The organism is Streptomyces sp. NPDC012474, assembly GCF_042955185.1.
GTDB classification, from domain to species: domain Bacteria; phylum Actinomycetota; class Actinomycetes; order Streptomycetales; family Streptomycetaceae; genus Streptomyces; species Streptomyces cahuitamycinicus.
Genome location: NZ_JBIBEP010000011.1, coordinates 1 through 52,487, shown reverse-complemented (window position 1 = coordinate 52,487; position 52,487 = coordinate 1). Strand labels below are relative to the sequence as shown.

At 71.9% G+C, this 52,487-nt stretch carries 45 protein-coding genes; 13 read left to right on the top strand and 32 right to left on the bottom strand.

The window, feature by feature from the left end; all coding sequences use genetic code 11:
- Window positions 1–46: 46 nt before the first annotated feature.
- On the bottom strand, window positions 47–1,135 hold the full coding sequence (locus ACFY9S_RS23645) for a branched-chain amino acid aminotransferase (protein WP_391131707.1): 1,089 nt from the start codon (window positions 1,133–1,135) through the stop codon (window positions 47–49).
- 242 nt (window positions 1,136–1,377) lie between these two features.
- Window positions 1,378–2,421 (bottom strand): 3-isopropylmalate dehydrogenase, encoded by a 1,044-nt coding sequence (locus ACFY9S_RS23640; RefSeq protein ID WP_391131705.1) that lies wholly within the window; start codon window positions 2,419–2,421, stop codon window positions 1,378–1,380.
- 161 nt (window positions 2,422–2,582) lie between these two features.
- Here ACFY9S_RS23640 and ACFY9S_RS23635 point away from each other — a divergent pair, with 161 nt between their 5' ends.
- A complete protein-coding gene (locus ACFY9S_RS23635; RefSeq protein WP_391131703.1) occupies window positions 2,583–4,187 on the top strand; it encodes a fibronectin type III domain-containing protein in 1,605 nt (534 codons plus the stop codon).
- 52 nt (window positions 4,188–4,239) lie between these two features.
- Here ACFY9S_RS23635 and ACFY9S_RS23630 read toward each other — a convergent pair whose 3' ends face one another.
- From ACFY9S_RS23630 to ACFY9S_RS23615, 4 genes are all read right to left on the bottom strand, one after another.
- Window positions 4,240–4,371, bottom strand: coding sequence for a hypothetical protein (locus ACFY9S_RS23630; RefSeq protein WP_102911248.1), 132 nt, complete (start codon window positions 4,369–4,371; stop codon window positions 4,240–4,242).
- A 249-nt stretch (window positions 4,372–4,620) separates the two neighbouring features.
- Window positions 4,621–5,163: a GNAT family N-acetyltransferase gene (locus ACFY9S_RS23625; RefSeq protein ID WP_391131701.1), complete on the bottom strand. Its 543-nt coding sequence runs from the start codon at window positions 5,161–5,163 to the stop codon at window positions 4,621–4,623.
- Window positions 5,164–5,236: 73 nt separating this feature from the next.
- On the bottom strand, window positions 5,237–6,868 hold the full coding sequence (gene pruA, locus ACFY9S_RS23620) for an L-glutamate gamma-semialdehyde dehydrogenase (RefSeq protein WP_391131699.1): 1,632 nt from the start codon (window positions 6,866–6,868) through the stop codon (window positions 5,237–5,239).
- A gap of 72 nt (window positions 6,869–6,940) precedes the next feature.
- Window positions 6,941–7,921 (bottom strand): proline dehydrogenase family protein, encoded by a 981-nt coding sequence (locus ACFY9S_RS23615; RefSeq protein WP_391131697.1) that lies wholly within the window; start codon window positions 7,919–7,921, stop codon window positions 6,941–6,943.
- Between the two features lie 152 nt (window positions 7,922–8,073).
- Between ACFY9S_RS23615 and ACFY9S_RS23610 the strand changes: the two genes are divergently transcribed.
- From ACFY9S_RS23610 to ACFY9S_RS23590, 5 genes are all read left to right on the top strand, one after another.
- On the top strand, window positions 8,074–9,627 hold the full coding sequence (locus tag ACFY9S_RS23610) for a helix-turn-helix domain-containing protein (protein ID WP_391131695.1): 1,554 nt from the start codon (window positions 8,074–8,076) through the stop codon (window positions 9,625–9,627).
- 223 nt (window positions 9,628–9,850) lie between these two features.
- On the top strand, window positions 9,851–11,344 hold the full coding sequence (locus ACFY9S_RS23605; RefSeq protein WP_391131693.1) for an ABC transporter substrate-binding protein: 1,494 nt from the start codon (window positions 9,851–9,853) through the stop codon (window positions 11,342–11,344).
- Window positions 11,341–13,110, top strand: coding sequence for an ABC transporter permease subunit (locus ACFY9S_RS23600; protein ID WP_391131692.1), 1,770 nt, complete (start codon window positions 11,341–11,343; stop codon window positions 13,108–13,110). Before ACFY9S_RS23605 ends, ACFY9S_RS23600 begins: the two co-directional genes overlap by 4 nt.
- Window positions 13,100–14,068, top strand: a complete 969-nt coding sequence (locus ACFY9S_RS23595; protein WP_391131690.1) for an oligopeptide/dipeptide ABC transporter ATP-binding protein — start codon at window positions 13,100–13,102, stop codon at window positions 14,066–14,068. Before ACFY9S_RS23600 ends, ACFY9S_RS23595 begins: the two co-directional genes overlap by 11 nt.
- The gene (locus ACFY9S_RS23590) at window positions 14,065–14,748 is read left to right on the top strand and encodes an ATP-binding cassette domain-containing protein (protein WP_391131688.1); all 684 of its coding nucleotides are present in this window, start codon (window positions 14,065–14,067) and stop codon (window positions 14,746–14,748) included. Before ACFY9S_RS23595 ends, ACFY9S_RS23590 begins: the two co-directional genes overlap by 4 nt.
- Here ACFY9S_RS23590 and ACFY9S_RS23585 read toward each other — a convergent pair.
- Window positions 14,735–15,313, bottom strand: a complete 579-nt coding sequence (locus ACFY9S_RS23585) for a TetR family transcriptional regulator (RefSeq protein WP_391131686.1) — start codon at window positions 15,311–15,313, stop codon at window positions 14,735–14,737. The two genes, ACFY9S_RS23590 and ACFY9S_RS23585, sit on opposite strands and share 14 nt — an antisense overlap.
- Window positions 15,314–15,397: 84 nt before the next feature.
- On the opposite strand from ACFY9S_RS23585, the gene ACFY9S_RS23580 reads away from it, so the two are divergent.
- The gene (locus ACFY9S_RS23580) at window positions 15,398–16,939 is read left to right on the top strand and encodes an MFS transporter (protein WP_391131684.1); all 1,542 of its coding nucleotides are present in this window, start codon (window positions 15,398–15,400) and stop codon (window positions 16,937–16,939) included.
- Between the two features lie 133 nt (window positions 16,940–17,072).
- Here the strand turns inward: ACFY9S_RS23580 and serA are convergent, their stop codons facing one another.
- From serA to ACFY9S_RS23550, 6 genes are all read right to left on the bottom strand, one after another.
- Entirely contained in the window at window positions 17,073–18,662 is a 1,590-nt protein-coding gene (gene serA, locus ACFY9S_RS23575; RefSeq protein ID WP_391131682.1) for a phosphoglycerate dehydrogenase, read from the bottom strand.
- A 268-nt stretch (window positions 18,663–18,930) separates the two neighbouring features.
- Complete coding sequence (gene ilvC / locus ACFY9S_RS23570; protein WP_391131680.1) at window positions 18,931–19,929, bottom strand: ketol-acid reductoisomerase; 999 nt, start codon at window positions 19,927–19,929, stop codon at window positions 18,931–18,933.
- A 121-nt stretch (window positions 19,930–20,050) separates the two neighbouring features.
- Entirely contained in the window at window positions 20,051–20,575 is a 525-nt protein-coding gene (ilvN, locus tag ACFY9S_RS23565; RefSeq protein WP_102907992.1) for an acetolactate synthase small subunit, read from the bottom strand.
- 21 nt (window positions 20,576–20,596) lie between these two features.
- Entirely contained in the window at window positions 20,597–22,444 is a 1,848-nt protein-coding gene (locus tag ACFY9S_RS23560) for an acetolactate synthase large subunit (protein WP_391131675.1), read from the bottom strand.
- A gap of 230 nt (window positions 22,445–22,674) precedes the next feature.
- The gene (locus tag ACFY9S_RS23555; protein WP_391131673.1) at window positions 22,675–25,689 is read right to left on the bottom strand and encodes an EAL domain-containing protein; all 3,015 of its coding nucleotides are present in this window, start codon (window positions 25,687–25,689) and stop codon (window positions 22,675–22,677) included.
- Window positions 25,690–26,127: 438 nt separating this feature from the next.
- Entirely contained in the window at window positions 26,128–27,078 is a 951-nt protein-coding gene (locus ACFY9S_RS23550; RefSeq protein ID WP_391131671.1) for an NAD(P)-dependent oxidoreductase, read from the bottom strand.
- 77 nt (window positions 27,079–27,155) lie between these two features.
- Here ACFY9S_RS23550 and ACFY9S_RS23545 point away from each other — a divergent pair, with 77 nt between their 5' ends.
- The gene (locus ACFY9S_RS23545; RefSeq protein ID WP_391131669.1) at window positions 27,156–28,154 is read left to right on the top strand and encodes an aldo/keto reductase; all 999 of its coding nucleotides are present in this window, start codon (window positions 27,156–27,158) and stop codon (window positions 28,152–28,154) included.
- A gap of 184 nt (window positions 28,155–28,338) precedes the next feature.
- Window positions 28,339–29,511, top strand: a complete 1,173-nt coding sequence (locus ACFY9S_RS23540; RefSeq protein ID WP_391131667.1) for a PQQ-dependent sugar dehydrogenase — start codon at window positions 28,339–28,341, stop codon at window positions 29,509–29,511.
- A 15-nt stretch (window positions 29,512–29,526) separates the two neighbouring features.
- On the opposite strand, the gene ACFY9S_RS23535 is transcribed toward ACFY9S_RS23540, so the two are convergent.
- The 7 genes from ACFY9S_RS23535 to ACFY9S_RS23505 all read right to left on the bottom strand — a co-directional run bounded on the left by ACFY9S_RS23535 (window position 29,527) and on the right by ACFY9S_RS23505 (window position 37,308).
- On the bottom strand, window positions 29,527–29,712 hold the full coding sequence (locus ACFY9S_RS23535; RefSeq protein ID WP_391131665.1) for a DUF6191 domain-containing protein: 186 nt from the start codon (window positions 29,710–29,712) through the stop codon (window positions 29,527–29,529).
- 47 nt (window positions 29,713–29,759) lie between these two features.
- Window positions 29,760–32,843: an AAA family ATPase gene (locus ACFY9S_RS23530; protein WP_391131663.1), complete on the bottom strand. Its 3,084-nt coding sequence runs from the start codon at window positions 32,841–32,843 to the stop codon at window positions 29,760–29,762.
- A 122-nt stretch (window positions 32,844–32,965) separates the two neighbouring features.
- Window positions 32,966–33,148, bottom strand: a complete 183-nt coding sequence (locus ACFY9S_RS23525) for a hypothetical protein (protein ID WP_391131661.1) — start codon at window positions 33,146–33,148, stop codon at window positions 32,966–32,968.
- Window positions 33,149–33,345: 197 nt separating this feature from the next.
- The gene (locus ACFY9S_RS23520) at window positions 33,346–33,882 is read right to left on the bottom strand and encodes a hypothetical protein (protein WP_391131660.1); all 537 of its coding nucleotides are present in this window, start codon (window positions 33,880–33,882) and stop codon (window positions 33,346–33,348) included.
- 75 nt (window positions 33,883–33,957) lie between these two features.
- Window positions 33,958–34,530 carry a GNAT family N-acetyltransferase gene (locus ACFY9S_RS23515; protein WP_391131658.1) on the bottom strand — a complete coding sequence of 191 codons (573 nt, stop codon included), beginning with the start codon at window positions 34,528–34,530 and terminating at the stop codon, window positions 33,958–33,960.
- Window positions 34,508–36,754, bottom strand: coding sequence for an MMPL family transporter (locus ACFY9S_RS23510; RefSeq protein WP_391131656.1), 2,247 nt, complete (start codon window positions 36,752–36,754; stop codon window positions 34,508–34,510). Before ACFY9S_RS23510 ends, ACFY9S_RS23515 begins: the two co-directional genes overlap by 23 nt.
- 158 nt (window positions 36,755–36,912) lie before the next feature.
- Window positions 36,913–37,308, bottom strand: a complete 396-nt coding sequence (locus tag ACFY9S_RS23505; RefSeq protein ID WP_391131654.1) for a hypothetical protein — start codon at window positions 37,306–37,308, stop codon at window positions 36,913–36,915.
- Between the two features lie 190 nt (window positions 37,309–37,498).
- Here ACFY9S_RS23505 and ACFY9S_RS23500 point away from each other — a divergent pair, with 190 nt between their 5' ends.
- Window positions 37,499–38,302 carry a methyltransferase domain-containing protein gene (locus ACFY9S_RS23500; RefSeq protein ID WP_391131652.1) on the top strand — a complete coding sequence of 268 codons (804 nt, stop codon included), beginning with the start codon at window positions 37,499–37,501 and terminating at the stop codon, window positions 38,300–38,302.
- Between the two features lie 70 nt (window positions 38,303–38,372).
- Here the strand turns inward: ACFY9S_RS23500 and gatB are convergent, their stop codons facing one another.
- From gatB to ACFY9S_RS23475, 5 genes are all read right to left on the bottom strand, one after another.
- Complete coding sequence (gene gatB, locus ACFY9S_RS23495) at window positions 38,373–39,887, bottom strand: Asp-tRNA(Asn)/Glu-tRNA(Gln) amidotransferase subunit GatB (protein ID WP_391131650.1); 1,515 nt, start codon at window positions 39,885–39,887, stop codon at window positions 38,373–38,375.
- 14 nt (window positions 39,888–39,901) lie between these two features.
- Window positions 39,902–40,141 carry a hypothetical protein gene (locus ACFY9S_RS23490; RefSeq protein WP_030851407.1) on the bottom strand — a complete coding sequence of 80 codons (240 nt, stop codon included), beginning with the start codon at window positions 40,139–40,141 and terminating at the stop codon, window positions 39,902–39,904.
- A complete protein-coding gene (gene gatA / locus ACFY9S_RS23485; RefSeq protein ID WP_391131648.1) occupies window positions 40,138–41,646 on the bottom strand; it encodes an Asp-tRNA(Asn)/Glu-tRNA(Gln) amidotransferase subunit GatA in 1,509 nt (502 codons plus the stop codon). Before gatA ends, ACFY9S_RS23490 begins: the two co-directional genes overlap by 4 nt.
- Before the next feature lie 5 nt (window positions 41,647–41,651).
- Complete coding sequence (gatC, locus tag ACFY9S_RS23480; protein WP_095936815.1) at window positions 41,652–41,948, bottom strand: Asp-tRNA(Asn)/Glu-tRNA(Gln) amidotransferase subunit GatC; 297 nt, start codon at window positions 41,946–41,948, stop codon at window positions 41,652–41,654.
- Between the two features lie 105 nt (window positions 41,949–42,053).
- On the bottom strand, window positions 42,054–42,425 hold the full coding sequence (locus tag ACFY9S_RS23475; protein ID WP_391131646.1) for a DUF4267 domain-containing protein: 372 nt from the start codon (window positions 42,423–42,425) through the stop codon (window positions 42,054–42,056).
- An 86-nt stretch (window positions 42,426–42,511) separates the two neighbouring features.
- Here ACFY9S_RS23475 and ACFY9S_RS23470 point away from each other — a divergent pair, with 86 nt between their 5' ends.
- On the top strand, window positions 42,512–43,099 hold the full coding sequence (locus ACFY9S_RS23470) for a WHG domain-containing protein (protein WP_391131645.1): 588 nt from the start codon (window positions 42,512–42,514) through the stop codon (window positions 43,097–43,099).
- Between the two features lie 87 nt (window positions 43,100–43,186).
- Here ACFY9S_RS23470 and ACFY9S_RS23465 read toward each other — a convergent pair whose 3' ends face one another.
- The 6 genes from ACFY9S_RS23465 to ACFY9S_RS23440 all read right to left on the bottom strand — a co-directional run bounded on the left by ACFY9S_RS23465 (window position 43,187) and on the right by ACFY9S_RS23440 (window position 51,028).
- A complete protein-coding gene (locus tag ACFY9S_RS23465; protein WP_391131643.1) occupies window positions 43,187–45,460 on the bottom strand; it encodes an EAL domain-containing protein in 2,274 nt (757 codons plus the stop codon).
- A 258-nt stretch (window positions 45,461–45,718) separates the two neighbouring features.
- A complete protein-coding gene (ligA, locus tag ACFY9S_RS23460) occupies window positions 45,719–47,914 on the bottom strand; it encodes an NAD-dependent DNA ligase LigA (protein WP_391131641.1) in 2,196 nt (731 codons plus the stop codon).
- Between the two features lie 15 nt (window positions 47,915–47,929).
- Window positions 47,930–48,937 (bottom strand): methionine synthase, encoded by a 1,008-nt coding sequence (locus ACFY9S_RS23455; protein WP_391131639.1) that lies wholly within the window; start codon window positions 48,935–48,937, stop codon window positions 47,930–47,932.
- Between the two features lie 31 nt (window positions 48,938–48,968).
- On the bottom strand, window positions 48,969–49,667 hold the full coding sequence (locus ACFY9S_RS23450; protein ID WP_391131637.1) for an SDR family oxidoreductase: 699 nt from the start codon (window positions 49,665–49,667) through the stop codon (window positions 48,969–48,971).
- Between the two features lie 18 nt (window positions 49,668–49,685).
- Complete coding sequence (locus ACFY9S_RS23445) at window positions 49,686–50,225, bottom strand: TIGR00730 family Rossman fold protein (RefSeq protein WP_142159241.1); 540 nt, start codon at window positions 50,223–50,225, stop codon at window positions 49,686–49,688.
- On the bottom strand, window positions 50,222–51,028 hold the full coding sequence (locus tag ACFY9S_RS23440; protein WP_391131635.1) for a methyltransferase: 807 nt from the start codon (window positions 51,026–51,028) through the stop codon (window positions 50,222–50,224). Before ACFY9S_RS23440 ends, ACFY9S_RS23445 begins: the two co-directional genes overlap by 4 nt.
- 81 nt (window positions 51,029–51,109) lie before the next feature.
- Between ACFY9S_RS23440 and ACFY9S_RS23435 the strand changes: the two genes are divergently transcribed.
- Both ACFY9S_RS23435 and ACFY9S_RS23430 read left to right on the top strand, forming a co-directional pair.
- The gene (locus ACFY9S_RS23435) at window positions 51,110–51,433 is read left to right on the top strand and encodes a DUF427 domain-containing protein (RefSeq protein ID WP_391131633.1); all 324 of its coding nucleotides are present in this window, start codon (window positions 51,110–51,112) and stop codon (window positions 51,431–51,433) included.
- 61 nt (window positions 51,434–51,494) lie between these two features.
- Window positions 51,495–52,277, top strand: coding sequence for an alpha/beta fold hydrolase (locus tag ACFY9S_RS23430; RefSeq protein WP_391131977.1), 783 nt, complete (start codon window positions 51,495–51,497; stop codon window positions 52,275–52,277).
- A 102-nt stretch (window positions 52,278–52,379) separates the two neighbouring features.
- Here ACFY9S_RS23430 and ACFY9S_RS23425 read toward each other — a convergent pair.
- Window positions 52,380–52,487: aminomethyltransferase beta-barrel domain-containing protein (locus ACFY9S_RS23425; RefSeq protein ID WP_391131975.1), on the bottom strand; the 108-nt coding region annotated here is incomplete at its 5' end.

Genomic DNA, 52,487 nt, shown 5'->3' with positions numbered 1-52,487 from the left:
GGGCCGGGGGCGGGGCCCCGGCCTGCCCCCGGCGCCGAGTGGTGCCCTATCCCAGCTGGTGCATCCAACCGTGCTTGTCCTCGGCCGTACCCCGCTGAATGTCGAGCAGCGCCTGACGCAGCCGCAGTGTGACCTCGCCCGGCTCTCCCCCGCTCTGCTTCCACTCCACCCCGGCCCGCTTCACCGTACCGACCGGGGTGATCACCGCGGCCGTACCGCACGCGAAGACCTCGGTCAGCGACCCGTTCTCCGAGTCCCGCTGCCACTGGTCGACCGAGACCCGGCCCTCCTCCGCCTCGTACCCGAGGTCACGGGCGACGGCGAGCAGGGAGTCGCGCGTGACGCCCTCCAGGATGGACCCGGTGAGCGACGGCGTCACGATCTTGTCGCCGTACACGAAGTACAGGTTCATGCCGCCCAGCTCCTCGACCCACGTGTGCTCCACGGCGTCGAGGTAGCAGACCTGGTCGCAGCCCTTCGTGGCGGCCTCGGCCTGCGCGAGCAGGGACGCCGCGTAGTTGCCGCCCGTCTTCGCGTCGCCCATGCCGCCGGGGACGGCACGGACCCGGTCCTCGGAGACCCAGATGGACACCGGCTTCACACCACCGGGGAAGTACGCCCCGGCCGGGGACGCGATCACCAGGAACAGGTACTCGTTGGCCGGCTTCACACCCAGCCCGACCTCGGTGGCGATCATGAACGGACGCAGGTAGAGGGACTCCTCACCGCCGTGCGCCGGCACCCATGCCTTGTCCTGCTTCACCAGGGCGTCGCACGCCTCGATGAACGTCTCGACCGGCAGCTCGGGCATCGCGAGCCGGCGGGCGGAGCGCTGGAACCGCTCGGCGTTCTTCTCGGGGCGGAAGGTGGCGACGGAGCCGTCGGGCCGGCGGTAGGCCTTCAGCCCTTCGAAGATCTCCTGGGCGTAGTGCAGGACCGTGGTGGCGGGGTCGAGGGAGATCGGCGCGTACGGCACGAGCTGGCCGTCGTGCCAGCCGCGGCCCTCCGTCCACTTGATCGTCACCATGTGGTCGGTGAAGTGGCGGCCGAACCCGGGGTTGGCCAGGATGCCCTCGCGCTCCGCGGCGGAGAGCGGGTTGGCGGAGGGCTTGAGCTCGATCGTGGGCGTCGTCATGGGTTGATGTCCTTCACCGGTTGTAGTGACGGGCCGCGCTCGGTACTGCTCTGATGGTGACCAGTGCTAGGACGTCCGAGCATTCCCTCGTTCCGCGGCCTCGCGTTCGATTATCGCCCGGGGGCGACGGCGGAAGGAACGGGGTGAATGCGGCCCGGTGGTCGATGGTGACACCCGGCGGGAACATGCGAAAGCCGCCGGGCGCGGTGACGACCCGGCGGCTTGCGGTGTGCAGCGGCGGGTCAGCCGGCTACGCGTACGGCGAGCGCGTCGCCGATCTCGGAGGTGGAGCGGGCGGGCTTGCCGGCGCGCTCCGAGAGGTCGGCGGCGACCGCGTCGTCGATGCGGGCGGCCTCGGCCTCGTAGCCGAGGTGGCGCAGGAGCAGGGCGACGGACAGCACGGTGGCGGTCGGGTCGGCCTTGCCCTGGCCGGCGATGTCCGGGGCCGAGCCGTGCACGGGCTCGAACATCGAGGGGAAGTCGCCGGAGGGGTTGATGTTCCCGCTGGCGGCGACGCCGATGCCGCCGGAGACGGCCGCGGCGAGGTCGGTGACGATGTCGCCGAAGAGGTTGTCCGTGACGATCACGTCGAAGCGCTCGGGCTGCGTGACGAGGTAGATCGTCGCCGCGTCCACGTGCATGTACTCGGTGGTGACCTCGGGGAACTCCTCGGCCACCTTGTTGAAGATGTTCGTCCACAGGTGACCGGCGAAGGTGAGCACGTTGTTCTTGTGGATCAGCGCCAGCTTCTTGCGGGGACGGGCCTGGGCGCGCGCGAAGGCGTCCCGCACCACGCGCTCGACACCGAAGGCCGTGTTCACCGAGACCTCGGTGGCGACCTCGTGCTCGGTGCCCTTGCGGATCGTGCCGCCGTTGCCGGTGTACGGGCCCTCGGTGCCCTCGCGGACCACGACGAAGTCGATCTCCGGCTCGCCCGCGAGCGGGGTGGCGACTCCCGGGAGGAGCTTGGAGGGCCGCAGGTTGACGTGGTGGTCGAAGGCGAAGCGGAGCTTGAGCAGGAAGCCGCGCTCCAGGACGCCGGAGGGCACGGACGGGTCGCCGATCGCGCCGAGCAGGATGGCGTCGTGCCGCTTCAGGGCGTCGAGGTCGGCGTCGGTGAGGGTCTCACCGGTGGCGTGGTAGCGCCGGGCGCCGAAGTCGTACTCCTCGGTCTCCAGCTTCACATCCTGCGGAAGGACGGCGGAGAGGACTTTCAGACCTTCGGCCACGACCTCCTGGCCGATGCCGTCACCGGGGATCACTGCGAGATTGATGCTGCGAGACATGCGGGCACCCTACTCCTCGTCCCATGTGATGACACGGGCTGTCCGTGATGCGGACAGCAGGAGGGCGGGGCCTCGTCCGCCCGGGGACGGCACGCGTCCGTCGGTTCGCGTTCACCCGTACGTCGTGGGGACGTTGGCCCGCGCTGGGAAGTTCACTGGACATGGAGATCCCCCACTTCGGCATCCCGCCCGAGCTCGCCCGCCGGATGAGCATGGCGGAGCAGCACGAGTACCTGCGGACGCGACTGTCGCGGCGGCGCACCCTGGTGACCGCGGGCGCTGTGGCGAGCGGGCTGCTGACCGGCTGCACCGGCTCCGGCACCGGCTCCGGCTCCCGGTCCGGCTCCCGGTCCGGGCAGGGCGGCGCCACGGCGGCCGGGAGCCCGTCGCCGGGCACCTCGAAGGCGCCCGGCTCCCTCATCACACCCTTCGGCCGCCATCTCGCGTTCGGCGCCGACCCCAGGACGCAGATGCGGATCTCCTGGCAGGTGCCGCTCGCGGTGAGGAAGCCCTACGTGCGGGTGGGCCTGCGCCCCGACGACCTCGGCCGCAAGATCGAGGCGGAGCTGCGCGACCTGCACACCCCGGAACTGAAGGGCGTACGGGCGGCGGTCGACCAGTACTACCTGCACGCCGCGCTGGACGGCCTGCGCCCGGGATCGACGTACTACTACGGCGTCGGCCACGAGGACTTCGACCCGGCTTCCCCGCGGCACCGGCGGACCGTCACGTCCTTCCGCACGGCGCCGGCGAGCCCGCCCGAGCGGTTCGTGTTCACGGCGTTCGGCGACCAGGGCGTGGGCGACGAGGCGGCACTCAACGACCGCACGCTCCTGCGCCGGGAGCCCGCCTTCCATCTGCACGCGGGCGACATCTGCTACGCCGATCCGACCGGCAAGGGCAAGGAGTCGGACGTCTTCGACGCGGGCCAGTGGGACCGTTTCCTGAAGCAGACCGAGCCGGTGGCCAGGTCGGTGCCGTGGATGGTGACGACCGGCAACCACGACATGGAGGCCTGGTACTCACCGGACGGCTACGGCGGCCAGCTCGCCCGGTTCTCCCTGCCGGACAGCGGCTTCGACGCCCGTACGGCACCGGGGGTGTACGCCTTCACGTACGGCAACGTGGGCGTGGTCGCGCTGGACGCGAACGACGTGTCGTACGAGATCCCCGCCAACTTCGGTCACACGGAGGGGCGGCAGACGAAGTGGCTGGACGCCAAGCTCGGCGAGCTGAGGTCCGCGAAGGACGTGGACTTCATCGTCGTCTTCTTCCACCACTGCGCGTACTCGACGTCCACGCACGCCTCCGACGGTGGGGTGCGGGCCGAGTGGCTGCCGTTGTTCGCCCGGCACGAGGTGGACCTGGTGATCAACGGGCACAACCACGTCTACGAGCGGACCGACGCCATCCGGGGCGGTGAGGTGGGCAGGCCGGTGCCGGTCGGCGGGACGACGGATCCGCGGCGGGACGGCATCGTGTACGTCACCGCGGGCGGCGGCGGCAAGGAGCTGTACGGCTTCCCCGACGGCGTGAAGGAGAGCTACGAGGGGAACACCGCCGACCACGAGCCGGTCACCACGTTCCGGTGGACCAAGTCCCGGGACACCAAGGCGGAGTCGGCGCAGTGGTCGCGGGTGCGCTACCGCGGCTTCTCGTTCCTCTCGGTGGAGGCGGTCAGCGGCGCCAGGCCGAGACTGAAGGTGTCGGCGCTGGCGTCGAGCGGTGCGCGGATCGACCACTTCGAGGTGCGGCGCGGGGCGTGAGGCCCCGCGCCGCTCCTCGTCGGGCGGCTCCCGGTCCTGTTGCGGTTGCGGCTCAGTGGCCGCTGGATCCGCCGTTGTCCCTGCGGTCGAGGGCGCGCTGGAGCGCGGCGGCGGCGTTCTTGCGGTCGGACTCGGTCGTAGGGGAAACGTGACGGACTCGGCGGCGGACGGTCGTCTCGGCCATGGGAAATCGACTCCTTCGACAGCACGGAGTGCACAGGGAGGGTTACGAGACGCCGGATGGGGCGACGGAGCGGTGCCGCAGGGGTTGCCTGCACGGGGCGCGGCTCACGACCGCCATTCGCTTGGTCGAGCGAGACGTTCGGCTCCTACAAAGCTAAGGGAGCGCGGAGCGTCTGTCTCCACAGTTACTCGGACTTCCTACTATCTGAGACGGTGGACTGGGTCACACTGCCTTGACCTGCGGTGATCTCTAGAGCACGTCGCCGTCGCGCCAGTCGAAGAGCAGCTCCCGCCCGGGGTCGAGGGAGCCGGCCAGGGCGGTACGGACGTAGGTGCTGCCCTCTTCGTCCGGGAGGCGGACGACGCCGTCCCGCGGGCTGAGGGCGTGCACCCGGCCCGGCCACGGCTGCCAGCCGCGGGAGGTGTAGAGCCGGGCCCCGTCGTCGCTCGCGGAGAGGGCGCCGAGATCGTAGGCGCGGTCGACGACGCGTTCCAGTTCCGCCATGACCAGCCCGCCGAGGCCGGTGCGGCGCGCGTCGGCGCGGACGGCGACGTTCTCGACGTACCCGGTGCGCAGCCACCGGCCGCGGTGCCGCACCCGCCGCATCACGACCGCGCCGTGCGCCGCGAGCCCCGAGCCGTCGTGGACGAGTGCGTGCAGGCCGCCGAGGCCGTGGTCCCAGTCGTCGTCGCCGAAGTCGCCGTCGAACGCGGCGTCCAGGAGGCGGCGCACGGCGTCGAGTTCGGTGGCGGTGAGGTCGGCGGTGTGGACGGTGCGCACTCGGGTGGTCATCGGACCAGTCTTCCCCCGGGCATGCCGACGGGCCAGGTCCTTTCGTGACCTGGCCCGTCGGTGCGGCTGGGTGTCAGCCCATGTGCGGGTAGGTGTAGTCGGTCGGCGGGACCAGCGTCTCCTTGATGGCGCGGGTCAGGGTCCAGCGCATCAGGTTCTGCGGGGCGCCGGCCTTGTCGTTGGTACCGGAGGCGCGGCCTCCGCCGAAGGGCTGCTGGCCGACGACGGCACCGGTCGACTTGTCGTTGATGTAGAAGTTGCCGGCGGCGTAGCGCAGCTTGTCCGCCGTGTAGGCCGCCGCCGCGCGGTCGTTCGCGATGACCGAGCCGGTCAGGGCGTAGTCGGAGACGGACTCCATCTGCGTCAGCATCTCGTCGTACTTGTCGTCCTCGTAGACGTGTACGGCGATGATCGGGCCGAAGTACTCGGTGCGGAAGACCTCGTTCTCCGGGTCGGTGCACTCGATGACGGTCGGACGGACGAAGTAGCCCACCGAGTCGTCGTAGGTGCCGCCCGCGACGATCGTGCAGGAGGCGTCCTCCTTGGCGCGGTCGATGGCGGCCTTGTTCTTGGCGAAGGCACGCTCGTCGATGACGGCGCCGATGAAGTTCGACAGGTCCGTGACGTCGCCCATCCTGATGCCGTCGACCTCGGCGGCGAGCTCCTCCTTGAAGCCGGAGTTCCAGATCGAGGCGGGGATGTAAGCCCGGGAGGTGGCGCTGCACTTCTGGCCCTGGAACTCGAAGGCACCCCGGGTGAACGCCGTCTTCAGGATCGCCGGGTCGGCCGACGGGTGGGCGACGAGGAAGTCCTTGCCGCCGGTCTCGCCGACGAGGCGCGGGTAGGTGCGGTACTTCTCGATGTTGGCGCCGACCGTCTTCCACAGGTACTGGAAGGTGGGGGTCGAGCCGGTGAAGTGGATGCCGGCGAGGTCGCGGTGCTCCAGGGCGACCTTCGAGACCTCGATGCCGTCGCCGGTGACGAGGTTGATGACGCCCTTGGGCAGGCCCGCCTCCTCCAGGAGCTGCATGAGCAGCACGGCGGCGTGGGTCTGCGTCGGGGACGGCTTCCAGACGACGACGTTGCCCATCAGGGCCGGGGCCGTCGGCAGGTTGCCCGCGATCGCGGTGAAGTTGAAGGGCGTGACCGCGTAGACGAAGCCCTCCAGCGGGCGGTGGTCCAGACGGTTCCACACACCCGGGGAGTTGGCCGGCGGCTGCTCGGCCAGCAGGTTGCGGGCGTAGGAGACGTTGAACCGCCAGAAGTCGATCAGCTCGCAGGGCGTGTCGATCTCGGCCTGCTGGGCGGTCTTGGACTGGCCGAGCATGGTCGAGGCGGCGAGCGTCTCGCGCCACGGTCCGGACAGCAGCTCGGCGGCGCGCAGGATGATCGCCGCGCGGTCGTCGAAGGACATCGCACGCCAGGCGGGCGCGGCGGCCAGGGCCGCGTCGATGGCGTCCTGGGCGTCCTGCTGCGTGGCGTTGCGGTACGTGCCGAGCACGGCCCGGTGGTTGTGCGGCTGGACGACCTCGAAGGCCTCGCCGCCGCCCATCCGCTTCTCGCCGCCGATGGTGCAGGGCAGGTCGACGGGGTGGTCGGCCAGCTCCTTCAGCCGGGCCTCCAGCCGGGCCCGCTCGGGCGAGCCGGGGGCGTAGCCGTGCACCGGCTCGTTGACGGGGGTGGGGACCTGGGTCACAGCGTCCATGTTGTCCGTAACTCCTTACTGAGCGGTGTGTCGGTCTCAGCCCTTGGCGGGCTCATGGCCCTCGAAGGGCTGTCAGCCCTTGGTGATCATGCTCCGGGCGAAGAAGCGCAGGTTGGCCGGCTTCTCCGCCAGGCGGCGCATGAAGTAGCCGTACCAGTCGGTGCCGTACGCGGTGTACACGCGCATCCGGTGGCCCTCGGAGGCCAGCCGCAGGTGCTCGTCGGTGCGGATGCCGTAGAGCATCTGGAACTCGTACTCGTCGAGCTTGCGCCCGGCCTGGTGGGCGAGTTCCTGGCCGATCGCGATCAGGCGCGGGTCGTGGGACCCGATCATCGGGTACCCCTTGCCCTCCATCAACGTCCGCAGAACCCGCACATATGCCCGGTCGATCTCGTGTTTGTCCTGGTACGCGACCGAGGCGGGCTCCTTGTACGCGCCCTTGACCAGGCGGACCCGGCTGCCGCTCGCGGCGAGGCGGCGGGCGTCGTCCTCGGTGCGGAAGAGGTAGGCCTGGATGACGCAGCCGGTCTGCGGGAAATCCTTCCGCAGTTCCTCGTGGATGGCGAACATCGAGTCGAGGGTGGTGTGGTCCTCGGCGTCGAGCGTGACGGTGGTACCGATCTCGGCGGCGGCCTCGACGACCGGGCGGACGTTCTTCAAGGCCAGCTCGTGGCCGTCCTGGAAGGTGCGGGTGGGCCCGGAGGGCCCTTCGAACAGGGCGGTGGTGGGCGACGGGAGGGCCTGCCCGAACATCGACAGCTTCACCGACATCTCGGCGCGGGGGCCGAGCTCCAGCGGCTTGAGGCGGTCGACGAGCTCCAGGTAGGCGTCCCGGGCGGCGGCGGCCTGCGCGGGGGTGGTGATGTCCTCGCCGACGACGTCCATCGTCAGTTCGAGGCCGTTGTCCGCGAGGCCCCGGACGACGGGGACGATGTCGTCGACGTCCTCGCCCGGGATGAAGCGGTCGACGACCTGCTTGGTCACCGGGGCCGCCGAGACCAGGCGTCGCATCCGGTCGCTGCGTGACGCGGCGAGAATCACGGGACCCAGCACGGGGCACCTCCAGAGCACAAGCAACGTGAGGGCCGGACCCCTCGCGGATGACGCGTCGGGTACGGCACGGAGAACCACCGTGAAACCTAAGGATCCCTCCGATCGTCGGCCATCGACAGCTGTCACGCATTCGTGCCGCAGATCTCAGACAGATGTATGAAGGGGTCCGGGAAGTGCGCGACAATGCCCGGGTGACGTCGGAACACAGGGGCGACTACGAGGAGCTGGTCGACGAGATCTCGGAGCTGCTCGGAGCGCCCGCGACCTTGGAGAACCGGGACTTCGAGCTGATCGCCTTCGGGGCGTACGACAGTGAGGGCGACCTCGATCCGTCGGCCCTGGACCCGGTGCGCACCCGCTCGATCCTCACCCGGCGCTCGACAGCGGCGGTCCGGGCGTGGTTCGAGGGCTTCGGCATCACCCGGGCGACGGGCCCGGTCCGCATCCCCCCGACACCGGAGGCCGGGGTCTACCGGGGCCGGATCTGTCTCCCCGTCCGGCACCGGGGCGTGGTGCACGGCTACGTCTGGATGCTCGACGACGATCCCGGCCCGAGCGAACACCGGCTGTCCGCCGCCATGCGGGTCACGGCCCGGATCGGCGCGCTGCTCGCGGACGAGGCCCAGCACGGTGCCGACCTCAGCCGCGAACTGCGGGCGGTGCTCACCGCCGAGCCCGGCTGGCAGAGCGACATGGCGATCGCGGAGCTCCGTACCGCCCTCGGCCCCCGCGCCGACGGCCCCCACACGGTGGTCTGCGTGGCCCCCTGGCCCTCGGCCGACCCGGACGACGCGCCGTCGGTCCGCACGATGCCGGGCGCGACAGCACTGTGCACGTTGCCGTGGGGGGCCGCCGAGAGTTGCGTGGCGGTTCTGATGCGCCTGCGCTCGACGGACGTGCTGACACCGGCGACCACCGCGGCGGGACGGTTGCTGGAGCGGGGGCGTGCGAGCGGCGGCGGACCGGGGGGACATCCGCCGGCGACGGCCGCGGCCCTGGGCGGCTCGCCCCCAGGCGGCTCACCCCCGGGCGGCTCACCCCCGGGCGGTGCGGCTGCCCGCGGGGCGGTTACCCACGGGGCGGATGCCCGCGCTGCGGGTGGACAACGGGCCGACTCCGGGCCCGGCAGCCACGACGCGAGGAGACAACCCACCGACACCACCCCGGGCGCACCGGCCCCCGGCGTCGCGGGCGGGGCATCCGCCGGCGCGTCACGCAGGGCCGGGGGCCCGGTCGCGCACGGTCCGGCCGGGGGCGCCTCGCGCGGTCCCGCCGCCGGTCTCGCCACCCCCCGCTCCGGTATCGCCGAGCTGGGGCTCGCCTGGCGGGAGGCCTCGGCCGCCGCTCGGGCGGCGCTCGCGGAGCCCCGGCTCGGGCCGATCGCCGAGTGGTCCGCGATCGGGCCGTTCCGGCTGCTCACCGCCCTGCCGCCGGAGGTGGCGTACGACCCCGCCGTACAAGCGCTGCTCTCCCCCGCTCACCTCGAACTCGCCCGCACCGCCGAGGTCTACCTGGACTGCGCCGGCCAGGCCGCCCGGGCCGCCGCCGAGCTGGGCATCCACCGCCAGACCCTGTACTACCGCCTGTCCCGGATCGAGAAGCTGACCGGCCTCGACCTGGACGACGGCGAGGACCGGCTGCTGCTGCACATGGCGCTGAAGGGGGCCCGGCTCGCACACGGCACGGCCACGGGGCCGCCCGGGTGAGAGCCCGGCACCTGGGTGAGAGTCCGGCGCCTCCCGGGCGGACGCCGCCATCGCCGCCCGGGCGCTGCGCGCGCTTCCGTCCGGTTCGCCGACCACGCTCTGTCCGGGGCGGACCGGGCCGGGTGATCGAGACCCCGCTCCTGAAAACGATTGTCATCGTGCTACGGTCGTGGCGCATTCAACCATTGACCGTTGTTTGACCATGCCTTGACCGAGGTGTCCCGTGCGCGTCCCCGCTCGTCTCGTCCCCCTCACCGCCCTGACCGCTGCCTCCGCCCTGCTCACCGGCTGTTTCGCCGGCGGGCAGCCGGCCGCGGACGACTCCGGGGCGGGAGGCAAGCGGATACGCGTCGCCATGATGCTGCCACCGCGCTCGGCCCTTTCCCCGCTGTCGGACGACGCCTTCAAACTGTCGCGCTGGTCGACGGCGGAGACGCTGGTCAAGCTGGACGCCGACGGGGACGCCGAGCCCGCGCTCGCCACCGAGTGGACCCAGTCCGGCCCGACCTGGACCTTCACCCTGCGCGAGAAGGTCACCTTCCACGACGGCACCGAGCTCACCGCCGAAGCCGTGGTCGACTCCCTCAACAAGGCCGCCGCGGCCTCCCCCAAGCCGCGCATCCTCGACGGCGTGGACCTGACCGCGAAGGCCGACGGCGACAAGGTCACCGTCACCACCGCCACCGAGGACCCCTTGGTCCCGCAGCGGCTCAGTTCCCCGCAGCTGTCGATCCTGGCCGCCAAGGCCTACCGGGGGAAGACCGTCGACCCCGTCGGCGCGGGCACCGGGCCCTTCGAGCTGACGAAGGTCAACGGCACCTCCTCGGCCGAGCTGGACCGCTACGACCGCTACTGGGGGAAGAAGGCCAAGGCCCCCGGGATCGACGTGCGGTTCGTGCCCGACGGCACCGCCCGCGCGGCCTCCCTGCGCAGTGGCGAGGCCGACATCGTCGAGGCGGTCCCGGTCTCACAGGCGGCGGTGTTGGACCAGGACCTGATCACCGAGGTGCCCATGCCGCGCACCAACACCCTGTACCTCAACACCGAGAAGGGCGTGTTCAAGGACGCCGGGCTGCGGGCGGCGGCCCGTGAGGCGATCGACGCCGAGTCGATCGTGAAGGGCGTGTACGAGGGGCGCGCCGACGTCGCCGAGGGTCTGCTCGGCCCCGCCCTGCCGTGGGCGGCGGAGCTGCGCAAGCCGGTGAAGCGGGCCGCGGCGGGCGACCCGGCCGGCCGGACGATCACCCTCGGCACCTTCACCGACCGCGCCGAGCTGCCCGAGGTCGCCGCGGCGCTGCAGCAGCAGCTGGAGAAGGCCGGGTTCAAGGTGAAGCTCGACGTGCGCGAGTACGCCAACATCGAGTCCGACGCGCTGGCGGGCGAGTTCGACGCGTTCATCCTCTCCCGCGCCACCGTCCTCGACTCCGGCGACCCGGCCGCCTACCTCTACAGCGACTTCGCCTCCGACGGCTCCTTCAACATCGCCCAGCTCGCCGACCCGGCCGTCGACAAGGCCTTGGAGAAGGCGGGCGAGACCAGGACCGGTGACCCGCGCCGGGCCGCGGTGATCGCCGCCGAGGCCGCCGTGCTCGGCACCGACGCGGCCGTGCCGATGCTGCACGAGCGGGTGATCCAGGGCGATGCCGCGGGCGTCACCGGCGCCGCCCACGACCCGCGTGAGCGGGAGCTGGTCACGGCCGACACCTACGTCAAGTGAGACTCCGCACAAGGCGGTTGGCGGACGCCGCCACGCTCACCCGTCTGCTCTGCCTCATCGCCGTCCTGGCCGCCGTCGGCCTGCTGCCCTGGCTCTCCGGCCGGGACCCGGCACTGGCCGTGCTGCGGGCCCGCTCCGCCGAGCAGGACCCGACCGAGGAAGCCCTGGACTCCGTACGCCGGGACCTCGGTCTGGACGCCGGGCCCCTGTCCCTGCTCGGCCACTGGGCCTCGGACCTGCTGCACGGCGACCTCGGCACCTCCTGGGTGTCGGGTACCGAGGTCCTGCCCTCCGTGGTCTCCGGGCTCCAGGTGTCACTGGCGCTGATGGGCGCCTCGCTCGGCCTGGCACTGCTGCTCGCGTGCGCCCTGGTCGCGCCGGTGCTGGTGCGGGGCCGGGCCTCGGCCGGGGCGTGGGCCGCGATGCTGGTCGCCATCCCCGAGTTTCTGCTGGCCACGGTCGTGCTTCTGCTCTTCGGGGTCTGGCTGGGGTGGCTGCCGACGTCGGGCTGGATGGGGCCGGAGAACATGGTCCTGCCCGCCGTGGCCCTCGGCGTCCCCGGCGGCGGGCTGCTCGGCAGGCTGGTCGCGGACGCGCTGCCCGCCGTGCTCGACGAGCGGTGGGTCGAGCTGTGGCGGGCCGCCGGGGTGAGCCGGGCGCGGATCGCGGGGGCGGCGCTGCGGCGCGTCCTGCCGCCGCTGGTCCCGCAGTTGGGGATGGTCGCCGTGGGGCTCACCGGGGGCGCGGTCGCCGTGGAGACGGTCTTCGCGGTGCCGGGCATCGGCCGTACCGCGCTCGGCGCGGCCAAGTCGCAGGACCTGCCGCTGCTCCAGGGCGCGGTGCTCGCCCTGCTGGCGCTCGGGCTGGTCACGGGCGCGCTGGCGGCGCTCGCCCGGCGGCGGCTGCTCGGCCCGGCCCTGCGGGACGCCTCGCTGGCACTGCCCCCGGCACGGCCGGTACGGGCGCATCCCGCGGTCCCGGCGACGCTGTTCGCCGTCCTCGCCGTGACCATCGGCTGGGGTTTGCTGCGCGACCCGTACGCGGTGAACACCACGGCCAGGCTGGCCGCGCCCTCGTGGGCGCACCCGCTCGGCACCGACGGCCTCGGCCGTGACGTGCTCGCACGGCTGGGCCACGGCGCCGCCTCCACGGTCGGCACGGCGGCGGCCGTCTGCCTGCTGAGCCTGCTGGTCTCGCTGGCGCTGGGGTTCCTGCCGCGGATCGCGGAGGGCGCGGCGGACATCGCCAACGCCCTGCCCCCGGTGATCGCCGGCATCCTCGTCGCGGCGGCCGTCGGGCCCGGCACCGGCGGTGCGGCTCTCGCGGTCGCGCTGATCTCCTGGCCGGCCCTGTCGTCGCACGCGGCGGCTCTGGTGCAGGAGGTGCGCGCGTCGGCGTTCCTCACCGCCCAACGGGCGATCGGGGCGAGCCCGTTGTGGATCCTCACCCGGCACGTCCTGCCGTCCGTGGCCGCCCCGGTCGCCCGGCACGCCCTGCTGCGGCTGCCGGGCATCGCCCTGGCCCTGGCCTCACTGGGCTTCCTGGGACTGGGCGCCCAGCCGCCGGCCCCCGAGTGGGGGCTGCTGCTCGACGAGTCCCGCGCCTATGTGGAACGCGCCCCGTGGGCGGCCCTCGCCCCGGCGGTGGCGCTGGCCCTGCTGGCCGGTCTCGCGGTGTCGGGGGCCGCGCTCGCGCGAGGCGGAGGCCGCAGGACACGACGTGTCACCCCGGCCCCGGTCACGAAGGAGGCCCCCGTTGGAGTCTGAGCCACTGCTGTCGGTGCGCGAGCTGCGGATCGCCTTCGACGGGGTCGAGGCCGTGCGCGGCCTGTCCTTCGACGTTCGGCCGCGCGAAGTGCTGGCGATCGTCGGGGAGTCGGGAGCGGGCAAGTCCCTCACGGCCCGCGCCCTCCTCGGCATGCTGCCGCGCGGCGCGACCACGAGCGGGACGATCCACCCGGATCTCTCGGCCCACCGCGGCCGCCGCATCTCCCTGGTCCCGCAGGACGCTCTGTCGGCGCTGTCCCCCGTGCACCCGGTGGGCGACCAACTGGCCGCCGCCGTACGGTCGGTGGCCGGGGTGTCCCGCAAGGAGGCGCGGGCCCGGGCGGTCGCGGCCCTGGACCGGGTCGGCATCCCCGACGCGGCCCGCAGGGCACGGGCGTACCCGCACGAGTACTCCGGCGGCATGCGGCAGCGCGCGGTGATCGCCATGGCGACGATCAACGAACCGGACGTGGTCGTCGCCGACGAGCCCACCACGGCTCTCGACGAGGAGCGGCGCGACCAGGTGCTGCGGCTGCTGGCGGAGCAGCGGGAGGCCGTCGGGGCCGCGCTGGTCCTGGTGACGCACGACATGGACGTCGTCGGCGGCCACGCGGACCGGGTGCTGGTCCTGTACGCCGGGCGACTCACCGAACTCGGCGCGGCGGACGAGGTACTGACCCGCCCCCGGGCCCCCTACACGGCCGGTCTGCTGGCGTCGCTCCCCCGGAACGCGCTGCCCGGCCGGCGTCTCCCCGCCCTGCGGGGAACTCCGCCCGTCCCGGGCGCGCTCCCGCCGGGCTGCGCCTTCGCCCCGCGCTGCCCGCTCGCGGCGGACCCCTGCCGCACGGCGGAACCGGAGCCCCGGCAGCTGGACGGACGCCTGCTGGCCTGCCATCGCGCCGAGGAACTCCCGCACCCCGCCCACGCGTTGTTCCTGAAGGAGCGCCGGACCGCATGAGTGACGACCTTCTGCTGCACGTCCGGGACCTGGTCGTCCGCTACGGCCCGGTCACCGCCGTGGACGGCGTCTCCTTCTCCCTGGCCGCCGGCGAAACCCTGGCCCTGAGCGGCCCGTCCGGCTGCGGCAAGTCCTCCACGGCCCTGGCGGTGCTCCAGCTGCGCCGCCCGGACGCGGGACGGGTGCGTTTCGAGGGGCGGGAGTTGACGAACCTTCCAGAACGCGAGCTGCGTCCGCTGCGCCCCCGCCTGCAACCGGTCTTCCAGGACCCCTACGGCACCCTCAGCCCCCGTCACCGCATCCGTGACGCCATCGCCGAACCGCTGAAGGTCCAGGGCCGCTGGCATCCCGCCGACGGCCCGTCCCGGGTCGCCGAACTCCTCGACCGGGTCGGACTCGACCCCGCGTACGGCGACCGCCGGCCACACGAACTCTCCGGCGGCCAGTGCCAGCGGGCCGGCATCGCCCGCGCGCTGGCCTCCGCCCCGCGCCTGCTGGTCCTGGACGAGCCCGTGTCGTCACTCGACCCGTCGGTGCGGGCGGGCGTGCTGAACCTGCTCGCCGACCTCCAGGACGACCTGGGCCTCGGCTACCTGTTCATCTGCCACGACCGGGCGGTCGTACGGCACTTCGCGGACCGGGTCGTCGAGATGCGCGAGGGGCGCGTCACGTCCGGGTAGCGCCCTCGATCGCCTGGCGGAGCCCCTCCGCGAGCTGGCCGGCCTCGGGTGCGCTCTCGGGGTCGAAGGTCCACTGCGCCATGAGGCCCATCATGAGGGTGAGGTAGAAGTACCCGAGGGTGTCCACCCGCTCCTCGGGGATGTCCTCCTCGCGTCCTCCGTGGAAGAGCGTGACGATCCCGCGCGCCCCTTCGCGCTGCGCCCGCGCGAGATGTTCCCGCACCTCCGGCAGTTGGTCCCCCATGGCCACGATCTCCATGCTGAGCCGCCAGAGCGAGCCGGGCTCCCGCATGGTCGAGATGATGTTCGCCCACACCTCGGTGAACCGCTCCAACGACCCCGGCTCGCCCCGTAGTTCGCCGCCCCCCTCGAAGGCGTCGGACATGCCTTCCACCATCTCGACGTACGCCCGCGCCAGCAGTGCGTCCTTCGAGCCGTAGTGGTAGCCGATCGACGCCAGGTTGGTCCCCGACTCCTTGACGATGTCGCGCGCCGTCGTGCGCAGGAAGCCCTTCGCCAGCAGGCAGCGCTTGGCGCCCTCCAGCAGATCCTCACGGTGTCCCATGGCCGCCACCCTATCGCGGAGTCCAGACGGGCGTCTTAAACGACCGTACTAGACAACCGTTTAAGACGCTCGTACAGTCTGCCCATGACGACGACACCCCACCCCCCGGCCCGCGCCGGCCGTCGCGAGTGGACCGCTCTCGGCGTGCTGATGCTGCCGCTGCTGCTGGTCTCGATGGACGTCTCGGTCCTCTACTTCGCGATCCCCGCGATCAGCGCCGACCTGGAACCCAGCGCCACCGAGCAGCTGTGGATCTTCGACATCTACGGCTTCGTGCTGGCTGGCCTGCTGATGACGATGGGCTCGCTCGGCGACCGCATCGGCCGCCGCAGGCTCCTGCTGATCGGTGCCGCCGCCTTCGGTGCGGCGTCCCTGCTGGCGGCCTACGCGAACAGCGCCGAGACCCTGATCGCGGGCCGCGCCCTGCTCGGCATCGGCGGCGCGACACTGATGCCGAGCACGATGGCGCTGGTCCGCACGATGTTCACCGACCCCGGGCAGCGCGCGAAGGCCATCGGCCTGTGGTCGGGCGTGATGACAGCGGGCATCGCCCTCGGCTCGGTGCTGAGCGGCGTCCTCGTCGAGCACTTCTGGTGGGGCTCGGTCTTCCTGGTCAACCTGCCCGCGATGGTGATGCTCCTGGTCCTCGGCCCGCTCCTGCTGCCGGAGTCCAGGAATCCGCACCCCGGCCGCTTCGACTGGCCGAGCGTCCCGCTGTCCATGGCCGCGGTGCTCCCCGTGATCTACGGCCTGAAGGAGCTCGCGTCGGAGGGCTGGAACGTCCGGTACGCGCTGTCGGTGTCGGCCGGACTGCTCTTCGCCGCGCTGTTCGTGCACCGCCAGCGCACGGCGGTGTCCCCGCTCATCTCCCCGGAGCTGTTCCGGCGCCCCGGCTTCAGCCCGGCCATGGCCCTCAACCTGATGGCGGCCTTCGGCATGATGGGCTCGGCGTACTTCACGACCCAGTACATCCAGTCGGTCCTGGACAAGAGCCCGCTGGAGGCGGCGCTGTGGAGCCTGCTGCCGTCGGTGCCCATCGGCCTCGCGGCCCCGGTCGCGGCCCAGCTGGTGCAGCGGGGCGTGCCACGGGGGCACGTCGTCGGCGGCGGCTTCGCGGTCACCGCGTGCGGCTATGTGCTGCTGGCCCTGACCGGGACGGACTCCCTCTGGCTGCTGCTGGCCGCCTGCGCCGTCCTGGCCTGCGGCGTCGTCACCGTCATGTCCCTGGTGGTCGACCTGGCCATGAGCGCCGCTCCGGTGGAGAAGGCGGGCGCCGCCTCGTCCCTGATGGAGACCGGCACGGAGTTCGGCGGCGCGCTCAGCATGGCGTTCCTCGGCTCCATCGGCACGGCCGTCTACCGCCACGAGATCCCCGCCTCGGCACCCGCCGCGGCCCAGGAGACCCTGGGCGGCGCCCTGGCGGTGGCCGGCCGGCTGCCGGGGCCCGTGGGAGACGCCCTGGCGACGGCGGCACGTGAGGCCTTCACGAGCGGCATGCACGCGGCCGCGGTCACCGGGGCGGTGCTGATGGCCGTGGCGGCGGCAGCGGCGACGGTGGCCCTTCGGCGGGTCCGTGCACCGAAAGACGCCGGACGAGCCGATCAACTCAGCTCGTCCGGCGTCTGAGGACGATCCGGTCCGGCCAACGGGGCCCGTGGACCGCAAAACGCCGGACGAGCCGATCAACTCAGCTCGTCCGGCGTCTGAAAACGATCCCGTCCAGGTGAACGGGGTCCGAGGGCGGAGCCCCCCGGGAAGGTCAGGCCAGGTTCACCGACCGGGCCGATGTCGCCCCGATCTCCGCCGCCACCTCGGCCAGCACACCGACGGTCACCGTGTCGTCCACGGTCAGCACCGCCAGCGCCTCGCCACCGGCCGCCGCCCGCGACACCTGCATACCGGCGATGTTGAGACCCGCCTCACCGAGGATGCGGCCCACCGTGCCGACGACACCGGGCCGGTCCTCGTACTTCAGCACGATCATGTGGTCGGCGAGCGCGAGGTCGACGTCGAACTCTCCGACGGCGACGAGCTTCTGCAGGTGCTTGGGGCCGGCCAGCGTGCCGGACACCGACACCTCCTCGCCGTCGGCGAGGGTGCCGCGCACCGTGACGACGTTGCGGTGCTCGGTCGCCTCCGAGCTGGTGGTCAGCCGCACCTCGACTCCGCGCTCCTGCGCGAACAGCGGGGCGTTGACGTACGACACCGTCTCGTCGACGACGTCCTCGAAGACACCCTTGAGCGCGGACAGCTCCAGCACCTTCACGTCGTGCTGGGTGATCTCGCCGTACACCTCGACGTCGAGGCGGACCGCGACCTCACCGGCGAGCGCGGTGAAGATCCGGCCGAGGCGCTCGGCGAGCGGCAGACCCGGCTTGACGTCCTCGGCGATGACGCCGCCCTGCACGTTCACCGCGTCCGGCACGAGCTCACCGGCGAGGGCGAGGCGCACCGAGCGGGCCACGGCGATACCGGCCTTCTCCTGCGCCTCGTCGGTGGAGGCACCGAGGTGCGGGGTGGCGACGACCTGGTCGAACTCGAAGAGCGGGGAGTCCGTGCAGGGCTCCTTCGCGTACACGTCGAGACCGGCACCGGCGACCCGGCCCTCCTTGAGGGCGGAGTACAGCGCCTCCTCGTCGACGATCCCGCCGCGCGCGGCGTTGACGATGCGCACGCTCGGCTTGACCTTGCGCAGCGCCTCGTCACCGATCAGACCGAGGGTCTCGGGGGTCTTGGGAAGGTGGACGGTGATGAAGTCGGAGACCTCCAGCAGCTCGTCCAGCGACAGCACCTTGACGCCCATCTGGGCGGCGCGCGCGGGCTGCACATAGGGGTCGTAGGCGACGACCTTCATGCCGAAGGCCGACATGCGCTGCGCGACGAGCGCGCCGATGCGGCCGAGGCCGACGACACCGAGGGTCTTCTCGGCCAGCTCGACGCCGGTGTACTTGCTGCGCTTCCACTCGCCGTTCTTCAGCGCGGCGTTGGCCTGCGGGATGTTGCGGGCCGTGGCGACGAGCAGACCGCAGGCCAGCTCGGCGGCGGTCACGATGTTGGAGGTCGGGGCGTTGACGACCATCACGCCGGCCTTGGTGGCGGCGGAGACGTCCACGTTGTCCAGGCCGACGCCGGCTCGTGCGACGACCTTCAGCTTGTTCGCGGCGGCGATCGCCTCGGCGTCGACCTTGGTGGCCGAACGGACCAGGATCGCGTCCACACCGGCGATGGCCGGGAGCAGCTCGGCCCGGTCCGCGCCGTTGCAGTGGCGGATCTCGAAGTCCGGGCCCAGGGCGTCGACGGTGGCGGGCGACAGCTCTTCAGCGATGAGTACGACGGGTTTCGAGCTCACGTGAGTCCTCACAAGTCCAATGCTGCGGACGGCCGTCCCGACGGCCGCAGGCGGTGGAGGGGTGCTTGCCGCGTTGGAGACGCACGACGCTGTGGGCCTGACGCGTATGTGTGCAGCAGTCTAGTGGCGCCGGGGGCATCGTCCTGTGCCGCTGCGGAAGGATCACCCGTCCGTGGCCGGACGGGATGGACAACGCCGTACCACCGACGTTACCCGGGGTTCGCCGAAGGGGCCGGAGCTGAACGCTCCGGCCCCTCGGGCAGGCGGCTTACGCCTCCTCGTCGACCCAGCTCATGAGCTTGCGCAGCTCCTTGCCGGTGGTCTCCAGCAGGTGCTCGGAGTCCTGCGTCTTGTACTCGTTGTACTTCTTCAGGCCGCCGTGGTACTCGTCCATCCACTGCTGCGCGAAGGTGCCGTCCTGGATCTCGGCGAGGACCTTCTTCATCTCGGCCTTGGTGGCGTCCGTGATGATCCGCGGGCCGGTGACGTAGTCGCCCCACTCGGCGGTCTCGGAGATCGACCAGCGCATCTTCTCCAGGCCGCCCTCGTACATGAGGTCCACGATCAGCTTCAGCTCGTGCAGGCACTCGAAGTAGGCGATCTCCGGCTGGTAGCCGGCCTCGGTCAGCGTCTCGAAGCCCGCCTTCACCAGAGCGGCCGTACCACCGCAGAGAACGACCTGCTCACCGAACAGGTCGGTCTCGGTCTCCTCGGTGAAGGTCGTCTTGATGACGCCGGCACGGGTGCCGCCGATGCCCTTCGCGTACGACAGGGCCAGCGCGAAGGCGTTGCCCGTGGCGTCCTGCTCGACGGCGGCGATGCACGGAACGCCGCGGCCCTCCTCGTACTGGCGGCGCACCAGGTGGCCCGGGCCCTTCGGGGCGACCATGCAGACGTCCACGCCGGCCGGGGGCTTGATGAAGCCGTAGCGGATGTTCAGGCCGTGGCCGAAGAACAGGGCGTCGCCGTCGTTCAGGTTCGCGGCGATGTGCTCCTCGTAGACCTGGGCCTGGATGGGGTCCGGGACGAGGATCATGATGACGTCGGCCTCGGCGGCGGCCTCCGACGGGCTCACCACGCGCAGGCCCTGCTCCTCGGCCTTGGCCTTGGACTTGGAGCCCTCGTGCAGACCGACGCGGACGTCGACACCCGAGTCACGGAGCGACAGCGCGTGGGCGTGGCCCTGACTGCCGTACCCGATGACCGCGACCTTGCGGCCCTGGATGATGGACAGGTCGGCGTCGGCGTCGTAGAACAGCTCGGCCACTTTGGGTTCTCTCCTCGGGAGTGCAGGTGTTGCGTCCCACCGTATGACGGGGGGCGGAAGGGAAGCTCGATGGTCTCGGAATACGGGCGGCCGACGGCGCGCCGACCGCCCGTTTCGGGTCTTACGCCGACCGGTCCAGGGCGCGCAGCGACCGGTCCGTGATGGAACGGGCACCACGGCCGATCGCGATCGTGCCGGACTGGACGAGCTCCTTGATGCCGTACGGCTCCAGCATCTTGAGCATCGCGGTCAGCTTCTCGCCGGATCCGGTGGCCTCGATGGTGACGGCCTCCGGGGAGACGTCGACGGTCTTGGCGCGGAACAGCTGGACGATCTCGACGATCTGGGAGCGCGTCTCGTTGTCGGCGCGCACCTTCACCAGGACGAGTTCGCGCTGCACCGCCGCCGACGGCTCCAGCTCGACGATCTTCAGCACGTTGACGAGCTTGTTGAGCTGCTTGGTGACCTGCTCCAGCGGCAGGTCCTCCACGCCGACGACGATGGTGATGCGGGAGATGTCGGGGTGCTCGGTGACACCGACCGCGAGCGAGTCGATGTTGAAGCCGCGGCGGGAGAACAGGGCGGCGATCCGGGCGAGGATGCCGGGGGTGTTCTCCACCAGGACGGAGAGCGTGTGCTTGGACATGATCTGCTTCCTTCGAGGCTCTCAGTCGTCTTCGTTGTCGCCGAAGTCGGGGCGGACGTCCCGGGCGGCCATGATCTCGTCGTTGGAGGTGCCGGCGGCGACCATCGGCCACACCATCGCGTCCTCGTGGACGATGAAGTCGACGACCACCGGGCGGTCGTTGACGGAGTTCGCCTCTTCGATGACCTTGTCGAGGTCGTCCGGGGACTCACAGCGGATGGCGTAGCAGCCCATGGCCTCCGACAGCTTCACGAAGTCGGGGACGCGGGTGCCGCGGGCCTGCGGGTTGACGTCGTCCGGGCCGGAGTGCAGCACGGTGTTGGAGTACCGCTGGTTGTAGAAGAGGGTCTGCCACTGGCGGACCATCCCGAGGGCGCCGTTGTTGATGACGGCGACCTTGATCGGGATGTTGTTCAGGGCGCAGGTGGCGAGCTCCTGGTTGGTCATCTGGAAGCAGCCGTCGCCGTCGATCGCCCAGACCGCCTTGTCCGGCGCGCCGGCCTTGGCCCCCATGGCGGCCGGGACGGCGTAGCCCATGGTTCCGGCGCCGCCGGAGTTCAGCCAGGTGCCCGGCTTGTCGTACTCGATGTAGTGCGCGGCCCACATCTGGTGCTGGCCGACGCCCGCCGTGAAGATCGTGCCCTCGGGGGCGAGCTGTCCGATGCGCTCGATGACCTGCTGCGGGGAGAGCGAGCCGTCGTCGGGCTGGTCGTAGCCGAGCGGGTACGTGTCGCGCCAGCGGCTCAGGTCCTTCCACCAGGCGCTGTAGTCGCCCCGGTGGCCCTCACTGTGCTCCTTCTGCACGGCCTGGACCAGGTCGGCGATGACCTCGCGGGCGTCACCGACGATCGGCACGTCGGCGGCACGGTTCTTGCCGATCTCGGCCGGGTCGATGTCGGCGTGGACGATCTTGGCGTGCGGGGCGAAGCTGTCCAGCTTGCCGGTGACACGGTCGTCGAAGCGGGCGCCGAGGGCGACGATCAGGTCGGCCTTCTGCAGGGCGGTGACGGCGGCCACCGAGCCGTGCATGCCGGGCATGCCGAGGTGCTGCGGGTGGTTGTCGGGGAACGAGCCGAGCGCCATCAGGGTGGTGGTGACGGGCGCGCCCGTCAGCTCGGCGAGGACCTTCAGCTCGGCGGTGGCCTTGGCCTTGATCACGCCGCCGCCGACGTAGAGCACGGGACGCCTGGCCTGGGTGATCAGCTTGGCGGCCTCGCGGATCTGCTTGGCGTGCGGCTTGGTCACCGGGCGGTAGCCGGGCAGGTCCATGGCCGGCGGCCAGGAGAAGGTGGTCTTCGCCTGGAGGGCGTCCTTGGCGATGTCGACCAGGACCGGGCCGGGACGGCCTGTGGAGGCGATGTGGAAGGCCTGTGCGATGACCCGCGGGATGTCATCGGCCTTGGTGACGAGGAAGTTGTGCTTGGTGATCGGCATGGTGATGCCGACGATGTCCGCCTCCTGGAAGGCGTCCGTGCCGATCGCCTTGGAGGCCACCTGTCCGGTGATCGCGACCATCGGCACCGAGTCCATGTGCGCGTCGGCGATCGGGGTGACCAGGTTGGTCGCGCCGGGGCCCGAGGTCGCCATGCAGACGCCGACCTTGCCGGTGGCCAGCGCATACCCCTCGGCCGCGTGACCGGCGCCCTGCTCGTGGCGCACCAGGACGTGCCGCACGCGGGTGGAGTCCATCAGCGGGTCGTACGCCGGAAGGATGCAACCACCGGGAATGCCGAATACCGTGTCGGCGCCGACCTCCTCGAGAGAGCGGATGAGGGACTGCGCGCCCGTCACCTGCTCGGGGGCGGAGTGGTGTCCTCCGGATCGGGGCCGGGGCTGCGGGTGGTGGGCCCCGGTGGCCTGCTCGGTCATCGGCATTCTCTTCTCAGATGCTGAGGGTTTTTGCGTGGTTTGTGCGGTCTTCGGCTGTCGCACGAGAGGTGCCTGTGCAACAAAAAACCCCTCGTGCCATAAGGCAAGCGAGGGGAGCGCGCCGGGTGGGGTCGCTGAGCGGTCGAGGCTCAGCGTCAGCCGACGCGCTTTCCAAGTACGAGAATTCGGGTGCGCATGGCACTGACCCTCCCCCCGGCGCGCACTCACTGTCAAGTGGGTGGGACGGGAGTCTCATTATGTGAGCGGAGGGCCGTACCGCCTCCTATGACGGCGGAGACGCCCGAGCTGTACACCCGCGGCACGCCGCCCGCGAACGCCCGTTCGGCCGGTTCGTTCGGCACCGGGTAGCGGCCGCCGGCGAGCGCCCGGCGCAGCCGGTGCTCGTCGAGCGGCCCGGAGAACGCCATGCCCTGCCCGTGCGTGCAGCCCATCGCGCGCAGGGCGGTGACCTGCTCGGGCAGATCCACCCCTTCGGCCACGGACTTCAGCCCGAGGTCGCCCGCGATGCGCAGCAGCCCGCCGGTGATCTTGTGCAGGCGCGCCGACTCGACGACGCCCTCGACCAGACCGCGGTCCAGCTTCAGGACGTCGACGGGGAGCCGCCTGAGGGCCGTGATCGCCGCGTAGCCGCTGCCGAACCCGTCGAGCGCGATCCGTACACCGACCCGCCGCAGGGCGCTCAGGCGCCGCTCCAGCTCGTCCAGCGAGATCCTCGGGTCGGCATCGGACAGCTCGATGATCAGCGAACCGGACGGCAGCCCGTGCCGCGTGAGCAGCGCCTCGATCGAGCCGAGCGGCATCGACCGGTCCAGCAGCCGACGGGCGCTCATCCGCACCACGACCGGCACGGACAGCCCGCTCGCGTGCCGCTCGGCGGCCTGCTCGACGGCCTCCTCGATCAGCCACCGGCCCAGCTCGGCGGTCTTGTCGCTGTCCTCGGCCACGCGCAGGAACTCCGCCGGGGTGAAGAGCACCCCTTGCGAGGATCGCCAGCGTGCCTGCGCGGACACCGCCGTGATCCGGCCGTCCTCCAGGGACACCACCGGCTGGTGCAGCAGGGCGAACTCCCCGTCGTGCAGAGCCGACCGCAGGCGGGTGGCGAGCTCGGCCTTGCGGGCGACGTCCTGCTGCATCTGCGGCTTGTACAGCTCGACGCGGCCCTTGCCGCCGGCCTTGGCCCGGTACATGGCCAGGTCGGCGTTGCGCAGCAGTTCGCCCGCCCCGAGGCCGGCCTCGGCGAAGGCCACGCCGATGGAGGCGTTGACACGGACATCGTTGCCGTCGATGAGGTAGGGCTGGGACAACGTCGCCCTGAGGCGGTCGGCGAGCTCCAGGATGTGCCGCTCCCGGGCGTCCCGGTCGCGGGTGTTGTCCCCGGCGATCAGGGCCGCGAACTCGTCTCCGCCGAGCCGGGACGCGGTGTCGCCGTGCCGGACGGAGTCCTGGAGCCTGCGGGCGGCCTGGACTAGCAGCTCGTCCCCGGCCTGGTGCCCGATCGTGTCGTTGACGGCCTTGAAGCCGTCGAGATCGATGAACAGCACGGCCGTGTTCCGCAGGGCCACGCCCCGGTCGGAGGCGCGGCGGCCCGAGAGGGCGTGCTGCACGCGCTTGGTGAACAGGGCACGGTTGGGCAGGTCGGTGAGCGGGTCGTGCTCGGCGTTGTGCTGCAACTGCGCCTGGAGCCGCACCCTTTCGGTCACGTCGCGGCTGTTGAAGATGAGGCCGCCGTGATGACGGTTGACGGTCGACTCGACGTTCAGCCAGCCTGCCCCGCCGCCCGAGCGGAAGCGGCATTCGATGCGCGTGGTGGGTTCCTCGACCGGGTTGGCGGCGAGGAACCTGCGCACCTCGTGCACGACGCAGCCCAGGTCCTCGGGGTGGATGAGGTGGGCCAGCTCCGTACCCACCAGCTCCTCCGCCGGGCGGCCGTACACACCGGCGGCGGCCGGGGAGACGTACCTCAGGACACCGCTGGGAGCGGCGATCATGATGACGTCGCTGGAGCCCTGCACCAGGGAGCGGAAGTGGTTCTCCTTCTGCGCCAGTTCCTGGGTGAGGGTGATGTTGTCGAGCAGCATGATGCCCTGGCGCACGACGAGCGCGAGCACCACCGTGCCCCCGGTCAGCAGGACCACGCGGTCGACGCTTCGGCCGTTGAGGACGTTGTAGAGGATCCCCAGGGTGCACACCGCGGCCGCGAGGTACGGCGTGAGTGCGGCCAGGGAGCCGGCGATGGGCCGGGCGGCCGGGTACCGGCTGTGCTCGGCGCCCGGCAGGGGCACGGGGTGGTGGGGGCCACTGCGCTGCCCCGGCACGTGCTCGTGCACCACCCGGGTGTGCCCCGTACCGGTGTGCCGGCCGGTGCCGTGCCGGTCGGTCTCCGCACGGGGCCCGGCCCACGGGGCGTACGCCAGCAGCAGCGAGCCCGCGAACCAGCCCGCGTCGAGCAGGTGGCCGGAGCGGTAGTCGTGGTGCATGAGCGGCGAGGTGAACAGGGCGTCGCACATCACGGTCAGCGCCAGGGCGCCGATGGCGGTGTTGACCGCGGAGCGGTTCACGGCGGACCGCCTGAAGTGCAGGGCGAGCACCATGCTGACCAGCGCGATGTCGAGCAGCGGGTACGCCAGCGACAGCGCGGTGTGCGCCACGCCCGGCCCTTCGGATTTCGCGGCCTGGGCGAGGGCGAGGCTCCAGGCCAGCGTCAGCAGCGAGCCGCCGATCAGCCAGGCGTCCAGCCCGAGGCAGACCCAGCCGGCCTTGGTGACCGGCCGCTTGGCGAGCACGAGCAGCCCGACGATCGCGGGCGGCGCGAAGCAGAGGAAGAACAGGTCGGCGTAGCTGGGACTGGGCACGGGCAGCCCCAGGACCACCTCGTACCACCCCCAGACCAGATTGCCCAGGGCGGCCATGGCCGAGGAGAGGCCGAACAGCAGCCAGGCGGGCCGGAAGCCGGTGCGGCGGCTGCGGGCGTAGAGGAAGCACGAGACGGCGGCGGTGCCGGCCGCGGCGCTGAGCCCGAAGTCACCCATGATCAGAGCCAGCTCGGCCGAACCCCAGCCGAACGCGGAACCCGCGGCGTACGCCGCGCAGGTCAGGGCGAGGACGAGTTGGAGGGCCAGGCCCGGCCGGTGGCCGGTGACCGGCGTGCGAGGCAGCAGCGCGCCCGGGGACGGAGGCTGTGCCCGCAGCGCTCCGTCCAGCGTGGGGGTGGGGGGCGCGCTCACCGGGCCCTCCCGGTCCGCGCCGCTCCCGGGCCCCGTGGGTCCCCGTGGACCGGCTGGTCGTACCTCCTGCGGCTGCCGGGGCTGCGGTGGTGATGGCTGGGTTCACTGTGGTGCCCGCTGCGGCGTTTGCTGTGGCGGGTGTGATGGCCGACGTGATCGGCGTGCCGTCCGCGGCTGCCCGCGGCCGCTCGCCAGGGTCGCCGCCGGCAGCCCCGTCCCGTCGGATCGCTCGTCCATAGGCCGTGCATCGCCTGTCGCCCCCCTCACAGTCCGAAGTGTCCATCCCCGGCGCCGGAACGGTGCCCGGCGCTGCCCCTGTCGGGACGATACACCAGTCTCGTCACTCAGGGACATAGGTTCTCTACGCTCCGTGACGATCAACAGATATATGAGTACCCACCGCACCCGAAGGATTGCGGACGGTACTCGAAGGTCTTTTCAGCGGGTTGATGCACCCGTCGTGAGGATCACGTTGCGGAGCGGCTCCCGGTTCACATAACGGTTCAACTGGTCCACCAGGAGCCGCTTGGCGCGCGGAAGGAACGCGGAGGTGGGTCCGCCGACGTGCGGGCTGATGAGTACCCCCGGCGCACGCCACAAGGGGTGTTCGCGCGCCAGCGGCTCCGGGTCGGTGACGTCGAGGGCGGCGGTGATGCGGCCGCTCTCGAGTTCGGCGAGCAGGGCCTTGGTGTCGACGACGGGTCCGCGGGCGACGTTGACGAGGAGCGCGCCGTCCTTCATCCGGGACAGGAAGTCGGCTCCGGCCAGGCCACGGGTGGTCTCGGTGAGCGGCGTGGACAGGATGACGACGTCCGCCTCCGGCAGCAGCGCGGGGAGTTCGGTGAGCGGATGCACCGGACCGCGCGCCGTGGTGCGCTCGGAGCGCGCGACGCGCGCCACCCGCGCCACCTCGAACGGAACGAGCCGGTCCTCGATGGCCTCGCCGATCGAGCCGTATCCCACGATGAGGACGTTCTTGTCGGCGAGGGCGGGCCGGAATCCGCCGAGCCACTCCCCCCGGTCCTGTGCGCGCACGAAGTCGGGGATCCCGCGCAGCGAGGCCAGGATCAGCGCGAGGGTGAGCTCACCGGTACTGGCCTCGTGCACCCCGCGCGCATTGCACAGCCGCACGCCCGCGGGCAGGTGCCCGAGCCCCGGCTGAACGTGGTCGATCCCGGCGGAGAGGGTCTGCACGACCTGGACGTTGGCCATCCGCCCCATGGGACGCACGCACAGCGGGCTGGGCTTCATGTAGGGGACGACGTAGAAGGCGCAGTCGGCCGGGTCCGCGGGGAAGTCCTCCCCGCCGTTCCAGAAGCGGTAGTCCGGACCCTCGGGGAGTCCGTCGATCTCCTCCGGCGGGATGGGCAGCCACACGTCAGCAGTCATGCTCTGGAGGCTATGTCAGGAGCCTGCGACGGCAGAGGTTAGGTTGGGGTGGCTCGAACAGGGAGGGTCACGACCAGGTGGAGCGCAGGACGATCGGCGCGGCGGCGCTCGCGGTGGGGGCCGTCGGACTCGGGTGCATGCCGATGAGCTGGGCCTACAGCGCGTCGAGGCGGCGCGGCGACGAGTCGCTCAGGGCGGTGCACCGGGCACTCGACCTGGGCGCGTCCCTGCTGGACACGGCCGACATGTACGGCCCCTTCACCAACGAGTTGCTGGTGGGGCGGGCGTTGAAGGAGCGACGGTCCGACGCGTTCGTGTCGACGAAGGTCGGGCTGCTCGTGGGCGACCAGCACATCGTCGCCAACGGCCGCCCCGGGTACGTGAAGCGGGCCTGCGACGCGTCGCTGCGGCGGCTGCAGACGGACGTCATCGACCTCTACCAGCTGCACCGGGCCGACCCCGAGGTGCCGGTCGAGGAGACCTGGGGCGCGATGGCGGACCTCGTCCAGGCCGGGAAGGTACGGGCGTTGGGCCTGTGCGCGGTGGGGGCGCGGGCCGGCCGCCGCGCGGGGGCCCGGCTGCACGACGGAACGATTCGGCAGCTGGAGCGGGTGCAGCAGGTCTTCCCGGTGAGCGCGGTGCAGGCGGAGCTGTCGGTGTGGTCGCCCGAGGCGCTGGAGACCCTGCTGCCCTGGTGCCGGACGCGGGGCGTCGGTTTCCTCGCCGCGATGCCGCTGGGCAACGGCTTCCTGACCGGCCGGCTGCGGCCCGGCGCGGGCTTCGAGGCGGACGACCCGCGCGCCCGGCACCCCCGCTTCACGGCCGAGATGATGGCCGCGAACCAGCCGGTCGTCGCGGGCCTGCGCCGCGTGGCCCGCCGGCACGGCACGGACGTCACACCCGCCCAGGTCGCCCTCGCGTGGGTGCTGGCCCAGGGCCCGCACGTGGTCCCCGTCCCGGGTACGAAGCAGGAGCGCTGGGTCACGGAGAACACGGCCGCGGCGGCGCTGCGCCTGACCCCCGACGATCTCGCGGAGATAGGGCAGCTGCCTCCCGCCCAGGGGTCGTGGGACTGAGGGGTCCTCGCGCCATGAGCGTCCGATCAGGCCGCGCGACCCGGACGGGCGTGGTGAAAGGACCCCTTGGGGCGAGGTGCGTTTCGGGCAAACCCCGTGTTCCTGGTCCGGCGTTCCGTGATCGGGAACCTGGGAGCCGCGAGCGGTGTATGACAGGGAGAGGACCTGCCCCGTCGAAGGGACCATGATCGTGCCACGTCGAGCCGTCCCGACCGTGCTGGCCGCCGCCGCGCTCCTGCTGACGGCCGGTTGCTCCTCCGACGGCGGAGGTTCGTCCGGCAAGGACGAGAGCGCCTCCCCGGGCCGTACGGCGCCGGGGTCCTCCGCGCCGCCGCGGCAGGCCGGCGGGGAGACACCGCCCGCCCAGGGCTCGGTGACGGTGGTGCGCACCGTCGCCGAGGGCTTGGAGTCACCCTGGGGGCTCGCTCCGCTGCCGGGCGGCGGCCTGCTGGTCGCCTCCCGGGACGAGGGGACGATCGTCCGGGTCGACGAGAAGACCGGCAAGAAGACCGAACTGGGCGAGGTGCCGGGGGTCTCGGCGGCCGGCGAGGGCGGCCTCCTCGGGATCGCCCTGTCCCCCGACTACGCCTCGGACCACATGGTCTACGCGTACTTCACCTCGGCCTCCGACAACCGCATCGTCCGCATGATCTACGACGAGCAGAAGCCCTCCGGCGAGCAGCTCGGAGCGCCCGACACGGTCTTCCGGGGCATCCCCAAGGGCTTCATCCACAACGGCGGCCGCATCGAGTTCGGGCCGGACAAGATGCTCTACGTGGGCACGGGCGAGAGCGGCGACACCGGCCTGTCCCAGGACAAGGACTCCGTGGGCGGCAAGATCCTCCGTCTGACCCCGGAGGGCGAGCCCGCGCCGGGCAACCCCTTCCCGGACTCGCCGGTGTACTCCTACGGCCACCGCAATGTGCAGGGCCTCGCCTGGGACGGCAAGCAGCGCCTGTTCGCCTCGGAGTTCGGCCAGGACACCTGGGACGAGCTCAACGCGATCAAGCCGGGCGACAACTACGGCTGGCCGGAGGCCGAGGGCCGGTCCGACGACGGGGAGTTCCACAACCCGGTCGACCAGTGGACCACGGCCGAGGCCTCGCCCAGCGGCATCGCCTACGCCGAGGGGTCGGTCTGGATGGCGGGCCTGCGCGGCAAGCGGCTGTGGCGCGTCCCGCTCAACGGCACCGAGGCCTCGGCCGAGCCGCAGGCCTTCTTGGACGGCGAGTACGGCCGGCTGCGCACGGTGGTGCCGGCGGGCGGCGACCGGCTGTGGCTGGTGACCAGCAACACGGACGGCCGGGGCAACCCGGAGGACGCGGACGACCGGATCCTGGAGCTGCGGGTGAAGTAGTGACCGCGTCCCGGCCTAGTTCCCCGGGTTCTCCGCCTCCTCGTCGGACGGGCGTACGACGACCTTCCCGGACGTGAGGTCTATCGGCCCGCGTCCGGGGTCGCCGTCCCCGACGTCCTCACGGGTCAGTTCCAGGCGGTTCTGCTCGTCGCGGGTGTGCTTGCGGCCAGGTGAGAACAGTTCCTCGAACATGTTGAACACGGAGCCTCCCTGAGCCGCGGAGCCGCAACGTCCCTCCAGGGTATGCCTCAGCCGGCCGGACCGGGCATGAGCAGCTCGGCCGGGAACAGTTCCAGCCGGTGCGCCACCGCCGCCGCCTCGCCCCGTCCGGAGACGCCGAGTTTGCCCAGGATGTTGGAGACGTGGACGCTCGCGGTCTTCGGCGAGATGAACAGCTGTTCCGCGATGCGGCGGTTGGTGTGGCCGGCGGCGACCAGGCGCAGTACGTCCCGTTCCCGGCTGGTGAGGCCCAGGGCCTCGGCGGGGTCGGCGGGCGCGGGGCCGGTCGCCACGGCGGGCGCGAGCGGGAGGCGGGCGCGCCGGCCGAGCGTGGTGGCGGCGTCGGCGAGCGGCCGTGCGCCGAGGTGGCGGGCGGCGGCGTGGGTGAGGCGGAGCAGTTCCGCGGCGCGATCGCGCTCGTCCTCGCCGCCGCCCGCCAGCAGGGACTCGGCCAGGCGGTACCGGACGCGGGCGAGGTCGTAGGGCCGGCCCAGGGGTTCGAAGGCGGTGACCACCTCCGACCAGATGTCCGGGGTGCTCCGGTCCTCGGCGCGGTGGAGTTCGGCGCGGACCCACTGTTCGTGGGCGTACCAGACGGGGGCGTGGGTGGTGAGGCGCTTGACGGCGGAGAAGATGCCGTCCAGTACCTGCTCGCGGCCGTCGCGGGCGGCGGGCAGGGCCCGGGCGTCGGCCTCGGCGGTGGCCGCGTGGAGCAGCAGCGGCCAGGCGTAGCGCTGGGTGCCGAGCGGGAAGCCGGACTCCAGGGTGCGGGCCAGTTCGGCTCGGGCGTCGGCCAGGCGTCCCTCGGCGGCGGCGACGGCGACGGTGAGGCAGGAGACCGGCAGGTCGTGCTGTGGCATGGGGTCGTGCGGGCCGTAGGAGGCGCGGGCCTCGGCGAGGTGGCGGGCGGCCTCGGCCACCTCGCCGCGGGCGAGCGCGAGGAAGGCCAGGCTGTTGGCGCCGGACCCGTACGGAGCGGCCCTCCGACCCAGCTGCTGGGCGCTGACGGCCGCCTTCGCGGCCTCGTCCCAGCGGCCCAGGGAGATGAGCGACTCGGCGAGATTGCCCTGGACCCAGCCCTCGGACTCGGCCAGTCCCATCCTGCGGGTGAGCCGCAGGCCCTCGCGCAGGATGTCCACGGACTCCTCGGAGCGCCCGATGCCTTCCAGGCTGGAGGGGAGGTTCACATGGCTGCGGCCCACGACGACCGCGAGGCCACGGGCCACGACCTCCTCCCTGACCTCGTACATGTGGGCCAGCCCGGCCTCGATCTGCCCGGCCTCGACCATGAGCCCGCCGAGGGTGAGCCGGGCGTTCGACTCGATCTCGTCGGCGCCCACCATGCGCGCGTACTCGACGGCCCGCTCGGCGGCCGTCAGGGTGTCGGGGCCGGGCTCGCGGAGCATGGACCAGTGTGCGGCCGTGGCCAGAACCTCGGCGTGCACCTCGGACGGTGGCAGGCCGCGGACCAGGTCCTGCGCGGTGGCGATCTCCTTCCAGCCGTCGCCCCGGGCGAGCCGCTGCACCAGCCGGGAGCGCTGGATCCAGAACCAGGCGGCGCGCTGGGGGTCCCCCCAGCCCGATCGCGGTCGGGAGCTCGAGGGAGGGTCGTCCTCGTCCCGCAGCAGGCGCAGTGCCCGCTTGGTGATCTTCAGGGCGCGTTCGCGCTCCCCGCAGAGCCGTCCGGCGACGGCCGCCTCGGCCAGCAGGTCCAGGTAGCGCAGGGCGGTGGTGGCCGGGTCACAGCCGCAGGGAGGGTAGACCTCGGTGTAGTCGACGGGGCGCAGGGTCCGGCGTACGGCGTCGGGAGCGGAGTCCCACAGTTCCATCGCCCGTTCCAGGAGCCGCAGCTGCTCGGCGTAGGCGTGGCGGCGACGGGCCGCGACGGAGGCTTCGAGGACGGCGGGCAGGGCCTTGGCGGCGTCGTGGGCGTGGTACCAGTAGCTGGCCAGGCGCGTCGCCCGCTCGTCGGCGGGGACGAGGGACGGGTCGCTCTCCAGGGCCTCGGCGTAGCGGCGGTTGAGGCGGGAGCGTTCGCCGGGGAGCAGGTCGTCGCTGACGGCCTCGCGGACCAGGGAGTGGCGGAAGCGGTAGCCGTCGTCGCCGGGCGCGGGGGCGAGGATGCCGGCGTTCACGGCGGACCGCAGGGCCTCGATGAGGTCGTCCTCGGCGAGCCGGGCGACGGCGGCCAGCAGCCGGTGCTCGACGGTGGAGCCGCCCTCGGCGACGATCCGGGAGACCTGCTGGGCCGCCTCCGGCAGTCCCTCGACACGGACCAGCAGCAGATCGCGCAGGGAGTCGGTCAGGCCCGCCCGGCAGCCCTCGTGGGCGGCGACGGCGAGTTCCTCGACGAAGAAGGCGTTGCCGTCGGAGCGTTCGAAGATCGCGTCGACCCGGTCCGGCTCGGGTTCCCGGGCGAGGATCCCGGCGATCTGCCGGCCCACCTCGTCGCGGTTGAAGCGGGCGAGTTCGAGGCGGCGGATCGTGCGGAGCCGGTCGAGTTCGGCGAGCAGCGGCCTGAGCGGGTGGCGGCGGTGGATGTCGTCGGAGCGGTAGGTGGCGAGGACGACGAGGCGGCCGGTGCGCAGGGTGCGGAAGAGGTAGGAGAGCAGATGGCGGGTGGAGGCGTCGGCCCAGTGCAGGTCCTCCAGAGCGAGGACGACGGTGTGCTCGGCTGTGACGCGCTCCAGCAGGCGGGCGGTCAGCTCGAAGAGGCGGGCCATGCCGTCCTCGTCGTGCCGCCCGGCCCTCGACTCGCCCAGCTCGGGCAGCAGCCGGGCCAGTTCCTCCTCCTGGCCGGCGGCCGCGGCGGCCAGCTCGCCGGGCAGTTCGCGGCGCAGGGCGCGCAACGAGGTGGAGAAGGGAGCGAAGGGCAGTCCGTCGGCGCCGATCTCCACGCAGCCGCCGACTGCGACCACCGCCCCACGGGCGCGGGCGGCGGCGGCGAACTCCTCGACCAGGCGGGTCTTGCCGACTCCGGCCTCCCCGCCGATGAGCAGCGCCTGCGGCTCGCCCTCGCGGGCGCGCGCGAGCGCGTCGCGCAGCGTGCCCAGTTCCTCGGCACGGCCGACGAACACAGGGCTGACGGACTGGGTCTCCACGGCCCCGAGCATCGCACGCGGGTCCGACGGCGCGGCACCGGTTTTCCGCACAACGGCCGGACCAGCGGCCGTCGTTCCCGCGGGAACGACGGCCGTTGCCTCCCGGACGGCCACGGCCGGTCCCGCCCCGGCGTTCACGCGGTCCGGGCGAACCGTGGCCGCCGGAAACGGCGGCTATGGCTTTCGTGCTCGGCGTCCGTGTTCGCCTCGTGGCGGGCCGCGCGACGGGCCCGGGTCGCCTCGCGGACCAGGCGCTCGTGGTCGGCCCGGCGGATGAGGTCGGAGGTGCGCAGCTGCTGGAGTACGTACTCGTGCATGGTGTGTCCTTGAGGAGAGGCCGGTCACGGAGTGTTTCTCCGCGATGACCTCACTCTCGTCTCCCAGGCGGGGCCGCCACATCGGGAGAGTTCCGCATCTTCGGCGCCGGGAGGGGCCTTAGACGCGGCTGAGGGGCCTCAGGGGCTCCGTAAGGTGCTTACGGAACCGCCTGAGACCCCTCAGGATGCGCGGGCTCTCAGCTCGCGGACGGCAGTCCGAGCAGGACGCCGGTGTACTTGAGGACGGCCAGGAGCAGGCCGATGACGCCGAGCGCGACTCCCGCCCAGGCGACGGACTTGATCCAGGGGGCCTGGATCCTGCCCGGCGTGCCGAAGGCGGGCCGGGCGAGCGTCACGACGCCGACGACCAGCGCGATCAGCGCGAACAGGCCGCCCCACAGGGCAGTGGTCTGCCAGGCGTCGCCGTAGACCGCCTGGATCTGCTGGGCCACGCCCGCGTTCTGCGCGGTCTCCAGCTGGCCGACGAGGTTCTGGCGCGCTGAGGCGACGGTGCCGACCCAGCTGCCGGTGAGCGAGACGACGCCCAGTGCGGCGGAGACCACGGCGGCGGCGCCCTGGCCGACGCCGGAGGGGCTCTCCTCCTGGGTCAGCGTGTCCTCGGCCGCGGCCGGGACCTCGGTCTGGGGCACCTCGTCGGACTTGGTGGTGTCCACCGCCTTCTCGTCGGTCGTGGCCTGGGTGGCCTCGGTCTCGTCCACTGCGTTCGTTGCCATGTCTCGCACCGTAGGGTCGCTGTCTGAGAAGTCTCTTAATGATCGTTGTGAGCGGCACGCGGGCGTGCGGCTCTGTCAATGATCGTGGTGAGCGGCACGCGAGCGTGCGGCGCGCCACTCGGGCGCCAGCACCGACCAGACTTCGAGATCGTGCCGTAGGCCACCATAGGGGTGGGCCTGGCGCCGCACACCATCCCGGGTCATGCCGAGGCGCCGCGCCACGTTCAGGCTCGGCTGGTTGCCGGAGGCGGCGACCCATTCGACGCGGTGGATGCCGCGCTGCTCGACGGCCCAGTCGATGAGGACCCGCATCGCGCGCGTGACCAGACCCCGGCCCGTTCCGGCCGGCTCCAGCCAGCAGCCGACCTCGCAGTTCCCTGCCGCCGCGTCGAAGTTCAGGAACAGCACCCCGCCCACCAGCGTCCCCTCCAGCCACAGGCCGTGCAGGGAGCCGGTGTCGGCGGCACGCAGGGCGGCATAGTGCTGGAGCTTGGCCCGGGCCGAGAGCAGGTCCGTCTCGTTCGACCCGAACGGGATGTACTGCCCGATGAACTCGCGCCCTCGCTCCAGGTGCGCCAGGAACTCCCCGGCGTGCCAGGGTTCCAGGGGCCTCAGCTCGGCGTCGTCACCCAGGGATATCGCGTACATCCCGCTGCCGCTCCTCCTCCGCCAGGACGTCCGCCACCTCGGCGTCCGTCGCGGCGGCCAGCCTCTCATGGGCGGCACGGCTCTCGGGCGGCTCGATGCTGATGCGCGGCATGCGCTTGTCCAGCCAGCGGGGCAGCCACCAGTTGGCGCCGCCGAGCAGGTGCATCAGGGCCGGGACGAGGAGGGTGCGCAGGACGAAGGCGTCCAGGGCGACGGCGGCGGCCAGGGCGATGCCGAACATGGCGATCACCCGGTCGCCGCTGAGCACGAAGGCCAGGAAGACGGAGATCATGATGACCGCCGCCGAGTTGATCACCCGGCTGGTCTCGGCGAGGCCGACGCGCACGGCCCGCCGGTTGTCGCCGGTCTCCAGCCACTCCTCGTACATCCGGCTGACCAGGAAGACCTGGTAGTCCATGGAGAGGCCGAAGAGCACCGACACCATGATCACGGGCAGGAAGGGCTCGATGGGCCCCGCGCTGCCGAGGCCGAGCAGTTCGCTGCCCCAGCCCCACTGGAAGATCGCGACCACCACCCCGAAGGCCGATGCCACGGCGGCGACGTTCATCGCGGCGGCCTTCAGCGGGATGCCGACGGAGCGGAAGGCGAGCAGGAGGAGCAGACAGCCCAGACCGATGACGACCCCGACGAACACCGGCAGCTTGGAGACGATGACGTCGGCGAAGTCGTCGTAGCCGGCCGTCATGCCGCCCACCTGCACGTCGAGCGAGGTGCCCGACTCGGCGCGCGGCAGCACCTCGCCGCGGAGCCGGTCCACGAGGTCACTGGTGTCCTTCGACTGCGGGGAGGACTCCGGGACGACGCCGAGGTACGCGGTGTGGCCGCCGGAGTCGAACGTCACCGGGGTCACCGAGGCGACGCCGTCGGTGGCGCGGAGTGTGCCGTCGAGGTTGTCCAGGGCGAGCTTGTCGTCGGCTCCGTCGACCTTCGTCACCAGGGTGAGCGGGCCGTTCACACCGGGGCCGAAGCCGTCGGCCAGGAGGTCGTAGGCCTGGCGGGTGGTGGCGGTCTTCGGGCCGTTGCCCTGGTCGGAGGTGCCGAGGTGCAGGGAGAAGGTGGGCAGTGCGAGGACGGCCATGACAGCCAGGGCGACCACGCCCAGCACCTTGGGGTGGCGTTCCACGAAGGCCGACCAGCGGGCCGCGAAGCCGGTGGGCACCTCGGGTTGCGGCCCGTGCTCGGCGAGGCGGCGCCGCTCCCGGCGGCTGAGCGCGCGCATGCCTATGAAGGACAGCAGGGCGGGCAGCAGGGTCACGGAGGCGGCGACGGTGAGGATCACGGTGAGGCTGGCCGCTATGGCGACGCCGTTGAGGAAGCTCAGCCGGAGGATCAGCATGCCGAGCAGCGCGATGCAAACGGTGGCACCCGCGAAGACGACCGCCCGTCCCGTGGTCGCGACGGCGTTGGTGGCGGCCTCGGTGACGGACAGCCCGCGTTTCAGCCCGCGCCGGTGCCGGGTGACGATGAACAGGGCGTAATCGATGCCGACGCCGAGCCCGACGAGCATGCCCAGCATGGGGGCGAAGTCCGCGACGGTCATGGCGTGCCCGAGCAGCACGATCCCGGCGTAGGCGGTGCCGACGCCGACCAGGGCGGTGGCGATGGGCAGCAGGGATGCGGCGAGCGAGCCGAAGGCGAGGAACAGCACCAGCGCGGCGACGATCACGCCGACGATCTCGGCGAGGTGCCCGCCGGAGGACTCGGTGAGCGCGACGGCGCTGCCGCCCAGCTCCACCCGGAGTCCGTCGGTCTCGGCGCTCTTGGCGGTGTCGACGACGGCCCGCGCCTCGCCCTCCGCGATGTCCTCGGCCCGGTCGTCGAAGGTGACCGATGCGTACGCCGTGCGGCCGTCGTCGCTGATGCGGCCCGTGCCGGGTCCGTCGTAGGGGCCGGCGACCGAGGCCACCCCGGGGAGATCCTCGATCCGGTCCAGGGTGCGGGTCATCGTCTGTTCGACGTCGGCGGCGCGGACGCTGCCGGAGGCGGCGTGCCAGACGACGGTGTCGCTGTCCCCGCCGAGCTGCGGGAAGCCCTCGTGCAGCAACTCGGAGGCGCGGCCCGACTCGGTGCCGGGGACCTGGTAGTCGTTCGAGTACGTGGTGCCGGCGACGGCGGCGACGGCGGCGACCCCGGCGAACGCGAGGAGCCACAGCAGGACGCTGAGCAGACGGCGCTGGACACACCAGCGTGCGAGGGCTGCCACGAAACGTGCTCCCGGAGTTGCCTTGTGTGGATCTTTGGCCGGGAACAGTCGTACATGAACTGAACAGCCAGCAAAGAACGCATGAGCAATGCGCTGCCACTCTTACAAACCGACGAGATCATTTGTCGGTTTCGTGGGCTTATTCACAGCGGCCGGAATCAGTCGAACTGGTCCCCCAGCGCCATCACCATCACGCCCGCGATCAGCAGCCAGAGCGCGCGCCGGGTACGGCCGCGCGAGCCCAGCACGGCGGCGGCAGCGCAGACGGCGGCCCCGCCGGCGTACGCGGCCGGGACGAGAGCCGGCGCGGAGCGGGTGAGGCGGAGCAGCGCCGCGGCGAAGCCCGCCAGGGCCAGTGCGGCGCCGGTGCCCGCCGCGGTCCAGCGGGCCCGCCGCGCGTCTCCCTCGCCCTCTGCCGGGTCGTCGCCCTCCGCCGGGTCGTCGGCCTCCGCCGCGTCCCCGCGCTCCACCGCGTCCTCGCGCTCGTCCCGTCCGGCAGCCGCCTCCGAGTCCGCCATCTCTGGATCAGTGCCGGAATCAGCGCGTCCACTCATGGCCGAAACGGTAGCGCGCCGGGCGTCGAAAACCGGGTGCGGGGCCGAGGGCCGGCTGTTAACGTCCGCTGGTCCGAGGAATGCCCGCGGCCTCCCGCCGCCCGGCCGAAGCAGGTGCATTGTTTGACGGTCCGACCGAGCTCCCACGCATCCCCTTTCTTCCTCAAGGACTCAAGGAGCCCGTCCACCGATGTCGGACATCACTTCCCGGACCCCGCACGACCCCCTCTCTGACCGTGTGAGCCACCCCGGCTACCCGCGCAGCAACGGCTACGACGCCCGCTGGACCATCGACAACCAGATGGGACCGCACGCGCTGTGGCTGCTGGAGTGGCTGGCCCCGGCTCTCGGACTCGACACCCTCGCCCCCGGCTCCCGCGTGCTCGACCTGGGCTGCGGCCGTGCCATGACGTCGGTCTTCCTCGCCAAGGAGTACGACGCTGCCGTCACCGCGGCCGACCTGTGGGTCAAGCCCGACGAGAACGCCGGGCGCATCGCCGAGGCGGGTGTCGCCGACCGGGTCCTGCCCGTGCTCGCCGAGGCGCACGACCTGCCGTTCGGCGAGAACAGCTTCGACACGATCGTCTCGATCGACGCCTACCAGTACTTCGGCACCAACGACCTGTACCTGCCCGAGCTGACGCGACTGCTGAAGCCCGGCGGGCGGATCGGCGTCGTCGTACCGGCGCTGCGCGAGGAGATCGACGGCGTCGAGCCGCCGGAGCATCTCAAGCCGTACTGGGACCCCGGGTTCTGGTGCTTCCACACCGCCGCCTGGTGGCGCCGCCACTGGACCCGTAGCGGGGCCGTGGCGGTCGAGACGGCGGATTGGCTTCAGGACGGCTGGCGCGACTGGCTGCGCTGGTGCGAGGTCGTGGCCGACGAGAGCACGGACGAGTGGCACGTCCGGATGGCCGGGCAGTGCGCCGAGATGCTGCGCCTCGACCGGGGCGAGACACTCGGCTTCGTCCGGGTCGTCGGCCGCCGCCTCTGAGTGTCCGAGTGAATGACGAGGGGGGACGCACCGGGTCCGGCGCGTCCCCCCTCGTCGGGTCCACGAGAGGTCAGCCCTCGCTGACGCCCAGCTTCTCCAGGATCAGCTCCTTGACGCGTGCCGCGTCGGCCTGCCCCCGGGTCGCCTTCATGACCGCACCGACCAGCGCTCCGGCCGCGGCCACCTTGCCGCCACGGATCTTGTCCGCGACACCCGGGTTGCCGGCGATGGCCTCCTCGACGGCGGTGGTGAGCGCGCCCTCGTCGGAGACGACCTTCAGGCCGCGCTTGTCGACGACCTCGTCCGGGGTGCCTTCGCCCGCGAGGACGCCCTCGATGACCTGCCGGGCCAGCTTGTCGTTCAGGTCGCCCTTGGCGACGAGCTCGGTGACCCGGGCGACCTGCGCCGGTGTGATCGCCAGCTCGTCGAGCGCCTTGCCCGACTCGTTGGCGCTGCGGGCCAGCTCGCCCATCCACCACTTGCGAGCGGAGGCGGCGTCGGCCCCGGCCTCGATCGTGGCGACGATCGGCTCCAGCGCACCGGCGTTGAGGATCGCCTGCATGTCGGTGGCCGAGACGCCCCACTCCTCGCGGAGCCGGTTGCGGCGGACCAGCGGCAGCTCGGGCAGTGCGGCCCGGATCTCCTCGACCCACTCGCGGGACGGGGCCACCGGGACGAGGTCGGGCTCCGGGAAGTACCGGTAGTCCTCGGCCTCCTCCTTCACACGGCCCGAGGTCGTCGACCCCGTGTCCTCGTGGAAGTGCCGGGTCTCCTGGATGATCGTGCCGCCGGACGACAGCACGGCGGCGTGCCGCTGGATCTCGAAGCGGGCCGCGCGCTCCACGGACCGGAGCGAGTTGACGTTCTTCGTCTCCGAGCGGGTGCCGAACTTCTCGGTGCCGTGCGGGCGCAGCGACAGGTTCACGTCGCAGCGCATCTGGCCCATCTCCATGCGGGCCTCGGAGACGCCGAGCGCCTTGATGAGCTCGCGCAGCTCACGGACGTAGGCCCGCGCGACCTCGGGGGCTCGCTCGCCCGCGCCCTCGATCGGCTTGGTGACGATCTCGATGAGCGGGATACCGGCGCGGTTGTAGTCGAGCAGGGAGTGGGACGCGCCGTGGATGCGGCCGGTGGCGCCGCCGACGTGCGTCGACTTGCCGGTGTCCTCCTCCATGTGCGCGCGCTCGATCTCCACGCGGAAGGTTTCGCCGTCCTCCAGCTGCACGTCGAGGTAGCCGCTGAAGGCGATCGGCTCGTCGTACTGGGAGGTCTGGAAGTTCTTCGGCATGTCCGGATAGAAGTAGTTCTTCCGGGCGAAACGGCACCACTCGGCGATCTCGCAGTTCAGCGCGAGACCGATCTTGATGGCGGACTCGACGCCGGTCGCGTTGACGACCGGCAGCGCGCCGGGCAGGCCGAGGCAGACCGGGCAGGTCTGCGTGTTGGCGTCCTGGCCGAGGGCGGTCGAACAACCGCAGAACATCTTGGTCTTGGTGCCGAGTTCGACATGGACCTCAAGGCCCATGACGGGGTCGTACGACGCGAGTGCTTCCTCGTACGACGCCAGGTCGGTCGTGGTGGTCACGGTGAACTTCCCTCTCAGCCCAGCAGAACGTCGTCGTCGCCCAGCTGCTTCAGCTCGCGATAGAGAATGGCCAGGTTGGTGACGACCGCGGCTCCGGTCACGACGGCGTCGAGCAGCCGCAGCGTGTCGTTGTCTCCGCGGGCCTTCTTGATCTGCTTGTAGACACCGACGGCGCCGAACGCCGACGTGGCCATCGAGATGTACAGACCGGACTTGGACTTCTTGAAGCCCTTGGCCTTGGACAGTGCGCTCACAGCGACGGAGCCTCCTCGATCAGCGGGTGGCCCCACTTTTCCACGAAGGCGGCCTCGACGGCCGCACCCACCTTGTACAGGCGGTCGTCCTTCATGACGGGGGCGATGATCTGCAGGCCGACCGGGAGGTTGTCCTCCGGGGCGAGGCCGCACGGCAGCGACATGGCCGCGTTGCCCGCCAGGTTGGTCGGGATGGTGCACAGGTCGGCGAGGTACATCGCCATCGGGTCGTCGGCGCGCTCGCCGATCGCGAAGGCGGTGGTCGGGGTCGTCGGCGAGACGATCACGTCGACCTGCTCGAACGCCTTGTCGAAGTCCTGCTTGATGAGCGTGCGGACCTTCTGGGCGCTGCCGTAGTACGCGTCGTAGTAGCCGGAGCTGAGCGCGTAGGTGCCGAGCATGATGCGGCGCTTGACCTCGGGCCCGAAGCCGGCCTCGCGGGTGAGGGAGGTGACCTCCTCGGCGGAGTGCGTGCCGTCGTCGCCGGTCCGCCGGCCGTAGCGCAGGCCGTCGAAGCGGGCGAGGTTGGAGGAGCACTCGGACGGGGCGATCAGGTAGTACGCCGAGAGCGCCAGGTCGAAGGACGGGCAGTCCAGCTCGACGATCTCGGCGCCCAGCTCCTTGAGCAGCTCGACGGACTCGTCGAACCGCTGGATGACGCCGGCCTGGTAGCCCTCGCCGCGGAACTGCTTGACGACGCCGACGCGCATGCCCTGGACCGAGCCGTTGCGGGCGGCCTCGACGACCGCCGGGACGGGCTCGTCGATGGACGTGGAGTCGAGCGGGTCGTGCCCGGCGATGACCTCGTGCAGCAGCGCCGCGTCCAGGACCGTACGGGCGCAGGGCCCGCCCTGGTCGAGGGAGCTGGAGAAGGCGACCATGCCGAACCGGGAGACCCCGCCGTACGTCGGCTTCACACCGACCGTGCCGGTGACGGCGGCGGGCTGGCGGATGGAGCCGCCGGTGTCCGTGCCGATCGCGAGCGGGGCCTGGAAGGAGGCCAGCGCGGCGGACGAACCGCCGCCGGAACCGCCGGGGATCTTCGTCAGGTCCCAGGGGTTGCCGGTCGGGCCGTAGGCGCTGTTCTCGGTGGAGGACCCCATGGCGAACTCGTCCATGTTGGTCTTGCCGAGGATGACGACGTCGGCGGCCTTGAGCCGCCGGGTGACGGTCGCGTCGTACGGCGGGATCCAGCCCTCGAGGATCTTCGATCCGACGGTCGTGGGCACGCCCTCGGTGGTGAAGATGTCCTTCAGCGCCAGGGGCACGCCGGCCAGCGGGCCGAGCTTCTCGCCGCGCTCGCGCTTCTCGTCCACGGCACGGGCCTGGGCGAGGGCGCCCTCGCGGTCGACGTGCAGGAAGGCGTGCACCTTCTCGTCGACGGCCTCGATGCGGGCGAGGTGGGCCTCGGTGACCTGCACCGCGGTGAGTTCGCCGGAGGCGATCTTCGCGGCGGTCTCGGCGGCGGTGAGCTTGATGCAGTATTCGACGTTCTTGGCCGTCATGACTTCTAGTCCTCCCCCAGGATCTGCGGCACCTTGAAACGCTGCTGCTCCTGGGCAGGGGCGCCGGAGAGCGCCTGCTCGGGGGTGAGCGACGGACGGACCTCGTCCACGCGCATGACGTTCGTCAGCGGGAGCGGGTGTGAGGTCGGCGGTACGTCTTGGTCGGCGACCTCACTGACGCGGGCGACCGCGCCGATGATGTCGTCCAGCTGTCCCGCGAAGTGGTCGAGCTCTTCGGGCTTCAGCTCCAGACGCGCCAGCCGGGCGAGGTGGGCGACCTCCTCGCGCGTGATGCCAGGCATGCAGCGATCCTCAGGGGTGAGTGAATGTGGTGTGGCCCAATCCTATGGGGCCGGAGACCGTGCCCGTGAAACGGTTTGCCGCCCCGGAGGCTCATGGGGGCGCGCTCAGACCGCGAAGAGCAGTCCGGCAGTGATCAGGATGACGACCGCGGTGGCGAAGTGAATCCCGAAGGCCACCGCCCTCGCACCGCCGTGGCGCAGCACTATCAGCGTGTCGCCGAGGGGTATGAGCGCCACGGCCAGCATGAACCAGGCCTCGGCCCGGGCCCCCGCGAAGGCGAGCAGTGCCAGACCGACCAGCCCGAGGGTTCCGTCCCGCAGGCCCTTGATCGTCAGATAGGCGCCGGCGTCGCCGCCGGGGTCGGCCGGAACGCCGTAACCGGCGGCGGAGGGGCCGGGCTGAAACAGGAACCGGTAGCCGAGGATCAGGCAGAACAGGTTGAGCACCACGGCCAGGGTGTACGCGGTGACGGTCATGTCCTTCTCCGTTTCTAGCAGCGCTAGGGACAAGAGCGAAGCTAGCAGAGCGTCGACAGGAATGCTAGCGATGCTAGAATCACGCCATGACGATCCAGACGCGCCGGGAGCGCGAACGAGCGGAACGCGAGCGGCTGATCGTGACGGCCGCGCGGGAACTGGCCGAGGCGGAGGGCTGGGACGCGGTGACCACGCGGCGGCTCGCCGACGAGATCGAGTACAGCCAGCCGGTCCTCTACAGCCACTTCAAGGGCAAGGGCGCGATCATGGCGGCGGTGGCGGTGCAGGGCTGCGAGGAGCTCGCCGAGGAGCTGCGGGCGGCGCGCACGGCGGCCGGGAGCTCCCGCGAGGCGCTGGCGGCCGTGGGCCGCGCGTACACCGCCTTCGCCCGGCGGCGGCCCGCGCTCTACGACGTGATCTTCACGCTCGCCGTGGACCTGCCCTTCGCCACCCCCGAGGCGCCGGCGGCCCTCCAGGACGCCTTCGGCGAGCTGTTGCAGGCCGTCCGGCCGATCGCGGCCGAGGGTGAGGACATGGGAGCGCTGACGGAGACGTACTGGGCCGGGCTGCACGGGCTGGTGACCCTGATGCGCAGTGGCCGGCTGCCCGAGGAAGCGCACGATCGACGGCTGGCGCTCCTGATCAGCCACTTCGTGCCCCAGGGCACGGACTGAGCGCCCGTCCGGATCACCTCCTGCAGGAAGGGCGAGCGGGGCGGGCGGTACAGGCGAACAGGGCGAGCGGAACAGCGGACGGGCAGGTCACTCGTCGGCCGTCGCAGCGGGGAGCGCTGCGCGCGGGCGCTGCCACCCCCGGGGGCCCCGCGCCCGCAGCCAGGCCGTGGTCTCGTCCGGAGGCATCGCCGCCGCGACCAGCCAGCCCTGGACCGCGTCGCAGCCGAGGTCGCGCAGGCGTTCCCAGGTCTCGTCGTCCTCGACGCCCTCGGCGACGACGAGCAGACCGAGGGAGTGTGCCAGATCGACCGTGCAGCGCACGATCTCGGCGTCCTCCGTGTCGACCGCGAGGCGCGCCACGAACGAACGGTCGATCTTGAGCTCGCTGACCGGGAGCCGGCGCAGGTGCACCAGCGAGGAGTAGCCCGTGCCGAAGTCGTCGAGGGACATCTTCACGCCGTGCGCGGTCAGCTGGTTGAGGGTGTCGGCGGCGCGCTGCGGGTCCTCCAGGAGGACGTGCTCGGTGATCTCCAGTTGGAGCGCTCCCGCCGGGACTCCGTGCCGGGCCAGCCGGGCGGCGACGGAGCCTGCGAAGCCGGGGGTGTGCACGTCGCGCGGGGAGACGTTCACCGCGACCGGGACGAACAGGCCCTGTTCCCGCCAGCGCGCGACCTGGCCCAGCGCGGTTTCCAGCACGTACTCGGTGAGGTGGGGCATCAGGCCCGAGGACTCGGCGATCGCTATGAACTCGTCCGGCGGGACCTTGCCCCGCTCGGGGTGCACCCAGCGGACCAGCGCCTCCAGGCCCGCGACCTGCCCGTCGAAGCGGACCTTGGGCTGGTAGTGCAGATGCACCTCGCGCGCGTCGAGGGCGCGGCGCAGATCGCCCAGCAGGCCGAGACGGTCGGGGGTGTTGGAGTCGCGCTTGGACTCGTAGACCTCGACGCCGGTGCGGTCCCGCTTCGCCTGGTACATCGCCACGTCCGCCCGCCGCAGCAGCCCTTCGGCGTCCAGGGCGTGGTCGGGGAAGACGGCGACTCCGGCGCTGGCCTCCAGGACGAGGGTGAGGCCGTCGAGGTCGAGGGGGGAACTGAGGGCGGCGACGAGGTTGCGGGCGATCCGGGTCGCGGACGTCGTGGAGTCGGCCACCGGCAGTAAGACGGCGAACTCGTCACCGCCGAGCCGGGCGGCCTCCGCCCCGCGCGGCAGCGCCACCCGCAGCCGGTCGGCGATCTGCAGCAGCAGCCGGTCACCGGCGAGATGACCGAGCGTGTCGTTGACCGACCGGAACCGGTCGAGGTCGATCAGCATCAGCGCGGCGCGGGCGTCGATCCGCTCCGCGTCGTCCAGGGCGGTCCAGATGCGCTCAAGCAGCCACTGGCGGTTGGGCAGCCCCGTCAGCGGGTCGCGCAGCTGCTCCTCGGCTCGGGCCCGGGCTATCCACAGGGTGGAGTCCAGGGCGATCAGCGGGATGGAGAACAGCGGCAGCAGGATCGGCTTGGCCACGGCGACCACGCAGACCAGCGGCGCGATGCCGAGCAGCGCGACGGCGACCAGCCCCTGTCTGACCAGGGCGGTGCGGGCGACGGTGGGCAGCCCGGGGCGCGGCGCGTGCAGGTACCAGAGCAGGACGCGGGTGACCATCAGGTAGGCGACGGCGACCAGGGCCACCTGGGGTGCCGTGGCGAGCGTCCACGCGGCGGGATCCGCCGGGGTCTCGACGGACGGCACGGTGGTGAAGAGGCCCAGCACGAGCGCGCCGGCGCCGATGCCGAGGAGGTCGACGGCGCCGTGCAGCACTCCCTGGCGCCAGCGGTTGCGGCGGGCCACGCCCACCAGCACGACGACGGTGAGGCTGACCATGCCGGCCGGAACCCAGCCGTAGAGCAGCAGCACGGCGAGGGTGAGGGCGGCGCCCGAGCCGGTACCGCCCCACCAGCGGGAGCGGCCCAGCATGACCAGGTGACCGACGATGGTGCCGGTCAGCACGGCCAGCGCCCAGCCGGAAGTGCCCGACGGGAAGAGCGCGTGGCCGCCGGTGAAGGCACGGTAGAAGCCGGCGCCCAGGACGAACCCGGCCGCCGCGACGACTGCGGCGGGCAGCGCGGGCCAGGACTGGTGCCGCTCGCCGTCCGGGTCGTCCGCACCGGCCAGTGCGGGCGGGCGTTCGGTGATCGGCTGTGCGCCGGGGCCGTCCGCGGCGCGCCCCCCGTCACCTCGCCTGTCCGGGGTGTACTGTCCGACGGCGCGCGCCTCCGCTCCCGGACGCCCCGCCGGCCGTACGGCCCCACGGACTGCACGCCACGCGACCGCCACACGGCGCAGCCGCGAGACCGGCACGGCGCTCTCGGTCGGTTCCATTCCCGTCCCTCTCACAGCCGGCGGTACCCACGCCCCGCGGCCCAGTGCCCGACATCCCTCAACGGCCCGCGCCCGAAAACCGTTCCCCGCGCTCTGTGCGAGCACGAAGATGCCCCGACCGCGGTTGGGCACGGCAGGCGCACATCTCAACAGTAGGCCGCAGAAGGCTTCCACGGGCAGCGGTCGCCGACGGTTGCCCGAATGGGCCCCGGCCACCCGTATGCATCTGGTATGCGCCGAACGGGTGGCCTTCAACCGCTACTCCTCGGCCGAAAGGGCGACTTCGGCCGCGGCTTGTGGTCCCTGCTCCAGCAGGACGCCGAAACCGTCCTCGTTCAGGACCGGAACCTTCAGCTGCATCGCCTTGTCGTACTTCGATCCGGGACTGTCCCCCACGACGACGAACGACGTCTTCTTCGAAACCGAGCCGGTCACCTTCGCTCCACGGCTCTGCAGCGCCTCCTTGGCGCCGTCCCGGGTGAAGTGTTCGAGGGTGCCGGTGACGACGACGGTGAGCCCTTCGAGCGGGCGCGGCCCCTCGTCCTCGCCGGTGCTCTCCTCCTCCATGCGGACGCCGGCGGCCTTCCACTTGCGGATGATGTCGCGGTGCCAGTCCTCGGCGAACCACTGCTTGAGGGAGGCGGCGATGGTCGGTCCGACGCCCTCGGTGACCGCCAGTTCCTCCTCACTGGCCTGGTCGATCCGCTCGATCGAGCGGAACTCGCGGGCCAGCGCCTCGGCCGCGACGGGTCCGACATGACGGATCGACAGGCTGGTGATGACGCGGGCCAGGGGGCGCTCCTTGGCCGCCGCGATGTTCTCCAGCATGGCGACCGCGTTCTTGCGGGGCTCGCCCTGCTGGTTCGCGAAGATCGTGGCGACCTTCTCCTCGCCGGTCTTCGGATCGCGCTTGGGCAGCCCGCTGTCCGGGTCGAGGACGTACGCCTTGATCGGCAACAGCTGCTCGATGGTGAGGTCGAACAGGTCGCCCTCGTCGACCAGCGGCGGGTCCTTCGGCTCCAACGGCGCGGTGAGGGCCGCCGCCGCCACATAGCCGAAGTGCTCGATGTCCAGCGCCTTGCGGCCCGCGAGGTAGAACAAGCGCTCGCGCAACTGGGCCGGGCAGGTGCGGGCGTTGGGGCAGCGCAGGTCGACGTCGCCCTCCTTCATCGGCCGCAGCGGCGTGTCGCACTCGGGGCATTCGCCGGGCATGACGAACTCCCGCTCGGTGCCGTCGCGCAGGTCGGCGACGGGGCCGAGGATCTCCGGGATGACGTCACCGGCCTTGCGCAGCACGACCGTGTCCCCGATGAGGACGCCCTTGGCCTTGACCACGTCCTGGTTGTGCAGCGTGGCGAACTCGACCTCGGAGCCCGCGACCGTGACGGGCTCGACCTGGGCGTAGGGGGTGACGCGGCCGGTGCGGCCCACGCCCACCCGGATGTTGACGAGCTTGGTGTTGACCTCCTCCGGCGCGTACTTGTACGCGATCGCCCAGCGCGGGGCACGCGAGGTGGAGCCGAGTCGGCCCTGGAGGGGGATCTGGTCGAGCTTGACGACCACGCCGTCGATCTCGTGTTCCACGGAGTGGCGGTTCTCGCCGAAGTAGGCGATGAACTCCCGTACGCCTTCCAGGCCGTCGACCACCTTGTTGTGCCGGGAGGTGGGCAGACCCCAGGTCTTGAGCAGGTCGTAGGCCTGGGAGAGGCGGGTGAGGCCGGTGAAGCCCTCCAGGGCGCCGATGCCGTGGACCACCATGTGCAGCGGGCGGGTGGCGGTGACGCGCGGGTCCTTCTGGCGCAGTGAACCGGCGGCCGCGTTGCGCGGGTTGGCGAAGGGCTTGTCTCCGGCCTCGACGAGGCGGGCGTTGAGCGCCTGGAACTTCTCCATCGGGAAGTAGACCTCGCCGCGGATCTCCACGAGGTCGGGGACGGAGTCGCCCTTGAGGCGGTCGGGGATCTCGGCGATCGTGCGCACGTTGGGCGTGATGTCCTCACCGGTGCGGCCGTCGCCGCGGGTGGCGGCGCGGGTGAGGCGGCCGTGCTCGTAGGTGAGGTTCACCGCGAGCCCGTCGACCTTGAGCTCGCACAGGAAGTGGTACTCCTGCTCACCCAGTTCCCTGGCGATGCGCTCCGTCCAGGCGGCCATCTCCTCGTCGTTGAACGTGTTGTCGAGGGAGAGCATGCGCTGGTGGTGCCGGACCGCCGTGAACTCGGTCTCGTAGGCCCCGGAGACCTTCTGGGTCGGCGAGTCCGGCGTGCGCAGCTCGGGGTGCTCCTCCTCCAGCGCCTCCAGGGAACGCAGCAGCTGGTCGAACTCCGCGTCGCTGACGACGGGAGCGTCGTTCACGTAGTAGCGGAAGCGGTGCTCCTCGATCTGCTCCGCGAGGCGCGCGTGCTTCTCCCGTGCCTCTGCGGGCACCGTCGTCGTCTCCGCTTGCTTGTCGCCGGCCACCGTGTCGTCCTCCCGTTACTCTGGGTTGTCCGCGAGGGATCTCGCCGCCCGGGCGCAGTGCGCGAGAGCCGTACGCGCGTACCCCGGGGAGGCCCCCGCGAGTCCGCACGCCGGGGTGACCGTGACCGCCTCCGCGAGAAGCCCCGGAGACAGCCCCAGCCTGCGCCACAGCGTCCTGACACCCATGACGCTACCGGCAGGGTCTGACAATGGGCCCTCCGTGCCCGGGACGACACCGGTGAAGAGCCGGGTCCCGCCCTCCACCGCTTCCCCGATCGTTTCGTCGTCACGTTCGGTGAGCAAGGAGAAGTCGAAGGAGACGGCCGCCGCGCCGGCCCGGCGGAGCAGGGCGAACGGCACGTCGGGGGCGCAGGAGTGGACCACGACCGGGCCGGCCGTGTGCGTCCCGGCGAGGTCGCGCAGCGTCTGCTCGACGACCTGCCGGTCGACGGCCCGGTGGGTGCGGTAGCCGCTGGCGCTCTTGACCTGCCCGCGCAGGACGGCGGTGAGGGACGGCTCGTCGAGCTGGAGGACGATCTGCGCGCCGGGGATCCGCCGCTGCACCTCGGCGAGGTGCAGACGCAGTCCCTCGGCGAGGGAGGCGGCGAGGTCGCGGCAGGCTCCGGGGTCGGAGAGGGCGGCCTCACCGCCCCGCAGCTCCAGGTTGGCCGCGAGGGTCCAGGGGCCGACCGCCTGGACCTTGAGCGGGCCCTCGTAGTCCTGCGTGAACTCCTCCAGGGCGTCGAGGTCCTCGCCGAGCCAGGAACGGGCCCGCTTGGTGTCGCGCCCCGGCCGGTCCCCGAGCCGCCAGCCGCTGGGCTCCACGCGCGCGTACAGCTCGACGAGCATCCCGGCGGTCCGCCCGATCATGTCCGCGCCGGGGCCCCGGGCGGGCAGTTCGGGCAGGAAGGGGAAGTCCTCGAAGGTGCCGGTGACGGTCTTGGCGGCCTCACGGGCGTCGCCGCCCGGCATGGATCCCACGCCGGTGGCCGTGCCGAACCTGAACTGGCTGTTTTCGCTCACCCCAGAAGCCTACGCAGCGTCTTGAGCGGGGTCAGCCTCCAGGGCGCACGGTCAGGTCGTTGACCTCGGCGTCCCGCGGCAGGTCCAGGGCCATGACGATCGTCGTGGCGACCGACTCCGGGTCGATCCAACGCGAAGCGTCGTACTCCTTGCCCTCCTGCTGGTGCACCTTGGCCTGCATGGGGCTGGCCGTGCGGCCGGGGTAGACCGAGGTGACGCGGACCCCGGCGGCGTGCTCCTCGTGGCGCAGGGAGTCGGCGAGGGCCTTCAGGCCGTGCTTGGAGGCTGCGTACGCGGACCAGCCGGCGTGGGCGTTGAGGCCGGCGCCGGAGTTGACGAAGAGCACGTGGCCGCGGGCGGCGCGCAGTTGGGGCAGGAAGTGGCGGGTCAGCTCGGCGGGGGCGATCAGGTTGACGTTGAGCTGGTGGCGCCACGCCTTCGGGGTGAGCTCGCCGACCGGGCCGAGGTCGACCACGCCGGCGATGTGCAGCAGCGAGTCCACGCGGTCCGGCAGCGACTGGTGGGAGAAGGCCCAGGAGAGCCGGTCGGGGTCGGCGAGGTCGCCGACCAGGGTCCGCGCTCCGGGGAACTCGGCCGCGAGCTCCTTGGCGCGGCCCGCGTCGCGCGCGTGCAGCACGAGGTCGTCCCCGCGCGCGTGCAGACGGCGGGCCACGGCCGCGCCGATGCCGGAGCCGGCTCCGGTGATCACATGAGTAGCCATGTCCGCCATGCTCGCATCAGAGCCGGATCACTCGATGCCCCGGCTCTCCTCCAGGTACGCCAGCGCCCCGACCGGCTCCTCGGCGAAGAACACCAGGTCGGTCAGGGGACGGGGCAGGAAGCCCTCGGCGTCCATGCGGCGGAACTGCTCCTTCAGGCCGTCGTAGAAGCCCGCGGTGTTGAGCAGGACCACCGGCTTGTCGGTGTGCCCGTGCTTCTTCAGCTCCAGGATCTCGGTCGCCTCGTCGAGCGTGCCCGTGCCGCCGACCATGATCACCACGGCGTCGGCCCTCTCCAGGAGCAGCCTCTTGCGCTCGGCGAGGTCCTTGGCGACGACCATCTCGTCGACGCCCGGGCGGGCCTTGGCCGCGAGGAACTGCACGGAGACACCGGCCAGCCGGCCGCCCGCCTCCTGCACCCCGTCGGCGACCACCTTCATGAGGCCGACGTCGGAGCCGCCCCACACGAGCGTGTGGCCGCCCTTGCCCAGCAGCTCGGCGAACTCCCGCGCGGGGCGGGTGTAGCGCTCGTCGAGGTCGGCGGCGGACAGGAAGACACAGATGTTCATGGGCCCACCGTACGGGCCCGGTCCGCCGTGGCGGTCACCCGCATTTTGGACTGCCGATGGGGCAGGCGTTCCCAGTCGTCCATGAACCGGGCGTCCAGGCCGTGCCGCGCGGCGAGTTCGGTGAGGGTCCGCGTCCGGTAGTAGAAGTCCTCGTGCAGGACCTGGTGTTCCTCGCCCTCGGTGCGGTCGAAGGTGAAGTCGAAGAAGCCGCCGGGCGCGAGGATCCGCCCGACGTGGGCGAAGCACTCCTCGATGACGTGCGGCGGCGAGTGCGAGAAGACGCTGTGCGCGTGTACGACATCGAAGTGGGCGTCCGGCAGGAAGGCGAAGGTGAGGTCGCCGGCGAGTGCCAGGTAGGGCAGTTTGGGCTGGAGCTTCTCGGCCACCAGGGTGTCCTGGGCGGCGAGCAGGATGTGCGGCGAGATGTCGATGCCGTAGTAGTTCCCGGTGTCGAGGTGGTCGATGAACAGCCGCCCGGCGCGCAGGTTGCCGCAGCCGATCTCCAGCATGCGGTGGTGCGGCTGGAGGCCGTGGCCCGTCAGGTAGTCGAACTGCATGCGCCCGATCCGAGCCCACTGCTCGCGTGAGGGGTTGTGCCCCACCGCCGCCTCGGCGCTGCGGGCCGAGTCCGAGGCCATCACGGCCCGGTAGTACGCGATGTGGTCGGGATGGCGCAGCCTCAGCCATGCGTCGCGCACCGCACGCCGGGCGTGCGCGGGCACCCGCTTCGGGTGGTTCAGGGCGTACCGGACCTGGTGAAGCAGGCGGGAGCGGTCTCCGGCAGCCGGTTCCTTGGCGCGCATGGGGGCCTCCTGCGGCGAGGGAAGAACTCCGCTTCAGCCTGCGCTGTACGGGAGGAGTCGGCTACCCGAGGAGGGGCGATCGTGACCAGAGGGCATCGCATCACCGTCGAGCGCAGCGACCGGCACGTGCGCGTGGTGCACGGCGGGCAGGTGCTGGCGGAGAGCGACCGGTCGTTGGTGCTGCGCGAGACGGGCTGTCCCGAGCGGTACTACATCCCGCGTGAGGACGTGCGGCTGGACCTGCTGACGCCGTCCGGCGCGCAGACGTACTGCCCGTTCAAGGGCACCGCCTCCTACTGGTCGCTGCCGGACGCGGCGGACCTCGTCTGGGCGTATCCGGACCCCGAGCCGGACGTCGCCGAGATCAAGGACCACCTGTGCTTCTACGAGGTGGAAGTGTTCTGATCGGCTGACGCGCCGCCCGCCTCACCGATGAACACCGCGCCGTGCGGCAGTCTGCATGAGCATGGACAAGAAGATCCTTTCGCGCGACGGCACCCGCATCGCCTACGAGAGCACCGGACGCGGTCCCGCGGTGATTCTGGTGAGCGGCGCGATGTCGACGGGCGGCACTCTGGCGCCGCTGGCCGTGTCGCTCGCGGAGCGTTTCCAGGCCGTCGTGTACGACCGCCGGGGCCGCGGCGCCAGCGCGGACACCGCGCCGTACGCCGTGGAGCGTGAGATCGAGGACCTGGCCGCGGTGATCGAGGCGGTGGGCGGCGAGGCACTCCTGTACGGCATCTCCTCGGGCGGGGCACTGGCCCTGGAGGCGGCGGCCGGCGGACTGCCGGTGCGGCGCGTGGCCGTCTACGAGACGCCGTTCGCGATGTCCGAGGAGGGCGCCAGAGAGCGTGCGCAGTACACCGAGCGGCTGACGGAGGCGCTCGGCGAGGGGCGGCGCGGGGACGCGGTCGAACTGTTCCTGCGGCTGACCGGCCTGGCCGAGGGGGTGATCCAGGGCGCCCGCCAGTCCCCCATGTGGCCCGGGATGGAGGCGATGGCCCTGAGTCTCGCCTACGACGACGCCGTCATGGGCGACGGCCGGGTCCCCCGCTCCCGGCTGGGCTCCGTGGGCGTGCCCGTCCTGGCGGTCGCGGGCGACGCGAGCCCCGCCTGGCTGCGCGAGGCGGCCAAGGCGATCGCGGACTCCGTCCCCGAGGGCACGTACCGCACGCTCCAGGGGCAGACGCACATGGTCGAGCCGAACGTGCTGGCGCCGGTGCTGACGGAGTTCTTCAGCCGGGACTGACGGAGTTCTTCGGCCGGGACCGACGGGGTGCTTGGGCCGGGACCGAGACGGGCGGCACGGGGGCACGCGCGCGTGGAGCCCGCCCCCGGCTGCCGCGGCGGTTCAGGCCACGCCGGCCGTCTCCCGGGTCGTCGCCGTGATCGTCGCCGAGCCCACCACGCGCGTGCCGTCGTACAGCACGATCGCCTGGCCGGGGGCGACGCCGCGGAC

Excerpts from the sequence above, each read along its gene's own strand:
- ACFY9S_RS23635 (WP_391131703.1), top strand. The coding sequence starts at position 2,583 with ATGGAGATCCCCCACTTCGGCATCCCGCCCGAGCTCGCCCGCCGGATG.
- pruA (WP_391131699.1), bottom strand. The coding sequence starts at position 6,868 with ATGGACGCTGTGACCCAGGTCCCCACCCCCGTCAACGAGCCGGTGCAC.
- ilvN (WP_102907992.1), bottom strand. The coding sequence starts at position 20,575 with ATGTCCAAGCACACGCTCTCCGTCCTGGTGGAGAACACCCCCGGCATC.
- ACFY9S_RS23470 (WP_391131645.1), top strand. The coding sequence starts at position 42,512 with ATGACGATCCAGACGCGCCGGGAGCGCGAACGAGCGGAACGCGAGCGG.
- ACFY9S_RS23560 (WP_391131675.1), bottom strand. The coding sequence starts at position 22,444 with ATGACCGAGCAGGCCACCGGGGCCCACCACCCGCAGCCCCGGCCCCGA.
- ACFY9S_RS23625 (WP_391131701.1), bottom strand. The coding sequence starts at position 5,163 with ATGACCACCCGAGTGCGCACCGTCCACACCGCCGACCTCACCGCCACC.
- ACFY9S_RS23475 (WP_391131646.1), bottom strand. The coding sequence starts at position 42,425 with ATGACCGTCACCGCGTACACCCTGGCCGTGGTGCTCAACCTGTTCTGC.
- ACFY9S_RS23640 (WP_391131705.1), bottom strand. The coding sequence starts at position 2,421 with ATGTCTCGCAGCATCAATCTCGCAGTGATCCCCGGTGACGGCATCGGC.
- ACFY9S_RS23645 (WP_391131707.1), bottom strand. The coding sequence starts at position 1,135 with ATGACGACGCCCACGATCGAGCTCAAGCCCTCCGCCAACCCGCTCTCC.
- ACFY9S_RS23430 (WP_391131977.1), top strand. The coding sequence starts at position 51,495 with ATGGACAAGAAGATCCTTTCGCGCGACGGCACCCGCATCGCCTACGAG.
- ACFY9S_RS23580 (WP_391131684.1), top strand. The coding sequence starts at position 15,398 with ATGACGACGACACCCCACCCCCCGGCCCGCGCCGGCCGTCGCGAGTGG.
- ACFY9S_RS23585 (WP_391131686.1), bottom strand. The coding sequence starts at position 15,313 with ATGGGACACCGTGAGGATCTGCTGGAGGGCGCCAAGCGCTGCCTGCTG.
- ACFY9S_RS23630 (WP_102911248.1), bottom strand. The coding sequence starts at position 4,371 with ATGGCCGAGACGACCGTCCGCCGCCGAGTCCGTCACGTTTCCCCTACG.
- ACFY9S_RS23515 (WP_391131658.1), bottom strand. The coding sequence starts at position 34,530 with ATGTACGCGATATCCCTGGGTGACGACGCCGAGCTGAGGCCCCTGGAA.
- ACFY9S_RS23450 (WP_391131637.1), bottom strand. The coding sequence starts at position 49,667 with ATGGCGGACATGGCTACTCATGTGATCACCGGAGCCGGCTCCGGCATC.
- ACFY9S_RS23520 (WP_391131660.1), bottom strand. The coding sequence starts at position 33,882 with ATGGCAACGAACGCAGTGGACGAGACCGAGGCCACCCAGGCCACGACC.
- gatA (WP_391131648.1), bottom strand. The coding sequence starts at position 41,646 with ATGACGGCCAAGAACGTCGAATACTGCATCAAGCTCACCGCCGCCGAG.
- ACFY9S_RS23445 (WP_142159241.1), bottom strand. The coding sequence starts at position 50,225 with ATGAACATCTGTGTCTTCCTGTCCGCCGCCGACCTCGACGAGCGCTAC.
- ACFY9S_RS23525 (WP_391131661.1), bottom strand. The coding sequence starts at position 33,148 with ATGCACGAGTACGTACTCCAGCAGCTGCGCACCTCCGACCTCATCCGC.
- ACFY9S_RS23505 (WP_391131654.1), bottom strand. The coding sequence starts at position 37,308 with ATGAGTGGACGCGCTGATTCCGGCACTGATCCAGAGATGGCGGACTCG.
- ACFY9S_RS23610 (WP_391131695.1), top strand. The coding sequence starts at position 8,074 with ATGTATGAAGGGGTCCGGGAAGTGCGCGACAATGCCCGGGTGACGTCG.
- ACFY9S_RS23540 (WP_391131667.1), top strand. The coding sequence starts at position 28,339 with ATGATCGTGCCACGTCGAGCCGTCCCGACCGTGCTGGCCGCCGCCGCG.
- gatC (WP_095936815.1), bottom strand. The coding sequence starts at position 41,948 with ATGCCTGGCATCACGCGCGAGGAGGTCGCCCACCTCGCCCGGCTGGCG.
- ACFY9S_RS23590 (WP_391131688.1), top strand. The coding sequence starts at position 14,065 with ATGAGTGACGACCTTCTGCTGCACGTCCGGGACCTGGTCGTCCGCTAC.
- ACFY9S_RS23550 (WP_391131671.1), bottom strand. The coding sequence starts at position 27,078 with ATGACTGCTGACGTGTGGCTGCCCATCCCGCCGGAGGAGATCGACGGA.
- ACFY9S_RS23500 (WP_391131652.1), top strand. The coding sequence starts at position 37,499 with ATGTCGGACATCACTTCCCGGACCCCGCACGACCCCCTCTCTGACCGT.
- ACFY9S_RS23465 (WP_391131643.1), bottom strand. The coding sequence starts at position 45,460 with ATGGAACCGACCGAGAGCGCCGTGCCGGTCTCGCGGCTGCGCCGTGTG.
- ACFY9S_RS23440 (WP_391131635.1), bottom strand. The coding sequence starts at position 51,028 with ATGCGCGCCAAGGAACCGGCTGCCGGAGACCGCTCCCGCCTGCTTCAC.
- ACFY9S_RS23530 (WP_391131663.1), bottom strand. The coding sequence starts at position 32,843 with ATGCTCGGGGCCGTGGAGACCCAGTCCGTCAGCCCTGTGTTCGTCGGC.